This is a genomic window from Aquabacterium sp., from assembly GCF_044226965.1.
Classification (GTDB): domain Bacteria; phylum Pseudomonadota; class Gammaproteobacteria; order Burkholderiales; family Burkholderiaceae_C; genus Pseudaquabacterium.
Genome location: NZ_JBGAGA010000033.1, coordinates 1 through 56,973, shown reverse-complemented (window position 1 = coordinate 56,973; position 56,973 = coordinate 1). Strand labels below are relative to the sequence as shown.

The following is a 56,973-nucleotide window of genomic DNA, read 5'->3' as shown; positions in this document are numbered from 1 at the left end:
AGGAGCGCGAGCAGCGCGTGGCGCTGAGCGATGTGCTGGCCCGTGCCGGCGAGCACTACAAGAAATCGCTGAAGTCCAGCCCGCGCGCGATCGACTACCTGAAACGCCGCGGTCTCAGCGGCCAGATCGCCGCGCGCTTCGGCCTGGGCTATGCGCCGGAGGGCTGGCGCACCCTGGCCAGCGTCTTTCCGCGTTATGACGATCCACAACTGATCGAATCCGGCCTGGTGATCCTGCAGGGCGCCGATGAAGGCGTGAGCGAAGCCGAGCAGAAGCGCTACGACCGCTTCCGCGACCGGATCATGTTCCCGATCCGCTCGGTGCGCGGCGAGGTCATCGGCTTCGGCGGCCGCGTGCTGGATCAGGGCGAGCCAAAGTACCTGAATTCGCCCGAAACCCCGGTCTTCCACAAGGGCCAGGAGCTTTATGGCCTGTTCGAGGCGCGCCAGGCACTGCGCGAGAAGGGCTACGCACTGGTCGTCGAAGGCTATATGGACGTGGTGGCGCTGGCGCAATGGGGCTTTCCGAACGCGGTCGCGACGCTCGGCACCGCCTGCACCGCGGACCATGTCGCCAAGCTGTTCCGCTTCACCGACTCGGTCGTCTTCAGCTTCGATGGCGACGCGGCCGGCCGGCGCGCCGCGGCACGCGCGCTGGAAGCGGCGCTGCCCCATGCGACCGATCTGCGCACCATCCGCTTCCTGTTCCTGCCCGCCGAGCACGACCCCGACTCGTACGTGCGCGAGCTGGGGCCCGAGGCCTTCGAGCAGGCAGTGGCACGGGCCGTGCCGCTGTCCGAGCAGCTGCTGGTGCATGCCGCCGCGGACTGCGACCTGGCCACCGCAGAAGGCCGCTCGAAGATGCTGAGCCAGGCCCAGCCGCTGATTGCGCTGATGCCCGAGGGCCTACTGCGCGAGCAACTGGTGGCCGAGCTGGCACAGCGCGGCGGCGTGGCACTCGAAGTGCTGGGCGCGCACTGGGCGCGCCGCGCCGAACGCCAGGCGGCACGCCGCCAGCACGACGAGACCCCGGCGGCACCGGGCCGCGGCGCAGCCCCGCGCGCCCGCGCGATGTCCGGAATGCGTGCACCGCCGCAAACGGCGACGCTGCTCGACCGCGCCGCCTGGCTGCTGGCCCGGCACGCCGGCGTGTGGCTGCAGCTGTCGGCCGACGATCACGAGTTCCTGGCCAGCCAGCCGGCCCCCTATGCCGGGTTCTTCGCCGCACTCGAGCGGGTGCTGCACGACCATGGCCCGATGGCGGTCAACGCCCTGCTCGACGAACTGGCGCGTGACGCCGATGCCGATGCGTTGCGGCCATTGCTGGAGCGGCTGCGCAGCTTCCACGAGGTCGATGACGAAGATGCCCCGGCCCTCATCGCCTCGGTGCTGCACCGGCTGCGACAGCGGGCGGTGGATGACGAGCTTCAGTGGCTGATCGAGTCAGGTGAGCTGTCGGAAGCGGCCACCGAACGACGCAACGCACTGTTCGCGCTGCGTGCCGAGATGAAGAACGGCATGTCCCGGTCGGCCACAACATAGCCGGACTTTGACGATTGAACTGTTCTCGCCGATAATATTCGATTGGTTGCATCGGCAAGAGTGGCGGCAGCACCTCCGGGCCCCGGCCACCCGCGAAACGGGTACGCATAGCGATAAGGCCACCCTCACCCGCAAGGGCTGCAAAGCACAGACGTCCACGCGAACTTGCCCGGCCGAACCGTATCCACCACGCCTGGGGGTCCCCGGGGGCGTTGCCGCATGCATTGGCAGCAGCGCCCGGCGGCGCGTTGCGCTGCCTGTTGATGAATCGGGCTCGGCGCCCATATTTCGATCATCCGCGCAAGGAACCGCATGAACGCCAAGAAGACCGACGCCTCCGCCCACACCCCTGCTCCCGCCCCTGTTGCCGCGCCGGCCAAGGGCAAGGGTGGCAAGGCGGCGGTCGATGAGGCCGCCAAGGCCACCGCCCGCAAGCCCTCCGCTGCCGCCACCGCCCCCGCCAAGCCGGCCGCCAAGGCAGCCGCCCCGGCCAAGCCCGCGGCCAAGACCGAACCCAAGGCTGGCACGAAGGCCGCGGCCAAGACCGGCAAGGCCGGCAAGGGCAAGGAAGCCCCGAAGGCCGAAGAGGAAGACCTGAGCGATATCGAGGCCGAGTTCAGCGGCGAGCCCGAGGTCGAGGCCGTCGAGGAAGCGAGCGGCGAAGCCGAAGCCAAGGCCAAGCCGCTGCGCATGAAGGTTTCGCGAGCGAAGGAACGCGCGCTGATGCGCGAGTTCGGCCTCGACGAAACCACGCTGACCGAAGAAGAAGTCGCCAAGCGCCGCCTGGAGCTGAAGACGCTCATCAAGATGGGCAAGACGCGTGGCTTCCTCACGCACCAGGAAATCAACGACCACCTGCCCGAGAAGCTGGTCGAGAACGAAATCCTCGAGGCCATCGTCTCGATGCTCAACGACATGGGCATCGCGGTCTATGAGCAGGCACCCGACGCCGCCACGCTGCTGATCGCCGGCGGCTCGACCACCACGGCCACCGAAGAGGAAGCCGAAGAGGCCGCCGAAGCCGCGCTGTCGACGGTCGATTCCGAATTCGGCCGCACCACCGACCCGGTGCGCATGTACATGCGCGAGATGGGTTCGGTCGAACTGCTGACGCGTGAGGGCGAGATCGAGATCGCCAAGCGCATCGAAGGCGGCCTGCAATCGATGATGCAGGCCATCTCGGCATCGCCCAAGACCATCGCCGAGATCCTGGCGATGGCCGACCGCATCGCGGCTGGCGAAATGCAGATCTCCGAGGTGGTCGACGGGTTTGTCTCGGACGACGAGGCCGATGACTACGTGGCCGAGGAAGACTTCGACGAGTTCGACGAGGAAGACGACGACGACGGCCAGGGCGGCAGCAAGGCGCTGACCAAGAAGCTCGAGGAGCTGAAGGCCCAGGCGCTCGAGAAGTTCGACACCGTGCGCGCGCATTTCGACAAGATGCGCAAGGCCTTCGAGAAGGACGGCTACAACTCGCCGGCCTATGCCAAGGCGCAGCAGGTGCTGACCGAAGACCTGATGACGATCCGCTTCACGGTCAAGACCATCGAGCGCCTGTGCGACGTGCTGCGCTCGCAGGTCGACGACGTGCGTCGCTTCGAGCGCGAGATCCGCAAGATCGTGGTCGACCGCTGCGGCATGCCGCAGGAACACTTCATCAAGACCTTCCCGCCCAACATCCTGAACCTGAAGTGGGCGGAGAAGGAAGTCCATGCCGCCAAGAACTACAGCGCGGTGCTCGGGCGCAATCTGCCGGCCGTCCAGGAACTGCAGCAGAAGCTGATCGACCTGCAGCAGCATGCGGTCGTGCCACTGGATGACCTGAAGGAAATCAACCGCAAGATGAACGCAGGCGAGAAGGCCAGCCGCGACGCGAAGAAGGAAATGATCGAGGCCAACCTGCGCCTGGTGATCTCGATCGCGAAGAAGTACACCAACCGCGGCCTGCAGTTCCTCGACCTCATCCAGGAAGGCAACATCGGCCTGATGAAGGCGGTGGACAAGTTCGAATACCGCCGCGGCTACAAGTTCTCGACCTACGCCACGTGGTGGATCCGCCAAGCCATCACGCGCTCGATCGCCGACCAGGCGCGCACCATCCGCATCCCGGTGCACATGATCGAGACCATCAACAAGATGAACCGCATCTCGCGCCAGCACCTGCAGGAGTTCGGCTTCGAGCCCGACGCGCCGACGCTGGCCGAGAAGATGGAGATCCCCGAGGACAAGATCCGCAAGATCATGAAGATCGCCAAGGAGCCGATCTCCATGGAGACGCCGATCGGCGACGACGACGACTCGCACCTGGGCGACTTCATCGAGGACACCAACAACACCGCGCCGATCGAAGCCGCGATGCAGGCCGGCCTGCGCGATGTGGTGAAGGACATCCTCGATTCGCTCACCCCGCGCGAGGCCAAGGTGCTGCGCATGCGCTTCGGCATCGAGATGAGCACGGACCACACGCTGGAAGAAGTGGGCAAGCAGTTCGACGTCACGCGCGAACGCATCCGCCAGATCGAAGCCAAGGCCATCCGCAAGCTGAAGCACCCGAGCCGTTCGGACAAGTTGCGCACCTACCTCGACAACCTCTGAGCCACTGGCGACAGCGTGTCAACGGCCTCCCCGGCGTAATCCGGGGGGGCCGTTCCCATTCGAGGCCCCGAACGAAGCGTTTAAACTCGTGATCTATGACGCGCATTTCCGAGCGCACCGTCCTGTTCGCCGATCTGCGTGGCAGCACTTCGCTGTACGAAGTGCTCGGCAACGCCGAGGCCACTTCCGTCGTCACCCATACGGTGGCCACGGTGGCGCGCGCGGTGCCGGCCTGTGGTGGCCAAGTCATCAAGACCCTGGGTGACGGCCTCATGGCCGTGTTCGACGATTCGGCCCAGGGCATGCTCGCCGCGCAGCAGATGCACGAGGACCTCGATCACCTCGTGAGCCGTGGCCGTGAGCGCGGCGCATCCCCCGGCCTGCGTGGCCTGCGATTGCAGGTGGCGCTGGCGCGAGGCGAAGTGGTCGAGATGGCCGGCGATTGCTATGGCGATGCAGTCAACGTTGCCGCACGCCTGCTGGACCATGCCGGCGACAACGAAACGCTGGTCACGGCCCAGGTGCTGGCGGGACTGCCCTTGGCCGCACAGAAGCGCTTTCGCAACCTCGACTGGATGCACCTGCGCGGCCGCGCCGAGCCGGTGCAGGTGCATGTGCTCGGGGGCCGCCGCGGCATCGACACCGCGGCCACGCAGTTCGGGCAGGTGCTGCACACGGTGGAGCCCGAAGCGGTGCGCCTGGTGTGGCACTCGGTCAACGAGGTCTACGACGGCGAGCACATGCCGGTCGTGCTGGGTCGCAGCCCGCAGGCGCACTTTCGGGTCGACGATTCGCGGGTTTCGCGCTCCCATGCGCGGCTCGATTGGCATGGCGGCGTGTTCCAGCTCACCGACCTCAGCTACAACGGTACCTACGTGCGCTTCAGCAATGCCGACGAGATGGTGAGCCTGCGTCGCGGCAGTTGCACGCTGCACGGCAGCGGCGTCATCGGCCTCGGCGGTTCGCCGTCCGACCCGGCCGCGCCCACCGTGCGGTTCGAGGTGCTGTCCTTCCTCGACACCGTGCCACACCCGTCCTGACGTGCCCGACGCCGCGAATCCCGCCTGGCGCGTGCTGTACGTCGAAGACGACCGCGTCGCCGTCCTGCTGTTCAGCGAGGCGCTGCGCGAGATGCCCGGCCTGTCGCTCGAAGTGGCCGAGACCGGCGCCGAGGCCTTGCAGATCGCCGCGCAGTGGCAACCCGACGCGCTGGTGCTGGATGCCAACCTGCCGGACACCACGGCCGTCGCACTGCTGCCCAGGCTGCGCGCCCTGCCCGGCCTGACCCATACGCCGGCGTTCCTGTGCTCGGCGGACAGCCTGCTCTGCAGTGACCCCGCCGTCATGGCCGCCAACTTCACAAGTTATTGGCTAAAGCCGGTGCAGCCTGAACGCTGGCGCGCCGACCTGGCCGCCTGCCTGCCCCCGCGATGAGATTCGCTGCTGAACCCCGCTACAGCCACGGCAGCAGCGAGCGCTGTGCCGTGCTGCTGGTGAACCTGGGCACGCCCGATGCGCCAACGCCGTCGGCACTGCGCCGCTACCTGCTGGAGTTCCTGTGGGATCCGCGCGTCGTCGAGATCCCGCGACCGCTGTGGTGGCTGATCCTGCACGGCGTCATCCTGCGCACCCGGCCGCGCCAATCGGCCGCGAAGTACGCGTCCATCTGGACCGCGGAAGGCTCGCCCTTGCTGCACTGGTCGGAACGGCAGGCCCGGCGACTGCAGGGCGACCTGGGCGAGCGTGGCCACCAGGTGCCGGTGCGCTGCGCCATGCGCTACGGGCAGCCATCGATCGCCAGCGCGCTCGATGCGCTGAAAGCCGAGGGCGCCACCCATGTCCTGGTGCTGCCGCTATACCCGCAGTACGCCGCGGCCACGACCGCCAGTGCCTTCGACGCGGTCTACGCCTGGGCCGCGCGCTCGCGGCGGCTGCCCGAACTGCGCTTCGTCAACCACTACCACGACGACCCCGGCTACATCGATGCGCTGGCTGCCAGCATCGCCGCGCACTGGCAGCGTGAGGGTCGTGGCCGCAAGCTGCTGATGAGCTTCCACGGCCTGCCGGCACGCAGCCTGACCCTCGGCGACCCGTATCACTGCGAATGCCACAAGACCGCGCGCCTGGTCGCGCAGCGGCTGCAACTGCCGGAGGAAGACTGCATCGTCAGTTTCCAGAGCCGGCTCGGCCGCGCGCAGTGGCTGCAGCCCTACACCGAGCCCACGCTCCGCGCGCTGGCCCAGCAGGGCGTCGACCACATCGACGTGGTCTGCCCCGGCTTCGCCGCGGACAACCTCGAGACACTGGAGGAAATCGCGATCGAGGGACGTGACGCCTTCCTGCAGGCAGGCGGCCGGCGTTTCAGCTACATCCCGTGCCTGAACGACGGGGATCGCTGGATCCGGGCCCTGGCCGACATCACCGAACGCCACCTGCAGGGGTGGCCGACCGGGCCGCAGCAGGATGCGGCCGATCGCGCGACCCAGCGCCAGCGCGCCCTGGCGCGCGGCGCCAGCGACTGAAGTACGCGCGGCCTCAGGCCGCCGCGCGCCCCAGTTGCTCGCGCGCGTGGCGCCGACGCCGCCAGGCCATCACGCGCGGCATCACCAGGACCGCCAACACGACGACGAGCAGCGCTGCCGACATCGGCCGCTCGAGGAACACGCTCCACTTGCCCTCGCCGATCGACAGTGCGTTGCGCATCTGCGCCTCGGCCAGCGGCCCGAGGATCATGCCGACCACGACCGGCGCCGTCGGAAACGAGAAGCGCCGCATCACCAGGCCCAGCAGGCCGATCGCATACAGCAGCACCAGATCGAAAGCCGACTGGCGCATGCCATACACGCCCACCGTCGCGAAGATCAGGATGCCGGCATACAGCTGCGGCTTCGGCACCTTCAGCAACTTGACCCACAGCCCCACCAGCGGCAGGTTCAGGACCAGCAGCATCACATTGCCGATGTACAGCGAGGCGATCAGCGCCCACACCAGCGCAGCGTTCTTGTCGAACAGCTGCGGACCGGGCTGAATGCCGTAGTTCTGGAACGCGCCGAGCAGGATGGCGGTGGTGTTCGAGGTCGGAATGCCGAGGGTCAGCAATGGGATCAGCGTCGCGGTGATGGCCGCGTTGTTCGCCGCTTCGGGGCCGGCGACTCCTTCGATCGCGCCGGTGGTGCCGAACTCGTCCCTGTGCTTTGACAGCTTCTTCTCGGCGGCATAGCTCAGGAAGGTGGGGATTTCGCTGCCACCCGCCGGGATGCAGCCGAACGGGATGCCAATGGCCGTGGCCCGCAGCCACGCCGGCCAGGAGCGGCGCCACTCCTGCGCCGTCATGTGCACCTTGGTCAGCTTGTTCTGCGTCTCGACCTCGCCGCCTTGGTACAGCACCGCATAAAGTGCCTCGGCCACGGCGAACAGGCCCACCGCGATCAACACCACCTCCAGGCCGTCCATCAGCTCCGGCACCCCGGCGGTGTAGCGCGCCTGGCCCGAGATCTGATCGATGCCGACGAGGCCCATCGCCAGACCGATGAACAGCGAGGTCAGCCCGCGCAGCGTGCTCTGGCCGAGCACCGCGCTCACGGTGCAGAAGGCCAGCACCATCAGCATGAAGTACTCGGGCGGCCCGAGCTTTACCGCGAAGGCAGCGACGGCCGGCGCGAACAGCGTGACCAGCACGGTGGCGATGGTGCCCGCGACGAAGGAGCCGATCGCCGCGGTGGCCAGCGCCGCACCGGCGCGGCCGCTCTTGGCCATCTTGTTGCCTTCCATCGCGGTGACCATCGAGCCGGCTTCGCCCGGCGTGTTCAGCAGGATCGAGGTGGTCGAGCCGCCGTACATCGCCCCGTAGTAGATACCGGCGAAGAAGATCATCGAGGCGGTCGGATCCACCTTCAGCGTGATCGGCAGCAGCATGGCCACCGCGGTGGCCGGCCCGATGCCGGGCAGCACGCCCACCGCCGTGCCGATGGTGCAGCCCAACAGCGCCCAGAGCAGGTTGATCGGCGTGCCCGCGGTGACGAAGCCCTGCAGCAGTTGAGACCAGATATCGCCCATCACAGCCACCCCGAGTTCGTCAGCCCCGGCAGGTTGATCGCCAGCGCCTGCGTGAACATCCAATACACCGGCGCCGAGATCAGAATGCCTACCGCCAGATCGATGGCCCACGCCTTCGCACTGAGATCAAGCCGTCCATCGGACGACTTGAAGCCGCGTACGGCCAGCACGAAGCACAGCGCGCAGCTGAGGATGAAGCCGATGGTCGTGATCAGCGCCGCATTGAGCAGGATGCCCGCCGACACCCAGGCGAAGCCCGGCCAGTGGCCGTGCTCATTGCCGTCGGGCTCCTCCATGGCGCGAAAGCCACCGCTGCGGGCTTCCCACAGCAGGAAGCCACCGCACAGCGCCATGAAGGCGGCCACCAGCCAGGGCAGGAAGTTCGGGCCGACGCCCGAATAGCCGGCCTCGCTGGAAATGCCGATCGCCCCGGCACCCAGCAAGGCGCCCACGCCCAGCACGCCCACGCCGATCAGCGTCTGCGCTGTCTTGCTCATTGACTCCTCCTACGGCAGGCGCGCGCGGGCCTCAGATCATCCCGGACTTGGCCATGACGGCGCGCAGGCTGGCGAACTCGTCATCGACGAACTTGTCGAATTCGGGGCCACTCATCAGCGCCGGCGTCCAGCCATTCTTCTCCAGCGATTCGGCCCAGGACTTCGTCTTGGCGGCCTTCAGGATCATTTCGGTGAGCGCCTTGCGCTGCTCGGCGTTGATGCCCGGCGCGCCATACACGCCGCGCCAGTTGCCGATCACCACGTTGATGCCTTGCTCCTTCAGCGTCGGCACGTCGATGCCCTTGAGCCGCTTGTCGGACGTCACGGCCAGCGCGCGCATCTTGCCGGTGTTGATGTATTCGGCAAACTCGCTGTAGCCGCTGCCGCCCACGCTCACATTGCCGCCCAGGATGGCGGCGGTGGCCTCGCCGCCCCCACGGAACGCGACATAGTTGATCTTCGCCGGATCGACGCCGACTTCGCGCGCGATCATCGCCGCGGCAATGTGCTCGGTGGAGCCGCGCGAGCCGCCGCCCCACTTGATGCTGCCGGGGTCCTTCTTCATCTGCTCGACCACGTCCTTCATGGTCTTGAACGGCGAATTGGCCGGCAGCACGAAAACGTTGTATTCGCTGGTCAGGCGCGCCAGCGGCGTCGCTTGCGACAGGCTCACCGGCGGCTTGCCGGTGATCAGGCCACCGAGCATCACCGCGCCCATCACCATCAGCGCATTCGGGTCGCCCTTGCTGCCGTTGACGAACTGGGCCAGACCGATCGCGCCGGCCGCACCGCCCTTGTTGTCGTAGCTCACCGAGGCCGCGACACCGGCCTCCTGCAGCGCCTTGCCCAGCGCCCGGCCCGTGGTGTCCCAACCGCCGCCCGGGTTGGCCGGGATCATCATCTTCAGGTTGGTCGAGGCACGCGCCGAGAGCGGCAGCGCACCGGCAGCCGCGAGTGCGGCCATCGACCTCAGGAAAGTATCACGACGCATGCTTGTCTCCTTGTCAGCGTTGACAGATTGCGGACAGGCTGCATATTCCCTCCCCTGCCTGTCGATCGGCTGTCGGCTGACCTAGGGAAAATGCCAGGGTGATACCTGCCAAGGATCGCCGCACCAAAGCGGCGATCATCGCGCCTGATGAAGCTGCTGCTGATCGAAGACAACCTCGCCATGCAGACCACGCTGCAGCGTTCGTTCGAGCGGCGCGGCATCCACGTGGTGGCGTGCGGCGACGGCAGCCGGGCGCTGGACCGCTGGCAGGCCAGTGTGCCGGACGTGGTGCTGCTGGACCTCAGCCTGCCGGGCCTCGATGGCCTGGACGTGTTGTCGCGCGCCCGCGCGGCGGGCCTGACGACACCGGTGATCATCCTCACTGCCCGCGGCAGCGTCGGCGATCGCATCCTCGGCCTGAACACCGGCGCCGACGACTATCTGCCCAAGCCCTTCGACCTGGATGAGCTCGAGGCCCGGGTGCGCGCGCTGGTGCGCCGCCAGGGCGGCGGCGCCGCTGGCGCCGAGGCGCGCTTCGAGGCGCCGGAATACTGTGGGCTGCGGCTCGACGGCCAGAGCGGCGCCGTTTACCACCGCGGGCAGCCGCTCGAGCTGGCGCCGCGCGAACTGGCCCTGCTGCGTGCCTTGCTCGGCCGCCCGGGCCAGGCGGTGGCCAAGGAACGCCTGCTCGACCTGGTGTTCGCCAACGAGGCCGAGGTGCAGCCCGACGCGATCGAGGTCGTCGCCTACCGACTGCGCAAGAAGCTGGCAGGCACCGGCGCCAAGCTGGTCACCCTGCGCGGCCTGGGCTACTTGCTGCAGCCGCAGGCGTGACGGCGGGGATGGTGCGACAGTCCCTGCTGGGTCGCGTGGCGCGCCTGTCGATGCGGGCGCGTCTGCTGCTGGGCATTCTGCTGCCAATGGGCATCATGGTGGCGATCAATACCGTGAGCCTGTACCGGCAGGCCTTGCACGCGGCCGATACCGCCTACGACCGCACGCTGCTGGCCTCGGCCAAGGCCATTGGCGAACAACTCGAGGTCGGGCAGGCGCCCGACGGCAGCGGACCGCAGGTGCGCGCCACCGTGCCCTACTCGGCGCTCGAGGCCTTCGAGGCCGACAACCGCAGCCGCATGTTCTACCGGGTATCGGGATTCCAGGGCGAAATGGTTTCCGGCTTCGAAGACCTGCCGCGCTGGCACGGCCGCATCCCGGACAAGGGCATCTACGCCGCCCTGGTCGACTTCTACGATGACAGCTACCGCGGCCAGAACGTGCGCGTCGCCGTGCTGCTGCAGCCGGTCGCCGGGCAGGCGGGCCAGGGCATGGCGACAGTCCAGGTGGCTGAAACGCTGGAGCTGCGGCGCACGCTGGCGCAGCAGATGCTCGTGGCCACCCTGTGGCGCCAGGCTGCGCTGCTGGCGGTGATCGCGCTGGTCGTGGTCTGGGTCGTCGGCCGCGCGACGCGGCCGGTGCAGGCCCTGAGTGCCGCGATCAAGGCACGCGATCCGGACGATCTGTCCCCGATCGCCGTCGCGCAGGCCCCGCGCGAACTGCGCCCGCTGATCGATGCGACCAACGATGCCCTGGCCCGGGTGGCCGACCTGGTCGCCCATCAGCGCCGCTTCGTGCGCGATGCCTCGCACCAGCTGCGCACGCCGCTGGCCGTGCTGAAGGCGCAGGTGCAGTCGGCGCTGCGCGGAGACCTCCCGCCGGACGAAGCGCTGCGCGATATCGGCCAGACGGTGGACGGGGCCACGCGGCTGGCCAACCAGATGCTCGCGCTGGCCAAGGTCGAGCAACTGCGGCAGCAGGGCGACAGCGAGAGCAGCGACTGGTCGGCGCTGGTGCAGGAGGTGGCGCTGGAACTTGCACCGCTGATCGCCGAGCGGGAGCTCGATTTCGACCTGCTCCTGCAGCCGGCCCCGGTGCGGGCGCATGCCTGGGCCCTGCGCGAGTTGACGCGCAACCTGCTGCACAACGCCATCAAGCACAGCCCGCGCCATGGGCGACTGGTGGTAAATCTGCAGGCTGTGGCCGGCGGCGCGTGCCTCGGCATCACCGACAGTGGTCCCGGCATCTCCGAATCGCTGCGCCCGCGCCTGTTCCAACCCTTTGCGGCGGGAGAAGCCGGCAGTGGATCGGGCCTGGGCCTGGCCATCTGCCGGGAAATCGTCCATTCGCTGCAGGGCAGCCTGGCGCTGGACAATCTGCTCGACCAAGGCCGCATTGCCGGACTGCGGGCCCAGGTGACGCTGCCGTTGCAGGAGCGCGCAGCCGACGACACCGCGGCGGATTCCGTCGACAATTCCGCTCGATGACTGCCCGCGCTCCAGCCCTGCCCAAGACCCTCCGCGACGACCACGGCGCTGCCGTGCGCCTCGACAAATGGCTGTGGGCGGCGCGATTCTTCAAGACCCGCTCCCTCGCCGCTGACGAAATTGGCAAGGGCCGGGTCACAGTCAACGGCCAGGTGGCCAAGGCCTCGCGCGAGCTGAAAGTCGGCGACGAATTGCAGCTGCGCCAGGGTTCCGCCCGGCTCACCGTCCACGTGCTGGGCCTGAGCCATGTGCGCGGACCCGCGCCGGTGGCCCAGGCCCTGTACGCGGAAACACCGGAAAGCCAGGCCGCCCGTGCGGCTGCGGCCGAGCAGCGCCGGCTGGCGGCGGAGCCGGCGCTGGCCATCACCCAGGGGCGCCCGACCAAGCGCGACCGGCGCGAGCTGTCGCAGGTGGAATGGCAGCGCTGGAGCGCATCGATCGACGAGCCCTGATCGAAGGGCCGCAGCACCAAACCCGCCCGAGCGCTGAGGCAGCGCAAAAAGTCCCTCTTGAAGTTCCGGACATGGTCCCCATGTCTCGACCGACCCTCGAAGGCCGCCGTTATCAGACGGCCTTTTTCCATCCCGCCAGATCCCGCGAAAACGCGCCCGACACCATGACAACACCGGAGAACGACCTGACGCCCCCGTCCGCAGCCGAAGCCGCCCCGGAGCCCAGCGCCGAGCAACAGCTGGCAGCGCTGGAAGCCAAGTACAACGAGGCCAACGACGCTTACCTGCGCGCCCGCGCCGACGCGGAGAACACACGCCGGCGGTCGGAGGAAGAGCTCAGCAAGGCGCGCAAGTACGCGATCGAGGGCTTTGCCGAGAACCTGCTGCCGGTGAAGGACAGCCTGGAAGCCGCGATCGCGATGCCCAATGCCAGCGTCGAGCAGGTGCTCGAAGGCGTGCATGCCACCTTGCGCCAGCTGAGTGCCGCGCTGGAGCGCAACAAGGTGCTGCAGATTGCGCCGCCGGCCGGCACGAAGTTCGATCCGCACCAACATCAAGCCATCAGCATGGTGCCGGCCGAGCAGGAGGCCAACACGGTGGTGGCCGTGCTGCAAAAGGGCTACCTGATCGCCGACCGGGTGCTGCGGCCCGCGCTCGTCACGGTGGCCGCGCCGAAGTGACCGGCGCTTGACACTATCCACACCGCCGCGCCCTTGAAAGCGCCGCAGTTATCCACAACTCGAAGACAACCAAACATTCCCCCTCAGGAGCAGACCACATGGGCAAGATCATTGGCATCGACCTCGGCACCACGAACTCGTGCGTGGCCATCATGGAAGGCAACTCGACCAAGGTGATCGAGAACTCGGAAGGTGCCCGCACCACGCCGTCGATCATTGCCTACCAGGAAGACGGCGAAGTGCTGGTCGGCGCCTCGGCCAAGCGCCAGGCCGTGACGAACCCGAAGAACACGCTCTATGCGGTGAAGCGCCTGATCGGCCGCAAGTTCACCGAGAAGGAAGTGCAGAAGGACATCGACCTGATGCCCTACAAGATCGCGGCCGCCGACAACGGTGACGCCTGGGTCGAGGTCCGGGGCAAGAAGCTCGCGCCGCCGCAGGTCAGCGCCGAAGTGCTGCGCAAGATGAAGAAGACCGCCGAGGACTACCTCGGTGAAGAGGTCACCGAGGCCGTCATCACGGTGCCGGCCTACTTCAACGACAGCCAGCGCCAAGCCACCAAGGACGCCGGTCGCATCGCCGGCCTGGACGTCAAGCGCATCATCAACGAGCCGACCGCGGCCGCGCTGGCCTTCGGCTTGGACAAGCATGGCAAGGGCGATCGCAAGATCGCGGTGTTCGACCTGGGCGGTGGCACCTTCGACATCTCGATCATCGAGATTGCCGATGTCGATGGCGAAAAGCAGTTCGAGGTGCTGTCGACCAATGGCGACACCTTCCTCGGTGGTGAAGACTTCGACCAGCGCATCATCGACTACATCGTCACCGAGTTCCGCAAGGAGCAAGGGGTCGACCTGACCAAGGACGTGCTCGCTCTGCAGCGCCTGAAGGAAGCGGCCGAGAAGGCCAAGATCGAGCTGTCGAACTCGACGCAGACCGACGTCAACCTGCCCTACATCACGGCCGATGCCTCGGGTCCGAAGCACCTGAATATCAAGCTGACGCGCGCCAAGCTCGAATCGCTGGTCGAGGAACTGATCGCGCGCACGATCGAGCCCTGCCGCATTGCGGTGAAGGATGCCGGCGTCAAGGTCGGCGAGATCGACGACGTGATCCTGGTGGGCGGCATGACCCGCATGCCCAAGGTGCAGGACAAGGTCAAGGAGTTCTTCGGCAAGGAGCCGCGCAAGGACGTCAACCCCGACGAAGCGGTGGCCGTCGGTGCCGCGATCCAGGGTCAGGTGCTCGGTGGCGAGCGCAAGGACGTGCTGCTGCTGGACGTCACCCCGCTGAGCCTGGGCATCGAGACCCTGGGCGGCGTGATGACGAAGATGATCAAGAAGAACACGACCATCCCGACCAAGTTCGCGCAGACCTTCTCGACGGCCGATGACAACCAGCCGGCCGTGACGATCAAGGTCTTCCAGGGTGAACGCGAGATGGCCTCGGGCAACAAGAGCCTGGGCGAGTTCAACCTGGAGGGCATTCCGCCGGCGCCGCGCGGCCTGCCGCAGATCGAGGTCACCTTCGACATCGACGCCAACGGTATCCTCCACGTCAGCGCCAAGGACAAGGGCACCGGCAAGGAGAACAAGATCACCATCAAGGCGAACTCGGGTCTGTCCGAGGCCGAGATCGAGAAGATGGTCAAGGACGCCGAGGCCAATGCGGCCGAAGACGCCCGCAAGCTCGAACTGGTGCAGGCCCGCAACCAGGCCGACGCGATGGCCCACTCGGTGAAGAAGAGCCTGGCCGAGCACGGCGAGAAGCTCGACGCCGGCGAGAAGGAAAAGATCGAGGCCGCGCTGAAGGACGTGGAAGAAGCGCTCAAGGGCGACGACAAGGCCACGATCGAGGCCAAGACCGAGGCGCTGATGGCCGCGAGCCAGAAGCTGGGCGAGAAGCTGTACGCCGAGCAGCAGGCGGCTGCGGGTGCGGCGGGCGCGGCCGCCGGCGGCGGCGGCGAAGCGCCGAAGGCCGAGGCCAAGCCGGCCGACGACAACGTGGTCGATGCCGAGTTCAAGGAAGTCAAGAAGTGATGTGCCGTCAGGCCCGCGGGCCTGACGCCCCCTCTCGCCGCGTTCGGAGTGACAGGCTGGCGCCTGCGCTTCAACGCGGCGGACTCGTTTCGACGTGCTGAGAATCGACACGGACCATGGCAAAGCGCGACTACTACGAAGTGCTCGGGGTGGCGAAGAACGCCTCCGACGAAGACATCAAGAAGGCCTACCGCAAGCTGGCCATGAAGTACCACCCTGACCGCAACCAGGGTGACGATGCCAAGAAGGCCGAGGAAAAGTTCAAGGAGGCCAAGGAGGCCTACGAGATGCTGTCCGACGGCCAGAAGCGCGCGGCCTACGACCAGTACGGCCATGCCGGCGTGGACCCCAATGCAGGCGGTGCAGGCTTCCGCGGCGGGCCGGAAGGTTTTGGCGGCTTTGCCGAGGCCTTTGGCGACATCTTTGGCGACATCTTCAACGGCGGCGGCCGGCGCGGCGGTGGCCAGCAGGTCTACCGCGGCTCGGACCTCTCGTACGCGATGGAAATCACGCTCGAAGAGGCTGCGCACGGCAAGGATGCGCAGATCCGCATCCCGACCTGGGACACCTGTGAAACCTGCCACGGCAGTGGCGCCAAGCCTGGCACCAGCGCCAAGACCTGCAGCAGCTGCAATGGCTCGGGCACGGTGCACATGCGCCAGGGCTTCTTCAGCATCCAGCAGACCTGCCCGCACTGCCACGGCTCGGGCAAGATCATTCCCGAGCCCTGCACCACCTGCAACGGCGCCGGCAAGATCAAGCGCCAGAAGACGCTGGAGGTGAAGATCCCTGCCGGCATCAATGAAGGCATGCGCATCCGCTCGGCCGGCAATGGCGAGCCCGGCACCAACGGCGGCCCCTCGGGCGATCTCTACATCGAGATCCGCATCAAGGAACACGACATCTTCGAGCGCGACGGCGACGACCTGCATTGCACGGTGCCGGTGCCGATGACCACGGCAGCGCTCGGCGGCACGATCGAGGTGCCGACGCTTGGCGGCAAGGCCGAGATCGAACTGCCCGAGGGCAGCCAGCACGGCAAGACCTTCCGGCTGCGCGGCAAGGGCATCAAGGGCCTGCGCTCCAGCTACCCGGGCGACCTGTACTGCCATGTCGCGGTCGAGACGCCGGTCAAGCTCACCGAGCACCAGCGCAAGCTGCTGAAGGAGCTGGACGAATCGCTGCGCAAGGGGGGCGAACGGCATTCGCCGAACGCCAAATCCTGGACCGACCGGGTCAAGGATCTGTTCAAGTAGGGCGGCCCGGCTCAAGCCGGCGGTGGCCGCCGCCGATAAGGTGAAAACCAAGCCCTGTCGGTAGCCACCATGCCTTTGCCCGGTCCACCTTCCGTCGCCCACCCGTGCGCCGGCCTGCCAGAAGAAAGGCAGGTCCGGGCATGATGATCGACCGCGACATCGACCAGGCCCAGGCGCTGGTCATCGACAGCAACCCCACGTCACGCAGCGTGATGGCCGCGCAGCTGCGGGACCTGGGCGTGGGTCATGTCAAGCAGACCGGGCGCGTCAACGAGGCCCGGCTGGCGCTGGAGCAGCGCCCGTACGACATCGTGCTGTGCGACTACCACTTCGAAGGCTCGGACATGTCGGGCCAGGACCTGCTGGACGAACTGCGGCGCGAGAACCTGCTGCCCTACTCGACCGTGTTCATCATGGTCACCGGCGAGGCCACCTACGCCACGGTGGTCGAGGCCGCCGAAGCCGCGCTCGACAGCTACCTGCTCAAGCCCTACACCGCTTCGGCGCTGGGCGAACGCCTGGGCGAGGCACGCCGCCGCAAGCGCGTACTGGCCGACATCTTCGAGGCGATGGAACAGCAGCAGCTGGGCACGGCCGCCAAGATCTGCCTGCGCCGCTTCCAGGGCCGCGAAAGCTACTGGCTGTTCTGTGCGCGCGTGGCCGCCGAACTGCTGTTGAAGATGGACCAGCACGAACAGGCGCGCAAGGTCTACGAAGTGGTGGCGCAGGAAAAGGGCATTCCATGGGCCAAGCTCGGCATTGCGCGGGCGCAGTTCGCTGCTGGTGAAGTGAGCCCTGCGCGGCGCTCGGTCGAGGCCGTGCTGCGCGAATCGCCCGAACACGCCGACGCTTACGACGTGCTCGGCCGCATCCAGGTCGACCAGGGCGAACTCGCCCAGGCGCTGACCACCTACCGCATTGCCTCGCAATTGACGCCGGGCTGCCTGCTTCGCCTGCAGCATTGCGGCACGCTGGCGTTCTACCAGGGCGAGCGTGACGAAGCGATCCGCATGCTCGAACGCGTGATTGCGATGGGCCTCAAGTCCAAGCTCTTCGACGCGCTGACGCTGATGCTGATGGCCTTCCTGCGCCATGACACCGGCGACACGAAGGCCCTGGTGATCGCGCACGACTACATCAAGAAGTTCGTCGAGCGGCACCCGGAATCCAAGCGCCTGAAACGCATGGAGCTCACCGCCAACGCGCTGCGCCTGCTGCTGGCGCGCCAGCCCGAACAGGCCCTGGCCCTGGCCCGCGAACTGGCCGAAGGCATTGCGGCGGACAACTTCGATGTCGAAGGCTCGAACCTCGTGCTGGCGCTGTGGACGCGCCTGCCCGAAGCGCATGTGCCGCACGAAGAACTCGAAGCACTGGTGCGCCAGATCGCGCTGCGCTTCTGCGTGTCAAAGGCCGTCACCGAAGTGCTGGTGGCCTCCGCGCAGCGCAGCGAGCGCCTGGTGACCCTGATCCGCAGCTGCCAGTCCGAGATCACGACCATCGCCGAGGAGGCCATGGCCCACTCGGTGCGTGGCAAGCCGCGCTCGGCGGTCGAATCGCTGCTGCGCCAGGGCACCGACACGCGCAACGCGAAGCTCATCGAGATGGCCGGCCTGGTGGTGCGCCGCCACGCCGACACCATCGAGGGCCGCGACGCGCTGATGGCCGAGGCCACGCAGCTGCAGCAACGCTTCTGTCAGCCGGTGACCCACCTGGCCGGCGTGCGCCGCACCGGGCGTTCGCCGGGCGGGCTGGTACTGCGCACCTGAAGCCTGCGCGGGTCAGAACAGGCTGCCCTGCACCGGCGTGGGGTCGGCGTCGCCGCTGGCTGCGCCAGGACGCCGGAACAGACTCAGGTCGAGTTCCACTCGCTGGCGGTTGAGCCCCAGCTTCGCGCAGGCCTTGTCGAAGCGCTGCCGCAACAACTCGGCCCAGAGGCCGGTCCCTTTCATGCGCTGGCTGTAGTCTGCGTCGTAGTCCTTGCCGCCGCGCATGTCCCGCAGCCGGGCCATCACGCGCGCCGCCCGTTCCGGAAAGTGCTGGCCCAGCCACTGCTGGAACAGCGGATTCACCTCCCACGGCAGTCTCAGCACGATGCTGAACGCCGACCGAGCACCCCTTGCCTGTGCGGCTTCAAGCACCTGCTCGAGTTCGGGTTCGTTGAGGAACGGAATGACCGGTGACACGCTGACGCCCACCGGCACACCAGCCTCGGCCAGACGCTCGATGGTCTTGAGCCTGCGTTCAGGCGCCGCCGCGCGCGGCTCCATCACCCGCGCCAGCGCCGGATCGAGCGTGGTGATGGATACGTAGGCCGCGGCCAGGCGCTGCTCGGCCATCGGGGCGATCAGGTCGAGGTCGCGCTCGATACCGGACGACTTGGTGACCACCGAGAACGGATGACGGTACGCCTGCAACACCTCGATCACCGAGCGCGTGATGCCCAGCTTGCGCTCAACGGGTTGGTAGGCATCGGTGGCGGAACCAATGTTCAGCAGCTTCGGCGTGTAGCGGCGTGCCTCGAAGGCGGCGCGGAGGCGTTCGGCCGCATTGACCTTGGCAATGAGGCGGGTCTCGAAATCAAGGCCCGGCGACAGGTTCAGGTAGCTGTGGGTGGGTCGCGCGAAGCAGTAGATGCAGCCATGCTCGCACCCGCGATACGGATTGATCGACAGATCGAAGTCGATGTCCGGCGAGTCGTTGCCGGCAAGGATGCTCCTGACCTGCTGCTCGAGGACCTGCGTCTGCGGCGCGAGCCGCTCTTCCAGGGCGGACTGCTCGTAGGTGCCCCACCCGTCGTCAAAGGCCTCGCGCTCATCGCGGTGAAAGCGATGCGGTACCGCCCACGCGGTGCCACGGCCCTTGATCGGCGCATGCACCTGTGCCGCGGCGGGGTCGCTGGGCACGGCGGCAATGGGGATTCGGCGCTGCATACTGTGAATATATACAGCTTCTTCGTAATCGTCCAGCCGGCCTGCGGCGGCCGGCGTTGCGGCCGTCAGTATTCGCCGCTGCCGCCGCTGCCCGGCGCCAGGTTGTCGAACTTGGTCAACGGCTTCACGAAGGCCAGCTTCACGGTGCCCACGGGCCCGTTGCGCTGCTTGCCGATGATGATCTCGGCGATGCCCAGCTCCTTCGATTCCTTGTTGTAGTACTCGTCACGGTAGATGAACATGATCACGTCCGCATCCTGCTCGATGGCGCCGGATTCGCGCAGGTCACTCATCATCGGGCGCTTGTCGGTGCGCGTCTCGACCGAACGGTTCAGCTGCGAGAGCGCGATCACGGGACACTGCAGTTCCTTGGCCAGCGCCTTCAAGCCGCGCGAGATCTCGCTGATCTCGGTGGCGCGGTTCTCGCCATCGGACTTCGATGTGCCGCTCATCAGCTGCAGGTAGTCGATGACGATCAGGCCGACCGTGCCATGCTGGCGCGCCATGCGGCGAGCGCGCGCACGCAGCTCGGCCGGATTGAGGCCCGGTGTCTCGTCGATGTACAGCGGCGCCTTGCCGAGCTTGTCCACCGCCTCGGTGAGCCGGCCCCACTCGTCGTCCTTGATGCGGCCGGTGCGCAGGCCACTCTGGTCGATGCGGCCGAGCGAGCCCACCATCCGCAGCGCCAGCTGCGAGGCGCCCATTTCCATCGAGAACACCAGCACCGGCAGGCCTTCATTGACGGCCACGTTCTCGGCGATGTTCAGCGCGAACGCGGTCTTGCCCATCGAGGGACGCGCTGCCAGGATCACCAGGTCGCCCTTCTGCAGTCCGGCCGTCATGCGGTCCATGTCGTAGAACCCGGTGCGCACGCCGGTCACGTCCTCGGCGCCGTTCTCGTAGAGCTCGGTCACGCGGTCGATCAGTTCCACCGCGAGCTGGCTGATGCTCAGGAAGCCCTGCTTGCTGCGCGAGCCTTCCTCGCCGATCTTGAAGATCTTGCCCTCGGCCTCGTCCAGGATCTGCGACACCGCCCTGCCCTGCGGATTGAAGGCATTGGTCGCAATCTCGTCGGAAGCCGAGATCAGCTTGCGAAGGATCGCGCGCTCACGCACGATCTCTGCATAACGTCTCAAGTTGGCGGCACTCGGCACGCTCTGCGCCAGCGCGTTCAGGTAGGCGAGCCCGCCCACCGCTTCGGCCTTGCCGTTGCTCTGCAGCTGCTCGAACACCGTGATCACGTCAGCCGGCTTGCTGCCGCCGATCAGCGTCGCAATCGCGTTGAAGATCTCGCGGTGCTCGTAGCGGTAGAAGTCGCTGTCGGTGACGATGTCGCCGGCGCGGTCCCAGGCCATGTTGTCGATCAGCAGGCCACCGAGCACGCTCTGCTCGGCCTCGGTGGAATGCGGGGGTACCCGCAGCCGGGCCACTTCATCGTCGGCCGGGCGTTCGGTGGAGGTGAAGGAGGTGGCCATGGGTGTGTACAAGCCTGTGGGCAAACCTTGGATCGACGACCTGAACTTGTGGAGAACTTGAGGCGCCCAAATGAAGAAGGGCCGGCAGAGCCGGCCCTTTCACTGGCGAAAGTCGAACGAGAGCTTACTCAGCCTCGGCGACGACCGCAACGGTGATGTCGACCACGACATCGGTGTGCGCAGCCACCGACACGGTGTGCTCGCCCACGGTCTTCAGCGGACCATTGGGCATGCGCACCTGCGCCTTGGCGATGTCGAAGCCCAGCTTCTTCAGGCCTTCGGCGATGTCGGCGTTGGTCACCGAGCCGAACAGACGGCCGTCGACGCCGGCCTTCTGGGAGATCGTCACGGTCTTGCCGGACAGCTTCTCGCCGGTGGCTTGCGCAGCAGCCAGCTTCTCGGCGGCCGCCTTTTCGAGTTCGGCGCGGCGCACCTCGAATTCCTTGATCGCGGCGTCCGTCGCGCGGCGGGCGCGCTTGGTCGGGATCAGGAAATTGCGGGCGTAGCCGTCCTTGACCTTGACCACATCACCCAGATTGCCCAGGTTGGCCACCTTGTCGAGCAGGATCACTTGCATGTTGTTCTCTCCTTGCTCAGACGCGGTGCTGGTCGCTGTACGGCAGCAGCGCGAGGAAGCGGGCACGCTTGATCGCGGTGGTCAGCTGGCGCTGGTAGAACGCACGCGTGCCGGTCAGGCGGGCTGGCGTGATCTTGCCGTTCTCGCCGACGAAGTCGCGCAGCACGTCGACATCCTTGTAGTCGATCTCTTCGACACCGGCGACGGTGAAGCGGCAGAAGCGCTTGCGCTTGAACAGCAGCGACTGCTGGTTGCGCTTGGGCTTGCGGTCCTTGGAAAACTTACCTTTACCACGGGGCGGGGGCATGGTGCACCTCTTTCAAATCTGGCGTTGATACGGTTGAGCTCGTTCAGGCGAGTTCGGTGATGTGGAACAGCAGTCCGCGGCCGTTGCGGGCACTGGCCAGGAAGCCGGCGAAGGTGCCTTGACTTCCCAGGACCAGCCGACCCAGGTGCTGCGTGATCGCCCCGATGCCCAGCGCCTTGATCTCCATCGAAACCTTGCGCGGCGAGCCATCCTCGGTGACCGTCGACTCGTGCTGCAGTCTCAGGTCCAGCGCCGGCACGCCGGCGGGGGTGTAGCGCAGAGCACCTCGCTCGATCAGCTGCGCCGTCAGCACCAGGCGATTGAGGCCTGGCAGGGGCGCGGCCGGCTCGGGCACGGCAGCTGCGGGTTCCAAATCAGGCGCTCGCCTCCTGGGCGGCCTTGCGGGCCTCTTCCTTCTCGACCGCCTTCATCATGATCGACGGTGCGGTCTCGGCCTTGCTCTTGGCCACGGTGAGGTGGCGCAGCACGGCGTCGTTGTAGCGGAAGCCGGTTTCGAGCTCGGTCAGGGTTTCCTTCGAAACCTCGATGTTCAGGCACACGTAGTGGGCCTTGGCCAGCTTCTGGATCATGTAGGCCAGCTGGCGCCGACCCCAATCCTCGACCCGGTGCACCTTGCCGCCAGCGGCGGTGACGATGCCCTTGTAACGTTCCAGCATGGCCGGAACCTGCTCGCTTTGATCCGGATGGATCACGAGCACGATCTCGTAATGACGCATGAACACTCCTTGTGGGTTCCGTGAATCGGAAGCCACCCGCCAAGCGTCGTTCCGGCGGTGTGGCAGGAAGCCAGCAGGTGCTGGCAGAAAAGCCCGCGATTATAGCCAGAACCGCGAATGCGACCGCCTCAGCGTGGCGGCGGCCCGTCCTCCGGCCGTCGAAGCCGGGCAACGAACTCGCTTTCGCTGCCAGCCGGCCGCGGCGACAGCAGGCTCACCAGCACCAGGGCCAGGAAGCCGGCCGGGACGCCAAAGACCCCGGCCGCCACGGGATCGATGTCGAACCAGCGCACCGCTGGGCCCGCCAAGCCCAGCCAGGCGCGCGTGGTCGGCAGCCCGGCCACCATCGCACCGGCACAGACGGCCAAGCCTGTCAGCATGCCCGCCACGGCACCGGCACGGGTCGCCCGGCGCCAGAACACGCCCATCACCAAGGCAGGAAAGAAGGCCGCGGCCGCCAGGGAGAAGGCCGCGGTGACGAACGGGAGGATGCCGGCAATCCGCAACGAGGCCACCCAGGCCGCCGATACGGCAGCCAACAGCACCATCAGCTTGGACAGCATCACCCGCCGCACGGCCGAGGCCTTGGGGTTGATCGCGCGGTAGTACAGATCGTGCGACAGCGCGTTGGAGATCGTCAGCAACAGGCCATCGGCCGTCGACAGCGCTGCCGCGAGCCCACCCGCGGCCACCAGGTAGGTCACCACCACCGGCAACGCGCCGAGTTCGGGGGCGGCCAGCACGATCATGTCACCGGCCAGTCGAAGCTCGGAAAGCTGCAGGATTCCGTCGCCGTTGATGTCCTGCACCGACACCAGCCCGGGGTCCAGCTTGCTCCAGCGCCGAATCCAGTCGGGCAGCGCGGAGAAGGAAGTGCCGATCAACTGCGTGAACACCTGGTACTTGACCATTACGGCCAGCGCAGGAGCGCACAGGTACAGCAGCACGATGAACGACAGCGACCAGCCGACCGAGCGCCGCGCCGCCGCCACCGAAGGGGTGGTGTAGTAGCGCGTCAGCACGTGCGGCATCGCGGCGGTGCCCACCATCAGGCAGAACACCAGCGCCAGGAAGTTGCGGCGCGCGGACGTGCCGTCGCCACCCGTGGCGGGCAGTTCACCGCGAACCTCGCCGCGCGCGGCGAAGGGTTGGGTCTGCGGCGCAAGTCCGGCCAGCGGCAGTGCCAGCTGAGCGGCCTGCGCGAGGTCGCGTTCGTAGGCGGCACGGGCGTCCGCCACGTTGCGCGGCTGGCGCTGCAGGCGGCGCTCGGCCTGCTGGATCACGGCCAGCGGCGCCTGCTCGGCGCGCAGGCGCTCGATCTCCTGGGCCATCTGGTTCGCGTCATTGACCATCGCCGCCGGCACGTCGGCCAGCTTGGCGCGCGCTTCCTCGGCGCGCTGGGCCCACAAGCGGCGCACCTGCAACTCGGCAGGGTCCTGTGCCAGCGCCTGTTCGCGCTGCGAGACCACTGTCAGCTGCTGGTGGTAACTCAACAGCGGCGTCCACGAGCCGGTCTGGTTCACGCTGAGCCAGAGCACCGGCACCATGTAGGCAATGATCAGCACGATGTACTGCGCCACCTGGGTCCAGGTGACGGCGCGCATGCCCCCGAGGAAGGAACACACCAGGACGCCGCCGAGCCCGACGAAGATGCCGATCTCGAAGCTGAAGCCGGTCAGGTGCGAGGTGATCAGCCCCACGCCGTAGACCTGGACGACGACGTAGACGAAGGAGACCGCGACGGTGGCGATAACGCCGATCAGACGCGGCAGCTTGCCGCCGTAGCGCGCGCCCAGGAAATCGGGAATCGTGAACTGGCCGAAGCGCCGGAGGTAGGGTGCCAGAAGCAGTGCGACGAGGCAGTAGCCGCCCGTCCAGCCCAGGATGTAGGCCAGGCCGGCGAAGCCCTGCAGGTACAGCACGCCCGCGGTGCCGATGAACGAGGCGGCCGACATCCAGTCGGCCGCGGTGGCCATGCCGTTGTACATCGCCGGCACGCGGCGGCCGGCCACGTAGTACTCCGACTCGTCGGTGGTGCGGCTCATCAGCCCGATGCCGGCATACACCAGCACCGTGGCAATCAGGAAGCTGCCGCCGATCCAGTGCCGCGGCCAGCCGCTTCGCTCGGCCGCCGCGAGACCGATGATGAACAGCACGACGCCCAGCGTGAACAACGCGTAGCGCCGATGCAGCGTCCGGCTGAAACGCTGCGTTGCGTCACCGGCCGGCGTGTCGCGACGCTTGTCCATCGCAGCGCCGGCCCGCGGGCCCTTCAGCGGGCGGCCAGCCGCGTCCAGGTGTCGACCACCGAATCCGGGTTCAGCGAGATCGACACGATGCCTTCGGAGGCCAGCCAGTCGGCGAACTCGGGATGGTCGCTCGGGCCTTGCCCGCAGATGCCGACGTACTTGCCGGTGGCGCGACAGGCCGTGATGGCCCGCGAGATCAGGGCACGCACCGCCGGGTCGCGTTCATCGAAGTCTTCGGCCAGCTGTTCGAGGCCCGAATCGCGGTCCAGGCCCAGCGTGAGCTGGGTCAGGTCGTTCGAGCCGATCGACATGCCATCGAAGTGCTCGAGGAACTGGTCGGCCAGGATCGCATTGCTGGGCACTTCGCACATCATGATGACGCGCAGGCCCTCCTTGCCGCGCTGCAGGCCGCGGTCGGCCAGCAGGCCCAGCACGCGCTCGGCCTGGCGCACGGTGCGGACGAAGGGCACCATGATCTCGACATTGGTCAGGCCCATGTCGTTGCGCACGCGCTTCAGCGCCTCGCACTCCATGCCGAAGGCATCGGCGAACTCGCCGCTGATGTAGCGCGAGGCCCCACGGAAGCCGAGCATCGGGTTCTCTTCGTCCGGCTCGTAGCGCGAGCCACCGATGAGCTTCTTGTACTCGTTGGACTTGAAGTCCGACAGGCGCACGATGACCGGCTTGGGCCAAAAGGCTGCGGCAATCGTCGCGACGCCTTCGGCCACCTTGTCGACGTAGAACGCGCGCGGCGAGGCATGGCCGCGTGCCACCGATTCGACCGCCTTCTTCAGGTCCGGGTCGACGTTCGGGTAGTCGAGGATGGCCTTGGGATGCACCCCGATGTTGTTGTTGATGATGAATTCGAGCCGCGCCAGACCGACCCCTGAGTTCGGGATCTGTGCAAATTCGAAGGCCAGCGACGGATTGCCGACGTTCATCGTGATCTTCACCGGGCAATACGGCATCTCGCCCCGGCGCACCTCGGTGACCTCGGTCTCGAGCAGGCCGTCGTAGATGAAGCCGGTGTCGCCTTCGGAACAGACCACCGTCACCAGCGCCCCGTCGGCAAGCTTCTCGGTGGCATCGCCGCAACCGACCACGGCCGGGATGCCGAGCTCGCGCGCGATGATCGCCGCGTGGCAGGTGCGGCCGCCGCGGTTGGTGACGATGGCGCTGGCGCGCTTCATCACCGGCTCCCAGTTCGGGTCGGTCATGTCGGTGACCAGCACGTCGCCAGGTTGCACACGGTCCATCTCGGCGATCGAATGCACCAGCCGCACGGGACCGGTGCCGATCTTCTGGCCGATCGCGCGGCCTTCGGCCAGCACGGTGCTGTGGCCCTTGAGCTTGTAGCGGTGCTCGACCTGGGCGCCGGCCTGGCTCTTCACCGTCTCGGGGCGTGCCTGCAGGATGTAGAGCTGACCATCGACGCCGTCCTTGCCCCACTCGATGTCCATCGGGCGCTTGTAGTGCTGCTCGATGATGAGGGCGTACTTGGCCAGCTGGATCACGTCCGCGTCATTCAGCGAATAGCGGTTGCGCATTTCCGGCGGCGTCTCGACGGTCGTGACCAGCTTGCCGGTGGCGGCGCGCTCCTCGGGGGTCGCGAAGGTCATGCGAATCAGCTTGGAGCCCAGCGAACGGCGGATGATCGGCTGCTTGCCGGCTTTCAGGCCGGGCTTGTGCACGTAGAACTCGTCAGGGTTCACGGCGCCCTGCACCACGGTTTCGCCCAGGCCGTAGCTGGCGGTGATGAAGACGACATCCTCGAAGCCCGACTCGGTGTCGATCGTGAACATCACGCCGGCCGCACCGGTGTCGGACCGCACCATGCGCTGCACGCCGGCCGACAACGCCACGTCATGGTGGGCATAGCCCTTGTGCACGCGGTAGCTGATCGCGCGGTCGTTGTACAGCGAGGCGAAGACCTCCTTCATCTTGTGCAGCACGTCGTCGATGCCATGCACGTTCAGGAAGGTCTCCTGCTGGCCAGCGAACGAGGCGTCCGGCATGTCTTCCGCGGTGGCCGAGGAGCGCACCGCGAAACTGGCCTCGGGGTTGCCCTGGGTCAGCGCGGCGAAGGCCTCGCGCACCGCGGCCTCGAGCGCAGGCGGGAACGGCGCATCGGTGACCCAGGCCCGCACTTCCGCGCCAGCCTCCGCCAGTGCCTTCACGTCGTCGGTGTCCAGCGCGGCCAGGCGCCGGTTGATCTTGTCGGTGAGGCCGCCGTGGTTCAGGAACTGGCGGAAGGCATGCGCGGTCGTCGCGAAACCGCCCGGCACGCGCACACCCGTGGCGGCGAGCTGGCTGATCATTTCGCCGAGGCTGGCGTTCTTGCCGCCAACCACCTCGACGTCGGTCATTCTCAGATCTTCAAAGGGTACGACCAGGGCGGTCGCCAGGGACGGGGATGACATGGGAAAGCTCCGTGATGGTGAGAAACCGGTGCCGTCCAGGCTGCATCGCGGGCCCGCGCTCGTGCCAATTCGAGTTCGATGTGGGGGCAGGAGGGGCTCATCGCGGCAGATGCAGCTGTCGTTCGCCTGAGTGGCCAGACTGGCGGGATATGGCGGCGATTCTAAGGACGAAACGCCTATCATCCCTGAACTTCCGCTGAATGACGCCCTGCCGCGCCCGGCCCATGCCCCATCGAAGCGTGTTCTTTGTCTCGGATGGCACCGGCATCACTGCCGAGACCTTCGGCAACTCGATCCTCGCGCAGTTCTCGGCCAAGCCACGCCATGTGCGACGTCCCTTCGTCGACACGGTAGACAAGGCTCGCGCCGTGGTGACGGAGATCAACCAGGTGGCCGAGGCCGAGGGCCGTCGACCCATCGTCTTCATCACGCTGGTCAACGACGAGGTGCGCCACATCGTCACCGGCAGCGAGTGCCGCGGACTGGTGCTGGACATGTTTCGCGCCTTCGTCGAACCGCTGGAGGTGGAATTCGGCATCAAGTCGAACCACCGCGTCGGCCGTTTCTCCGATGCGGCGAAGAGCCATGAGTACAACGAGCGCATCGAAGCGATCAACTTCTCGCTGGCGCACGACGATGGCCAGTCGGCGCGCAACCTGGCGCAAGCCGACGTGATCCTGCTCGGCGTGAGCCGCTGCGGCAAGACGCCGACCTCGCTGTACCTGGCCATGCAGCATGGCATCAAGGCCGCCAACTACCCGCTGATTCCCGAGGACTTCGAGCGTCACAAGCTGCCGTCGGCGCTGGCGACCCATCTGGGGAAGTGTTTCGGCCTGACGATCGACCCGGAACGGCTCGCGCAGATCCGCAACGAACGCCGGCCCGACAGCAAGTACGCCGCGCTGGAGAACTGCCGCTACGAGGTGCGCGAGGCCGAAGCGATGATGCGACGGCATGGCATATCGTGGCTCAGCTCCACGCACAAGTCGATCGAGGAGATCGCGACGACCATCCTGCGCGACATCAGGCCGGACCGGCTGATCTATTGAACCTTGGGCGCGGCCTGCCGCATCGATTCATGCAGGCAGATCGCCGCAGCGGCCGCGACGTTCAGCGACTCCTCGCCTCCCGGCTGCGCGATGCGCACGGTCAGCGCACAGCGCGCCAGCAGCGCCGGATCGACGCCCTGACCCTCGTGGCCCATCAGCCAGGCGCAGGGCGACGGCAGGGTGGCTTCGTGCAGCCACGTGCCGGCCTGCAGGCTGGTGCCGATCCAGGGCACGGCCAGCGTCTCGAGATCGCCTGGCTTCAAACCTTCGACCAGGTTCAGCCCGAAATGGGCGCCCATGCCTGCACGCAGCACCTTGGGCGACCACAGCAACGCCGTGCCCTGCAGCGCCAGCACCTGGCGCACACCAAACGCCGCCGCCGTGCGCAGCATGCTGCCGACATTGCCGCTGTCCTGCACGCGGTCCAGCACCAGGCTTGCAGCCGAAGCATCGATGGCTGGCGCCTGCGGGAACGGCCACACGAAACCGATGCCGGCCGGCGATTCGAGCGCGCTGATGCCACCGAAGAGCACGTCGGGGACGACGGCGACCCGTGGCGCCCAGGCCGCCAGTTCGCGCAGGACCGGGCGCTGCCAGGCCGATTCGGCCACCAGCGCCTGCAGCGGCTTCAGGCCACGCTGGCGGAGCGCGCTGCACAGATGCTCACCTTCCAGCCAGACCTCGCCGGCCTTGCGGTAGGCGCCGCCATCGCGCACCAGCCTGCGCAGGCGCTGCAGCAGCGGGTTGTCGCGCGAGGTGATCGACTGCGGCGCGGTGCTCATGGTCGACCTTGCAGGGCCTCGCGCACCGGCGCATAGCTGCGGCGGTGGACCTCACAGGCCCCATGCGCTCGCAGGGCCGCCAGATGCTCGGGCGTCGGGTAACCCTTGTGGGTGGCGAAGCCATAGGCCGGAAAGCGCTGGTGCAGGTCTTCGCACAACCGGTCGCGGTGCACCTTGGCCAGGATCGAGGCCGCGGAGATCGCCGCCACCTTGGCATCCCCCTTGACGATGGCCTCGGCCGGCATGCGCAGCACGGGCAGCCGGTTGCCGTCAACCAGCACCTTGTGTGGCACCAGGCGCAGGCCCTCGACCGCGCGTCGCATTGCCAGCATGGTTGCGTGCAGGATGTTCAACTCGTCGATCTCGTCGACACTGGCCTCGGCAATGCAGCAGGCCAGCGCCTTGGCGCGGATCTCGTCGAACAGGCGTCCGCGCTTGAGCGGACTGAGGGCCTTCGAATCGGCCAGGCCCTGGATCGGCTGCAAGTCGTCCAGGATCACGGCAGCTGCGACCACCGGTCCGGCCAGCGGCCCGCGCCCGGCCTCGTCAACGCCGGCCACCAGACCTGGCGTGTCCCAGACCAGGCCCAGCTGCTCGGGCTTAGCGATCGATGACTTGCGCGATGGCATCGGTGGCTTTCCGGGCCGTGTCCTGCCGCAGCGTGTGGTGCAGGTCGATGAAGCGCCGCGCCAGCGCCTGGCGACGCGACACATCGTCCAGCCAGGCCAGGGTTTCGCGCGCCAGGGCCTCCGGCGTGGCGGCATCCTGGATCAGCTCCGGTACGACGAACTCGCGGCTCAGGATGTTGGGCAGGCCGACCCAGGGCAGGTAGTTCATGCGCTTCATGCGCTGCCAATTGAGCCATGCCAGCCGGTAGGTGATGACCATCGGGCGCTTGAACAGGGCCGCTTCCAGTGTCGCGGTGCCGCTGGCGATCAGGGTGACGTCGCAGGCTGCCAACGCATCATGAGAGCGGCCATCGATCAACTGCACCGCAAGGCCCGGCGCGTGAGCAGACAGGATCGGCTCGACCAGAGCACTCAGCCCGGGCACCACCGGCATCACGAAGCGCAGTGCCGGACGCTGGCGCGCCATCAGTGCCGCCGCAGCGGCCATCGAGGGCGCGATGTGTCGGATCTCGCTGCGCCGGCTGCCCGGCAGCAACGCCACCACCTGATCCTCCGGCTGCAGTCCCAGCGCTGCCCGGGCGGCCTCGCGCGGCGGCTCGAGCGGAATCGCATCGGCCAGCGGATGGCCGACGAAGCTCGCCGACACGCCATGCTGCTGCAGCAGCGCGGGTTCGAACGGGAACAGGCACAGCACATGGTCGGCCGCGCGCCGGAGCTTCTGAACGCGTTCGCCGCGCCAGGCCCAGATCGACGGGCAGACGAAGTGCAGCGTCTTGATCCCGCCCGCGCGCAGGCGCGTCTCGAGGCCGAAATTGAAGTCGGGAGCGTCGACACCGATGAAGGCATCGGGTCGGTCGGCCAGCAGCCGATCACCCAGCGCACGGCGAATGCGCAGCAGCTCAGGCAAGCGACTCAGCGCATCGAGGTAGCCAAAGACCGACAGGCGTTCATGCGGCCACCAGGCCTGGAAGCCCTGCGCCGCCATGCGCGGCCCACCGATGCCGAACGCGCTGGCCTCGGGCCAGCGCGCCTTCGCACCCGCAAGCAACAGGCCCGCCAGCAGGTCACCCGACGCCTCGCCGGCCACCAGCGCCAGCCGCGGAGCCTTGCGCAACATGGCCGCGTCAACGCACCAGGCCGCGCTTGGACGCCGCGAAAAAATCGAGCATCACCTGCACGTCCGCGTCGCCGCCCTGCCCGCGCAGCTTGCCGATCTCCTCGATCGCCTGTTGGAGGGTAAGGCCATCACGGAAGATGAGCTTGTGCATGCGGCGGATCACCGCCATGCGCTCGGCACTGAATCCTCGGCGCTTGAGCCCGGTGAGGTTGACGGCACGGGTGGTCAGCGGGTTGCCATCCACCGTCATGTAGGGCGCGACATCCTGCGCCACATGGCCCTGGAACCCGATCATGGCGTGCGCGCCGACGTGCACGAACTGATGCACCCCGGTCAGGCCGCCGATGAAAGCCCAGTCGCCCAGGCGCACGTGGCCGGCCAGCGTGGTGTTGTTGGCCATCACCACGTGGTCGCCGACGCGGCAATCGTGCGCAATGTGCACGTAGGCCATGATCCAGTTGTCGGAGCCGACGCGCGTGACGCCGTCCTCCTTGGCGGTTCCGAGGTTCAGCGTGCAGAACTCGCGGATCGTGTTGCGGTCGCCGATCTCGAGTGCGGCGGGCTCGCCGGCATAGCTCATGTCCTGCGAGATCGCCCCGATCGACGCGAACTGGAAGATGCGGTTGTCGCGGCCGATCGTCGTGCGCCCTTCGATCACCGTGTGCGGACCGACGGTGGTACCGGGACCGATGCGCACCTCCGGCCCGATCACGGCATAGGGTCCCACCTGCACATCGTCAGCAAGCTCGGCACGCGGATCGACCAGCGCGGTCGCGTGGATGCGCGTCATGTCGGCTTCAGCCCACCCTGCGCATGGTGCACATCAGCTCGGCCTCTGCCGCCGTTTCGCCACTGACGCTGGCCCGCGTCTTGTACTTGTAGATGCCGCCCTTCACGCGCTCGATCGAGGCTTCGAGGATCAGCTGGTCGCCGGGCTCGACCACGCGCTTGAAGCGTGCGCCGTCGATGCCGACGAAGTAGACGACCGTGTCGTCGGTGAGGTCGGCGCCCATCGATTCGAAGGACAGCAGTGCAGCAGTCTGCGCCAGGGCCTCGAGCATCAGCACGCCGGGCATCACCGGTCGTCGCGGGAAGTGGCCCGAGAAGAAGGGCTCGTTGATCGTGACGTTTTTCAGCGCCTTGATGCGCTGGTTGAGCTCCAGCTCCAGCACCCGGTCCACCAGGAGGAACGGGTAGCGGTGCGGCAACTTCTTCAGGATGTGGTGGATGTCGAACACGGCGGCGGTCAGGGTTGTTGTGCTTGTCTTCGCTCCAGGGCGCGCAGGCGGTCGCGCAGGCTGTACAGCTGGCGCAGCGTGGCCGCATTCTTTTCCCAGGACGCATTGTCGTCGAATGGAAACAGTCCGCTGTAGGTGCCCGGCTTGCGGATCGAGCGGGTCACCGCGGTGCCCGCGCTGATGTGAACATGGTCGACGACCTCCAGGTGGCCGAGGATGATGGCGGCGCCACCAACGGTGCAATGGCGGCCGATGCGCGCCGAGCCCGCGATGCCGACGCAGCCCGCGATGGCCGTGTACGCACCGATGCGCACGTTGTGCCCGACCTGGATCAGGTTGTCGAGCTTGACGCCGTCCTCGATCAGCGTGTCGTCGAGCGCACCGCGGTCGATGCAGGTGTTGGCGCCGATCTCGACGTCATCGCCTATGCGCACGGCGCCCAGTTGCTCGATCTTCTCCCAGCGGCCTTGCGACGGGGCGAAGCCGAAACCGTCGGCCCCGATCACGGCGCCTGAGTGCAGGATGCCGCGCGCACCGATGCGGCAATGGTCGGCCAGCGTGACGCGCGGATGGAGCCGGGTGCCCTCGCCCACCATCGCACCGGCGCCAACGATGCCGTGCGCACCGATGACCGCACCGGCCGCGATCTCGGCCCCCGCGCCGATCACGACCAGCGGTCCGATCGAGGCGCTCGGGTGCACGCGCGCACCGGGTTCGATCACCGCACTTGGATGCACACCGGCCGCCGCGGCAGGACGTTGCCGCGCCGCCCACCATTGGGTGAGGCGCGCGAAGTACAGGTAGGGTTCGGGGCTGACGACGGCCGCGCCACGCGCCGCAGCGGCATCGGCGAAGGCTGGCGCGACGATGACGGCGGCCGCCAGCGTGGTCGCCAGTTGAGCGGCGTAGCGCGGATTCGCGAGGAAGCTCAGCGAGCCCGCGTCGGCCGACTCCAGGGGTGCCAGCCGGCTGATGGCCACCTCGCCATCGCCGCGCAGCTCGCCTCCCAGCGCGGCGACGATCTCGCCCAGCCGCGCCGGTGCAGGCACGGCAGCGCTCCTTACTTGCCAGCCGGCGCGGCGTTCAGCGACTTGATCACCTTGTCGGTGATGTCGATGCGGGCGCTGAAGAACACCGCGTCCTGCAGGATCAGGTCGTACTTCTCGCTGTCGAAGATCTGCTTGATGACCTTGTTCGCACGCTCGACCACGCTGGACAGTTCCTCGTTCTTGCGCTGGGTCAGGTCTTCCTGCAGTTCGCGGCGCTTGCGCTGCAGATCGCGATCGGCTTCGACGAGTTCGCGCTGGCGACGCGTGCGCTCGGACTCCGACAGCGTGGGTGCGTCCTTGTCGAGCTTGTCGGCCGCGCTCTTCACACGATTGGCCTGTTCGTCCAGTTCGGTGCTGCGCTTCTTGAACTCGCTCTCCAGGCGAGCCTGGGCGGCCTTCGCCGGGGCGGCCTCCTTCAACACACGTTCGCTGTTGACGTAGCCGATCTTCAGCTCCTGCGCCTGCACGGCCCCCATGGCCGAGACGGCGGCACCGGCCACGATGAAGGACTTCAAAAGCTTGGTGATCATCAGAACGTGGTCCCGATCTGGAATTGGAAGCGTTGGATTCTATCTGTCGGCTTGCTGCGCAACGGCGAGCCATAGCTGAGCTTCAGCGGACCGACAGGCGAGATCCAGGACAGGCCGACGCCGGCCGATGCCCGCAGGCTCGCCGCATCGATGCGCTCGCCTTCGCGCCATACGTTGCCGGCATCGGCAAAGGCAAAGATGCGCAGCGACTTGTCGTTGCCGGTGCCGGGCACCGGGAAGTACAACTCGGCGTTCAGGTTCAGCTTGCTCGCGCCGCCGACGTAGGCGCCGGTCGGGTCGATCACGCCCAAGGAGCTCTGCTCGAACACACGCACCGAACCCAGGCCACCGCCGTAGAAGTTCTTGAACACGGGGAACGGCCGGCCACCCAGGCCCTTGCCGTAGCCGAGTTCACCGTTGATCATCAACGTGAACTTGTTGTTCCAGAACGGGAAGAACTGCTGGTACTGCGCGTTGCTGCGCATGTAGCGCACGTCGCCGGCAATGCTCCACTCGAGGTTCACCCGCTTGTAGCTGCCGGCAATAGGCGTGAGCACGCTGTCGCGATCGTCGCGCGCCCAACCCAGCGTCAGCGGCAGCGAGGTACTGCTCGGGCCATAGCGCACGCGGTAGTCGAAGTACTGGTTCGGAATGCCGGCCGTGGCGCCGATCTTGGTCTGCTCCAGGCCCAGGCCGACGAACACGGTATCGAAGTCGTTGAACGGCACGCCGAAGCGGATCGCGCCGCCGGGCGTCGCGATCTGGTACTGGTCACCCAGGCTGTTGAGCGGACGCGTGGTGCGGTAGTACAGGTCGATCGCCCGCGAGATGCCATCGACGGTGAAGTACGGATCCACCGTGCTGAACACCAGGCTGCGCTGGCTGCGGCTGGTGTTGACCTCGAGGCCCAGGTAATTGCCGGAGCCGAACACGTTGTCCTGGCGGATCGAGGCATTCAAGGCCAGGCGGTCCGCGCTGGAGAAGCTGATGCCGAAACTCAGGTTGCCCGTCGGCCGTTCGACGACATTAACCACCAGGTCCACCTGGTCGGGCGACGAAGCGACCTCGTTGGTGTCGACGTTGACTTCCTTGAAGTACCCCAGGCGCTCGACCCGGTCACGCGAGAGCTTGATGCGCTGCCCGTCATACCAGGAGGATTCGAGCTGCCGGAATTCACGGCGAACCACTTCGTCACGCGTGCGGGTGTTGCCCGCGACATCGATGCGGCGGACATAGACGCGCCGCTGCGGATCGGCCACCAGCGTGAGCGCCACCTGGCCGTTCGCGCGATCGATTTCAGGCCTGGCTTCGACACGCGCGAAGGCATAGCCATAGATGCCGAAGCGATCGGTCATCGCCTTGGTGGTCTCGGCCACGGCCGCAGCGCGGTAGGGCTCGCCGGGCTTGATGGTGACCAGTTCCTTGAACTCGTCGTCCTTGCCCAGCAACTCGCCCTGCACCTTGACCGAGGTCACCACGTAGGGCTGACCTTCCTTGATCGTGATGTTGATCGAGATGTCCTGCTTGTCCGGAGAGATCGTCACCTGGGTCGATTCGATCTCGAACTCGAGGTAGCCACGGTTCAGGTAGTAGGTGCGCAGCGTTTCGAGGTCGGCGTTGAGCTTGGCCCGCGAGTAGCGGTCGTTCTTCGTGTACCAGGTGAGCCAGCCACCGACCGTGAGGTCCATCAGGCCCGTCAACGTGGATTCGCTGAAGGCCTTGGCGCCGACGATGCGGATCTCCTTGATCTTCGCCGCATCGCCTTCGGTCATCGTGAAGGTCACGTTGACGCGGTTGCGATCGGTCGGCGTGATCGTCGTCACCACCTCGGCACCGTAGAGGCTGCGCGAGAGGTACTGGCGCTTGATTTCCTGCTCTGCGCGGTCGACCAGTGCACGGTCGAAGGGCAGGCCTTCGCCGATGCCCGCGTCCTTCAGCGACTTGATCAGCACGTCCTTGTCGAACTCCTTCAAGCCGACGAAGTTGACGTTCTGAATGACTGGCCGCTCCTCGACGATGACCACGGCCACCTTGCCATCGATCTCGATGCGCACGTCCTTGAACAGGCCGGTGGCGAACAAGGCGCGAAGCGCGGCGGCGCCCTTGTCGTCCGTGTACGTGTCGCCTACGCGAAAGGGCAGTGCCGCGAAGACCGTTCCGGGGTCGGTGCGCTGAAGGCCCTCGACACGGATGTCGGCCAGCGTGAACGGCTCCACCGCGCGGGCGGCAGGGGCAGCCAGCGTGGCAGCAACGGCCACGGCCATGGCCACGGGGCGAAACAAGCTCGTCGGGGATTGGGGAAACATCGGATCGATCAGTGCAGGCCCAGCAGGCGGGCCACGTCGTTGAAGAGAGCCACCGACATCATCGCCAGGAGAACAGCGATGCCACCGCGCTGCAGACGCGCGAGCCAGAGGTCGGAAACCGGACGCCCGGTCAAGCCCTCGAAAAGATAATACATCAGGTGTCCGCCATCGAGCATCGGCAGCGGCAGCAGGTTCAGCACGCCGAGGCTCACGCTCACGAGGGCCAGGAAGCCGAGGTAGTACGCCAGGCCCAGGTTCACGGATTGGCCGGCGTAGTCCGCGATGGTCAGCGGTCCGCTCAGGTTGCGGACCGAGGCCTGGCCGATCAGCATGCGGCCGAGCATGCGCAGGCTCAGCATCGAGACTTCCCAGGTGCGCACGGCACCACGGTAAAGACCTTCGACCGGACCGAGCCGCACCGTGACCATTGCCGGCGGTTGACCCGGCACGATGTCGACTCGGCCGACCTTGCGCTCGCCCTCGCCGACGACACGGGGCGTCACCGCGAAGTCCATGACCTGGCCCTGGCGTTCGACGCGCCACTGCATGGTGCGCGCCGTCCGACCGCTCACGGCCCCGCTGATCAGCTCGCGCAGCTGGAACGCGTCGCCGATCGGCACGTCGTCGACCCGCAGCACCCGGTCACCGGCATGCAGCCCTGCCACAGCGGCCGGGCCACCGGTCTTCACTTCGCCGAGCACGGGCTCGCTGAATGGCGCCCCCAGACCGATGCGCTTCATCGCCGCGGCGTCGATCTCCTGGGTCTCGAGCTGATCGAGCGGCAGGACCACCTGGCGCTGGCCCTGGCCGCGCGTATCGGTGATCGACAGCGTGATCGGCTTGCGCTGCAGGGCATGCTGGGTCACCTGCCAGCCAAGATCGCTGAGCGAGGACACGTCCTGCCACTGACCGTCTTCATCGGTCCAGGCACGGACCCAGTCACCCGAGCGCATGCCGGCGCGCTCGGCCAGGCTGGCGGTGGCAGGCTTGGACAGCAGCGCCTTCGGTTCGTCGACGCCGATCCAGTGGGAGGCGGCGTACAGCAGCACCGCCAGCAGCAGGTTGGCCAGCGGACCGGCGGCGACGATCGCGGTGCGTTGCCACAACGCCTTGCGGTTGAAGGCCTGGCCGAGCAAATGCGTCGGCACCGGACCTTCCCGTTCATCGAGCATGCGCACGTAGCCGCCCAGCGGCAGCACCGAGACGACGAACTCGGTGTGGTCCGCAGAAGCCTGACGCCGCCACAGCACGCGCCCGAATCCCACCGAGAACCGCAGCACCTTCACACCGCAGGCCACCGCAACGCGGTAGTGGCCGTACTCGTGCACGACGATCAGCACGCCCAGCGTGACCAGGAAGGCCCAGAAACTCGTGAAGGTCATGCCGACATCCTCTCGACCGCCGCAGCGGCCCATGCACGCGCCCGCGCATCCAACGCCAGCAGGCCCTCGATCGCCGACACCTCGTCGCGCGCCGGCAGCACCGCGGCCACGGTGTCGGCATTCAGATGATGGATGTCGGTGAAGCGGATGCGCCGGTCGAGGAAGGCCGCGACGGCCACCTCGTTGGCCGCATTCAGAACCGCGGTGCTGCCCTCGGCCGCGCCCAAGGCGTCGTAAGCCAGGGCCAGGCCCGGGAACCGTCGCGGGTCAACGGCCTCGAAGCTCAGCGCCGACAGCGACAGGAAATCCAGCCGGCTCGCGCCGGAGGCCATGCGCTGCGGATGCGCGAGCCCGACGGCGATCGGCACTTTCATGTCCGGTGTCCCCAGTTGCGCCAGCACCGAGGCATCACGGCACACCACCATCGAATGGATGATGCTCTGCGGATGCAGCACGACACGGATGCGCTCGGGCGGCAGCTCGAACAGCCAGCGGGCCTCGATCACCTCGAGCGCCTTGTTCATCATCGTGGCCGAATCGACCGAGATCTTGCGGCCCATCACCCAGTTCGGATGGGCCACCGCTTCCTCGGGCGTCACGCTGTGCAGCGTGGCAGGGTCACGGGCGCGGAACGGGCCGCCGGACGCCGTGAGAACGATGTGATCGATGCGCTCGGCCCATTGGCGTCGATCATCGGGCAGGCACTGGAAGATCGCCGAGTGTTCGCTGTCGATCGGCAGCAGCGTCGCGCCGCCTTGCCGCACCGTCTCCATGAAGAGCCCGCCACCGACGACCAGCGCTTCCTTGTTGGCGAGCATCAGGCGCTTGCCTGCGCGCGCTGCCGCCAGGCAAGGCGCCAGGCCGGCGGCGCCAACGATCGCGGCCATCACGCTGTCGACCTCGGGATGCGCCGCCACGTCGCACAGCGCCTGCGCGCCGTACAGCACCTCGGTCCGCACGCCCGCGTCCCGCAGTTGCGTGCGGGCCGCCAGCGCCTGCGACTCGCTGCCCAGCACCGCATACCGCGGTCGCCAGCGTCGGCAGAGCTGCACCAGCTCGTCCACCCGTTGCTGCGCGGTGAGCGCGAAGACTTCGAAGCGCTCGGGATGCAGCGCGATCACGTCCAGCGTGCTCGCGCCTACCGAACCTGTCGCGCCGAGGATGCACACGCGCTGGATCATGGCCATCCGTCCAGCGACCGCGCTCACAGGCTGATCAGCGCCAGTGCGGCCGGCAGCACCGGCAGCAGCGCATCGATGCGGTCGAGCACACCGCCATGGCCGGGCAGCAGCTGGCTCGAATCCTTGGCGCCGGCCGCGCGCTTGACCAGCGATTCGAAGAGGTCACCCACCACGCTCAAGCCGGCCAGCAGCACGGCCGCGACGATCAGGCCAGGCCAGCCCAGGCGCTGCTGCAGCAGCAGGAACAGGCTGGGCGAACCGAGGTTCCACTGCGCCTCGCCGGCCATCCACAACAACGCCAGCAGCAGCACGCCGGCAATGCCCGCGTACACGCCCTCCCAGCTCTTGCCCGGGCTGATGCTCGGCGCCAGCTTGCGCCGGCCGAAAGCACGGCCGCCGAAATAAGCCGCTATGTCAGCGGCCCACACAACACACAGCACCGAGAGCAGGAAATTGATGCCGATCACCCGTGCCTGCGCCAGCGCGGTCCAGGCCAGCCACAGCAGCGACAGGCCCAGCAGCCAGCGCAGCGGCATCGGCCACTTCGGCCATGCCGCCGGGCCGCCCCGGAGGACCAGTGCGCCGCCCACCACCCAGGCCGCAACGCCTGGCCACCACAGCATGTGCGACTCACCAATGCGCGGAAGGTCACGTCCGGTGATGGCACAAGCCAGCGCCAGCACGAGGCCGCTGGCCACGGCCGGCACCATGGTCGGCAGGCCGTTCAGCCGGGCCCACTCCCAGCCGGCCGCGCTGATCATCACCAAGGTCAGCACACCGAAGGGGACCGGGCTCGAGGCGAACAGGCAGGGCAGGAACACGGCCATCATCAGGACCGCGGTGATCACGCGCTGGCGCAGCATGAAGGGGCTTGTCCGCCGGATCAGCCGGCGTGCACGGGCACTGCTGGGGTCACGCCGCCGAAGCGGCGTTCGCGGCCGGCATAGTCGGCCAGCGCGGCATCGAGTTCGGCCTCGCCGAAATCGGGCCACAGGCAATCGGTGAACACGAACTCGCTGTACGCCGACTGCCACAGCAGGAAATTGCTGATGCGCACCTCGCCCCCGGTGCGAATGAACAGGTCCGGGTCGGGCGCATGGGCCATCGCCATGAAGCGCGACAGGCTGGCTTCATCGATCTGCTCGGCCTTCAGGCCCGCCGCAACGGCTTTGCGGCAGGCCTGCACCATGTCCCACCGGCCGCCGTAGTTGAAGCAGATCGACAAGGTGATGCGGGTATTGTGCCGCGTCGATTCCTCGGCTTCGGCCCAGGCCTTGCGCAGGCGCTCGGACACCGTGTCGCGCTCGCCCACCACGACGATGCGCACCCCGTTCTTCGCCATCTTGGCCAGGTACTTGGCCTGCGCAACGGCCACCAGACCCATCAGGCCGGAGACTTCATCTTCGGGCCGCTTCCAGTTCTCGGACGAGAAGGCGAACACCGTCAGGTAGCTGATGCCGCGCACCGAGCACGCGTCGATCAGGCGCACCAGCGCGTCCACCCCGGCCTTGTGACCGAAGAAGCGCGGCAGGAACCGCTTCTTGGCCCAGCGTCCGTTGCCATCCATCACGATGGCCACATGGCGCGGAATCGAGAGGTCGCGCTGCACGGCGGGCGGTCTCGGTCAGACCGCCAGGATCTCGGCTTCTTTCGAATGCACGAGCTTGTCGATGTCGGCCACCGTGCGGTCGGTGAGCTTCTGCACGTCGTCCTGCGCGCGCCGCTCCTCGTCCTCGGTGACGGCCTTGTCCTTCAGCAGCTTCTTCAGGTGCTCGTTGGCTTCGCGGCGCAGGTTGCGCACGGCCACCTTCGACTCCTCGCCCGCATGACGCACGACCTTGGTCAGGTCCTTGCGGCGCTCTTCGGTCAGCGGCGGCATCGGCACGCGCAACAGGTCGCCCTGCGCCGAGGGATTGAGCCCCAGGTCGCTTTCACGGATGGCCTTCTCGATCTTCGCGCCCATGCCCTTTTCCCAGGGCTGCACGCTGATCGTGCGAGCGTCCAGCAGCGAGACATTGGCCACCTGGCTGATCGGCACCATGGAGCCGTAATAGTCCACGTGCACCTGGTCCAGGATGCCCGGGTGGGCCCGGCCGGTACGGATCTTCTGCAACTCGGCCTTGAATGCTTCGATGGTCTTGGCCATCTTGCCTTCGGCGGTCTTCTTGATATCGGCAATCGTCATGGTGAATGCTCCTGATCAGACGTGGACCAGCGTGCCCTCGTCTTCGCCCAGCACCACGCGCTTCAACGCGCCCGGCTTGAAGATCGAGAACACCTTGATCGGCAGCTTCTGGTCGCGGCACAGCGCGAAGGCGGTGGCGTCCAGCACCTGCAGGTTCCGGGCGATCGCTTCGTCGAAGCTGATGCTGGCGTATCGCGTGGCCGACGGATCCTTCTTCGGATCGGCGGTGTAGACACCATCGACCTTGGTGGCCTTCAGCACGATCTCGGCCCCGATTTCGGCGCCGCGCAGCGCGGCCGCGGTGTCGGTGGTGAAGAAGGGGTTGCCGGTGCCGGCCGCAAAGACGACGATCTTGCCTTCTTCCAGGTACTGCAGCGCCTTCGGCCGGACATAGGGCTCGACCACCTGCTCGATGCTGATGGCCGACATCACGCGGGCGGTCATGCCTTCCTGGCGCATCGTGTCGGCCAGCGCCAGCGCGTTCATCACGGTGGCCAGCATGCCCATGTAGTCGGCCGTCGCGCGGTCCATCCCCACCGAGCCGCCCGCCACGCCGCGGAAGATGTTGCCGCCGCCGATCACGACTGCCACCTCGCAGCCCAGCGCGGTGACCTCCTGTACTTCACGCACCATGCGCACGATGGTTGCGCGATTGATGCCATACGCATCATCGCCCATCAGGGCTTCGCCCGACAGCTTCAGGAGGATGCGCTTGTAGGCCGGCATGCGTCGGGGCTCCGCTCAGATCGTCAACTGTGGAATTTTAAGGGGCGCCGGCGCATGCGGCGCCCGGGTGCGGGGCGGGTCAAACCCGGGGCACCGCCCCGCCCACCGCGGGCTTACTGGCCCTTGGCGGCCGCAACCTGCGCAGCCACCTCGGCGGCAAAGTCGTCGACCTTCTTCTCGATACCCTCGCCCACCACGTACAGCGTGAAGCCGGTGACGTTGGTGTTGGCCGCCTTGAGCATCTGCTCGACCGTCTGCTTGCCGTCCGAAGCCTTCACGAAGACCTGGTTGAACAGCGAGACTTCCTTCAGGTACTTCTGCACCGAGCCTTCGACCATCTTGGCCACGATGTCGGCCGGCTTGCCGGATTCGGCGGCCTTTTCGGTGGCGATCTTGCGCTCGAGCTCGACCTTGTCGGCCGGCACCTGGGCGGTGGACAGCGCCAGCGGCTTCATCGCGGCGACATGCATCGCGACATCCTTGGCAGCCACGTCATCACCGGTGTACTCGACCATCACGCCGATGCGCGTGCCATGCAGGTAGTTGGCCAGCTTCGAGGCACCCGACCAGCGCTGGAAGCGGCGGATCGTCATGTTCTCGCCGATCTTGCCGATCAGGCCCTTGCGCACATCCTCCACCGTCGGTCCGAAGCCGTCTTGCGACAGCGGCAGGGCCGACAGCGCGGCCGCGTCGGCCGGGTTGTGCTGGGCGATCAGGTCGGCGCAGCTCTTCGTGAAGGCGAGGAAGGATTCGTTCTTCGAGACGAAGTCGGTCTCGCAATTGACCTCGATCATCGCGCCGGTGCCGCCGTTGACGCTCGCAGCGACCACACCTTCGGCGGTGATGCGCGAGGCCGCCTTGCCGGCCTTGCTGCCCAGCTTGACGCGCAGGATTTCCTCGGCGCGGGACATGTCGCCGTTGGCCTCGGTCAGCGCCTTCTTGCACTCCATCATCGGGGCGTCGGTCTTGGCGCGCAGTTCGCCGACCATGCTTGCAGTGATAGCAGCCATCTTCAAAACTCCAGTCAGTGCGAAAAAGGGGCTGAAACAGCCCCTCGTTCCAGGCTCAGGGCAGAGGTCAGGCGTCTTCGCTGACTTCCACGAACTCGTCGGCGGCGCCAGCGGCCTGCACCACCTCGTTCACCGCATTGGCCTTGCCTTCGACGACCGCATCGGCCACCGCGCGGGCATACAGCGCCACGGCCTTGGCCGAGTCGTCATTGCCAGGGATGACGTAGTCGATGTCCTCGGGCGAGTGGTTGGTGTCGACCACGCCGATCACCGGAATGCCGAGCTTCTTGGCCTCGGCCACCGCGATCTTGTGGTAGCCAACGTCGATGACGAACAGCGCGTCGGGCAGCGCGTTCATGTCCTGGATGCCGCCGATGTCCTTCTCGAGCTTGGCCAGCTCGCGTTCGAACATCAGCGCTTCCTTCTTGGTCAGCTGCTCGAGGCCGGTTTCCTTCTGGGCCTGCATGTCCTTGAGCTTCTTCAGCGAACCCTTCACGGTCTTGAAGTTGGTCAGCATGCCGCCGAGCCAGCGCTGGTCGACGAAGGGCATGCCGGCGCGCTGGGCTTCCAGCGCGATCACCTCGCGCGCCTGGCGCTTGGTGCCGACCATCAGGATGGTGCCGCGCTTGCCAGCGAGCTGGCGCACGAACTTCATCGCCTCCTCGAACTTCGGCAGCGTCTTTTCGAGGTTGATGATGTGGATCTTGTTGCGATGGCCGTAGATGAACGGGGCCATCTTCGGATTCCAGAAGCGCGTTTGGTGGCCGAAATGCACACCGGCTTCCAGCATTTCACGCATGCTGACAGACATGGATCACTCCAAAAGGTTGGGTCTAGAATCCGGCGCGAATCGCAGGCGGCAAGGCCCCTTCAGGCCTCCACGCCCCGCGACACCTTGTTGATTGCCGGTTCGCGATTGATTTACCTGCCGTCCGGTCCGCAAAGCCAAAAGCCTCACATGGACATCCAGGTAAACCCAAGGAGTATAGCAGCCGGCTTCCCCAGCGCCGCCGAAGCATTGCGTGCCGCGCTGCAGGCCGCCGATGGCGAGGCCTGCCGGAACGTCTTCATCCGCCGCTTCGACCGCAGCGCCGAAGCCGCCGCCAGCATGATCGACACGGCCCGCGCCGCGGGCCTGCCCCTGGGCCCCTTGGCTGGCATGCCGGTGTCGATCAAGGACCTCTTCGACGTGGCCGGGCAGCCGACCACCGCCGCCTCGCGTGCGATGGCCGATGCACGGCCCGCGGCGCGGGACTGCACCGCGGTCGCGCGGCTGCGCGCCGCCGGCGCCGTGCTGGTGGGCCACACCAACATGAGTGAATTCGCGTTCTCGGGTGTCGGCATCAATCCGCACCACGGCACGCCGCGCAATCCCTGCGCGCCGAGCGGCGAAGCGCTGATCCCGGGTGGCTCGACCTCGGGTGGCGCGGTGGCGGTGGCCGCAGGCGCCTGCCGTGCCGCGCTGGGCTCGGACACCGGCGGCTCGATCCGCATTCCCGCTGCGCTGCAAGGCCTGGTCGGCTTCAAGAACACGCAGCGTCTGACGCCGCTGGACGGCTCCATACCGCTGTCGGGCACGCTGGATACGGCATGCGCCGTCACACGGGATGTGCAGGACGCGGTGCTGCTGCACGGCGTATTGGCGGCGCGCCAGCCGACCCTGAGCGCGAGGCCCCTGGCTGCGATGCGCTTCGGCGTGCCCGCCACCGTGATGTTGGACGGGCTGGCGCCGGCCGTCGCCGCCCGTTTCGAGCAAGCTCTCGCAACACTGAGCCGCGCGGGGGCCCGGATCGAGTCGCTGCCGCTCGCGCCGCTGGCCGAGCTGGCCAACCTTCAAGCCCAGGGCGGCTTTGCCGCCGCGGAGAGCTGGGCCTGGCATCGCCAGCGGCTGGCCGCGCGGGAAGCCGACTACGACCCGCGCGTCGCCCTGCGCATCCGCCGCGGCGCCCAGATCAGTGCGGCCGACTACATCGATCTGCTGCAGGCCCGGCGCGACTGGATCGCGCGCATCGAACATGCGGTGCGGGGCTTCGACGCGATGCTCTCCCCCACCGTGCCGATGCAGGCGCCCGCCCTGCAGCCGCTGCTCGACAGCGACGAGGCCTTCTTCCGCACCAACGCCCTGCTGCTGCGCAATCCGTCTGCGATCAACATGCTCGACGGCTGCGCGCTGTCGCTGCCATGCCAGGCACCGGACCAGCTGCCGATCGGGCTGATGGTCTGGGGGCCAGCGCTGGCCGACGATGCGGTGCTGGACGCCTCGCTGGCGATCGAAGCCGCGCTGCACGCGTCAGCGGGAGCCTAGGCATGAAGCTGGCCGTGATCGGCGCCGGCATCATCGGCGTCACGACCGCGTACGAGCTGGCCGCCGACGGCCACGAAGTCACCGTGTTCGAGCGCCGTGGCAGCGTCGCCGAAGAAACCAGCTTCGCAAATGCCGGCGTCATCGCGCCCGGCTATGTCACGCCATGGGCCGCGCCCGGCATGCCTGGCAAGGTGATCCGCCAACTGCTCGCACGCCATGCGCCGGTGCGCCTGGCGCGCCCGATGGCCCCGGGCCAGTTGCGCTGGATGTGGCGCTGGTGGCGCGCCTGCGGCTCGAGCAGCTTTCTGGCCAACCGATCGCGCATGCATCGCCTGGCACGCTACAGCCAGCAACGCCTGAAGACCCTGACGCATGACCTGCGGCTCGACTACGAACAGGCCAGCGGCTACACCGTCCTGCTGCGCACGCCGCAGGAGCTGACCTTGGCGCGACCCGGCCTCAAGCTGCTGGCCGAGCTGGGTGCAACGTTCCAGCTGATCGATGGCCAGAGGGCCCGTGCACTCGAGCCCGGCCTGAATCCGCACACCCCGCTCCATGCTGCGATCCATCTGCCGCATGACGGCGTTGGCAACTGTCGACAATTCGCCCAGCAGCTCAGGGCTGAAGCGCAGCGACTGCAGGTCGAATTCCGCTTCGATCAGCAGGTCCTGGCCCTGCAGGCAGGCGCCCGGCCGTCGCTTCGCTGCCGCGCCGGGGGCAGCGACAACGGCGTGCAGACGCTGGCGTTCGACGCCATCGTCGTGTGTGCCGCGCTCGGTGCAGCCGAACTGTTGAAGCCCCTGGGCTGCCGCCTGCCGATGGCCCCGGTGCACGGCTACTCCGTCACCGCGCCGCTGCGGGTGCTGGAAGGGTTTCCGCACCTCGGCCCGAAGTCGGCGGTGATGGATGAAGCGCACAAGGTGGCCATCAGCCGGCTCGGCCAGCGCGTTCGCGTGGCCGGCAGCGCCGAACTGGGCGGCCGGCTCGACCGCAGCAACGAAGCCGCCGTGCAAACGCTCTACAAGGTGCTGGACGACTGGTTCCCGGGCTGCGCACAGCTGGCGCAGGCCCAGCACTGGAAAGGCGCGAGGCCCATGTTGCCCGATGGTCCTCCAGTGCTGGGCCGCAGCCCGGCTGAAGGCATCTGGTTGAACCTCGGCCATGGCTCCAGCGGCTGGGCACTGAGTTGTGGTTCGGCGCGCGTGCTGGCCGATCTGATCGCCCGCCGCACGCCGGAGATCGACCCCGACGGCCTGGGCTACGAGCGCCTGCTACAGGGCCAGGGACGCACACGGTGATTGAAGACGTCCTGCCGCCGATGCAGCGCCGACCCTTGTTCGGCGTGGCAGCCTCGCGGCGCCTGGAGCAGGACGCCCTGGCCCGCACCGAGCCCTTCGCCCTGATGGCCGCGGCGGGCTTTTCCGCCGCGCGCCTGGCACTGGCCATCGCGCCGCACGCACGGACCGTCTGGGTCGCCGCAGGACCCGGGAACAACGGCGGCGACGGACTGGTCGCCGCACGCCACCTGGTGCAGGCCGGCAAGGCCGTGCGGTTGAGTCTGCTGGGTGACGCTGCAGCCCTGCCTCATGACGCACGGCAGGCCCTCGATCAGGCGCAACAGGCCGGCATTCAGATCGAAAGCGGCCTGCCGGAACGCATCGAGAGCGAGCTGGCCATCGACGCCCTGCTGGGCCTTGGTGCCCGCCGCGCGCCCCAGGGGCCCATCACCGCCGCGATCGCCCTGCTGAATGCGCAACCGTCGCCAGTGCTGGCGATCGACCTGCCCTCGGGCTTGTCGTCCGACTGCGGCATGCCCCTGGGCGCTGAGGCGGTGCGGGCTGCGCACACCCTGACGCTGTTGAGCCTGAAGCCGGGGTTGTTCACGGCGCAGGGACGCGACCACGCCGGCCGGATCTGGTTCGACGACCTCGGCACAGATCCAGTCAGCGTGTCGCCGGACGCCTGGCTCGGCGGCCCGCCGGTTCTGCCCGCTCGACGACACGCGCATCACAAAGGCAGCTTTGGCGACGTGCTGGTGATCGGTGGCGGGCCTGGTATGGGCGGCGCTGCCTTGCTGGCAGCGCGCGCTGCGCTATCGGCCGGCGCGGGCCGGGTCTACCTGGCGCGCCTGGACGAGGGTGAGGCCCATGCAGTCGACATGCTGCGACCCGAACTGATGCCGCGCAGCGTGGCCGAAGCGCTGGCGATGGAATCGCTGCGCGCTGCCACGGTCGTCTGCGGTTGCGGCGGCGGCGACCGGGTGCGTGAGGTGCTGCCATCGGTGCTGCACCATGCAGGGCGTCTGGTGCTCGACGCGGATGCGCTGAACAGCATCGCGGCAGACCCTGCGCTGACACACATGGTGAGCGTCCGCGCCGACCGCGGCCAGTTCACCCTGCTGACGCCACACCCGCTGGAGGCCGCGCGGCTCCTGAACTGCAGCAGCGCCGAAGTCCAGGCGGACCGGCTTGCGAGCGCTCGGCGCCTCGCAAACCAGCTGCGGGTCACCGTGGTGTTGAAGGGCTCTGGCAGTGTCATTGCCAGCCCGCAACAGGTGCCGGTGGTCAACGCGACAGGGAATGCGCGCCTCGGCACCGCCGGCAGTGGCGACGTGCTGGCGGGATGGAGCGGCGGGCTGTGGGCTCAGCACAGCGACTGCGCTGCGCAAGCCATCGCCGAGCAGTCCGTGTGGCTGCATGGTCGCGCCGCGGAGGTCGGCGACCCGCGGCTGCCGCTGCTGGCCGCCGACCTGATCGAACGCCTGCCCCAGGCGCTTCCACCCCCGCTGGCAGCGCGCTAGCGCCAGCCCGACGGCCGCCTCAGCGGCCCTTGTGGGCGCGGGCGGTCTTGCCGGCGCGGGTCGCCTTGCCGGCAACAGCAGAGCGCTTGGCCACGGCCTTGGCCCGTGCCGACTTCGCCGCCCGGTCCTTGGCCTGCACCTCTTTCAGCGCCTGTGTCGCCGGGACCGGCTTGCGGCCACGCTGCAGCAGTTGCTCGGTATCGCCTTCGCGCACCATGCGAAAGTCGATCTTGCGACCATCCAGGTCGACACGACTGACCTGCACCCGCACCCGGGAGCCGACGGCATAGCGCACGCCGGTGCGCTCGCCTCGCAGTTCCTGCCGCGCCTCGTCAAACCGGAAGTACTCGCCGCCGAGCTCGGTGATGTGGACCAGGCCTTCGACATACAACTCGTCGAGCGTGACGAAGACACCGAAGCTCGTGGCAGCACTGACAGTGCCCGAGTACTCCTCGCCCAGATGGTCGCGCATGAAGCGGCACTTCAGCCAGGCCTCGACATCGCGCGAGGCTTCGTCCGCACGCCGCTCGTTCGCGCTGCAGTGCGCACCGGCGGCCTCCCACAGCTCCCCCTCATGCGCGCTGATGGCCGGCTTGCCCGGCGCCTTGCCGCCTTTTCGACCGGGCTTGACCGGCACGTCCTCCTCGATGGCCGCACTGGCCAAGTGATAGCGCTTGCCATGCAGCAAGGCCTTGATCACGCGATGCACCAGCAGGTCGGGATAACGTCGGATCGGACTGGTGAAGTGGGCGTAGGCCTCATAGGCCAGGCCGAAGTGGCCACTGTTGGTGGCCGTGTAGATGGCCTGCTGCATCGAGCGCAGCAGCATCGAGTGGATCTGCATGGCATCGACCCGGTCCTTGGTCGCCTGGGCGATGGCCTGCAGTTCCGAGGGCTTGGGCTCGTCGCTCAGGCTGAAGCCCAGACCCAGCGTGCGCAAGTAGTTCTGCAGCGTCAGCCGCTTCTCCGGCGTCGGCCCTTCGTGCACCCGATACAGCACCGGGTGCTTGTGCACGGCAATGAACTCGGCAGCACAGACGTTGGCGGCCAGCATGGCCTCCTCGATCAGGCGATGCGCCTCGGTTCGGGTGCGCGGCACGATCTTCTCGATGCGGCCGTTGTCGTCGCAGACGATCTGCGTCTCCGTCGATTCGAAATCCACGGCGCCGCGCGTGCCGCGGTGCTTCAGCAATGCGCGGTAGACCTCGTGCAGGTTCAGCAGATGCGGCACCAAGTCGACACGGCGCTGGGCCTCGGAACCCCGCGTATTGGCGAGCACAGCCGCAACTTCGGTGTACGTGAGGCGCGCATGCGAGCGCATGACCGCCGGGAAGAACTGGTAGGCCTCGATCTCCCCGCCCTTGCTGACCAGCATGTCGCACACCATGCACAGCCGCTCTTCGTCGGGGTTCAGCGAACACAGGCCGTTGGACAGCTTCTCGGGCAGCATCGGGATCACCCGACGCGGGAAGTACACCGAGGTGGCGCGCCCGTAGGCATCCTCGTCCAGCGGCTCGCCGGGCTTCACGTAGTGGCTGACATCGGCGATGGCCACCACCAGGCGCCAGCCTTCGAAGCCCGTCTTGCCACGGCCGCGCTTGAGCGGCTCGCAGTAGACCGCATCGTCGAAGTCGCGCGCATCTTCGCCGTCGATCGTCACCAGCGGCACGTCTGTCAAGTCGATGCGGTGGCGCTTGTCCGCGGGGCGGATGCGGTCCGGCAAGGCCGCGGCCTGCGCCAGGGTCTCCGGCGAGAAGCGGTGCGGCACCTCGTACTTGCGCACCGCGATCTCGATCTCCATGCCGGGGTCGTCGATCTCGCCTAACACCTCCGTGACGCGGCCCACCGGCTGGGAATACATCGACGGTGTCTCGGTCAGCTCGATCGCGACCACCTGTCCCACCGTCGCATTGGCGGTGGCATTCTTCGGGATCAGGATGTCCTGGCCATATCGTCGATCCTCGGGCGCGACGAGCCAGATGCCGTTCTCGTGCAGCAGGCGACCGATGATCGGCGACTTGCGGCGCTCGACGATGTCGAGCACCCGCCCCTCGGGCCGGCCTTTGCGGTCATAGCGCACGACGCGCACGCGGACCCGGTCGCGGTGCAGCACCGCGCGCATCTCCTGGGGCGAAAGATAGATGTCGGGTTCGTTGTCGTCGCGGCGCACGAAACCGTGTCCGTCGCGATGGCCCAGCACGGTGCCTTCGACTTCGCTCATCAGCGCAGCGCCCAGAGGCGGCTGGCCACTTGTGGTTTGATTTGTCTTTATGCTAGACTCCTAGCTTCAGTACCTGCCCAGGTGGCGGAATTGGTAGACGCACTAGTTTCAGGTACTAGCGCTTAGCGGCGTGGAGGTTCGAGTCCTCTCCTGGGCACCAAAATCATAAAGGCCGGCATGCATTGCATGTCGGCCTTTTTCTATTTGGGCCGCCGAACTGGGTTTCTGCGATGGCCGAAAGCCCTGCGCATTCATTGCGCCAAGCACCGGCAGCAGCAGTTCGGCTGGACTCGTCTTCGTCAAACGGAAAACTTCTTCGCCAGCCCATCGGGCCGCAGGTTGTCGTACTCCTCGAACGGCTGGTGAATCCACGGGCTCGTGGGCAGCAACTCGACGTAGTACTCAGGCGTGTAGTTCGAAACGCCCTTCACCCAGATCACCGCAGAGCGCAGCTCGCTGATCGCCGGGATACCGCGCAGGCGGTCGACCACCGCCTTCAGCGTGACACCCGAGTCGGCCAGGTCATCGACCAGCAGAACACGGCCGGCAAGTTCGCCCTTGGGCATCGTGATGTACTTGGCCATGTCGAGCCGGCCCTGGATCGTGCCGCTCTCGGCACGGTAGGAACTGGTGGACATGATGGCCAGCGGCTTGTCGAATACACGCGACAGCACGTCGCCCGGCCGCATGCCGCCGCGGGCCAGGCACAGGATCTGGTCGAAGTCCCAGCCCGAGGCAGCCACCTTGAGCGCCAGGCGTTCGATCAGCAGGTGGTACTCGTCCCAGGACACATAGAGGTGCTTGCCGTCATCGGTGAGCATGGGCTTGGGTCTCCTCTTCAAGGCTTGTACGGGTGGCGCAGCAGGATGGTGTGCTCGCGGTCGGGACCAGTGGACACCATGTCGATCGGTGCGCCGATCAGGGCTTGCACCCGGTCCAGGTAGGCACGGGCATTGGCCGGCAGTTGGTCCCAGCGCGTCAGGCCGAAGGTCTTTTCGTTCCAGCCCGGGAAGGTTTCGAACACCGGCTCGCAGGCCTCAATGTCGTCCGCATCCAGCGGCAGGATGTCGACCGGCTGGCCGTTGAGGCGATAGCCGACGCAGGCCTTGATCTCGGGCAGGCCATCAAGCACGTCGAGTTTGGTGATGCACAGCCCCGAGATGCCGTTGATGATGACCGAGCGCTTCAGCGCCGCGACATCGAGCCAGCCACAGCGCCGCATGCGGCCGGTGACCACGCCACGTTCCTGGCCCACCGTGGAGAAATGGTGGCCCACGGTGCCCGGCTGGTCGATCGGCAGCTCGGTCGGGAAGGGGCCACTGCCCACGCGCGTGGTGTAGGCCTTGGTGATGCCAAGGATGTAATGCAGCAGGTCCGGCCCGACGCCGGCGCCCGCGGCGGCATTGCCCGCCACGCAATTGCTCGATGTGACGTACGGGTAGGTGCCGTGGTCGATGTCAAGCAGGGTGCCCTGCGCACCTTCGAACAGGATGTTCGCGCCCTGCCGATTGGCCGTGTAGATGCGGTAGCCGACGTCGGCCAGCATCGGTTTCAGCTGCTCGGCCGCGCGCATCGCCTGGTCATAGATGGGCTGAAACGCCAGCGGCTGGCTGTGCAGATAGCCACCCAGCGCGAAGTTGTGCAGTTCCAGCAGTTCGCGCAGCTTGTGCGCAAAGCGGTCGGGGTGCTTCAGGTCCTGCACCCGCATGGCGCGGCGCGCAACCTTGTCTTCGTAGGCCGGGCCGATGCCTTTGCCAGTGGTACCGATCTTGCCAGCGCCACTGGTTTCGCGCAGTGCCTCGCGCGCGCGGTCGACCTCGACATGAAAAGGCAGGATCAGCGGGCAGGATTCACTGATGAACAGGCGCGAGCGAACCTCGACCCCGATGGCCTCCAGCCGCTCGATCTCGCCGAGCAGGTGGATCGGGTCCACCACCACACCGTTGCCGATGTAGCACGGGACACCCTCACGCATGATGCCCGAGGGGATCAACTGCAAAGCCGTCTTGACGCCCTTGATGACCAGCGTATGTCCGGCGTTATGACCGCCCTGGAAACGCACGACGCCATTCGCGTGGTCGGTAAGCCAGTCCACGACCTTGCCCTTGCCTTCGTCTCCCCACTGGGTTCCAACGACGACGACATTGCGTCCGGGCATGCTGGAGGTGCCTTGTTGCATGAATCGAAAATCCGGTTGATGACGAGAAGTCGGTTGGCGGCAGACACCGGCCGTCAGAGTGCGCGCAGCACCCAGTGGCCGTCGATCGCGGCGAGTTCACGGTCGCAGTCGAATTCCTCGCCCTCGTGTTCGTGGCCAGGCAGGATGCAGACAACGATCTCGCCCTGCTCGCGAAGGCGGCGCACCGCGGCACGCAAGGTGGCGTCCTCGCTCCATGGCGCGCGCACGGCCATGCGGCGCGGCGCCGGCGCAGCCACCGCCACCAGCGCCTTCAGGTCGGTGCTGAAGCCCACCGCCGGGCGGTTGCGTCCGAAGACCGCCCCCACCTCGTCGTAGCGGCCGCCGCGCAGCAGCGCAGTGGTAGCACCCGGCGCATAAACCGCAAAGCGAGCGCCACTGTAGTAGCCATGCCCGCCGACATCGGCGAGGTCGAAGCCGATGCGCACGTCGCCGTGCGCGCGCTGCACATGACTGGCAAGTCGGGTCAAATCGTCCAGCGCCGCGACGATGGCGGGATGGGCGGGCAGCATGCGCCGCGCGGCCTGCAGCACCTCGGCATCGCCGTACAGCCCCGGCAGCGCCAGCAGGCCGGCACGCGCCGCCTCAGGCAGCCGCCGGGCCAGGCCACGCAGCACGGTCCCGTCCTTGGCGGCGAGAGCAGCGCGCAACTCGGTCCACACGTCAGCCTCGAGCGACGCGCCCGCCAAAAGCCCACGCACGATACGCGCATCGGCCAGGTCCAGCACCAGCCGCGTCAGGCCAGCGGCGCGCAGACCGTCCAGCGCGAGGTCCTGCACCTCCAGGTCGGCCTCCAGGCCGGCGTGGCCGTAGATCTCGGCACCCAGTTGCAGCGGCTCACGCGTGGCATGCGCGGCCTCGGGTCGCGTGTGCAGCACCGGGCCGCAATAGCACAGTCGGGTGACGCCCTGGCGGTTCAGCAGGTGTGCATCGATGCGAGCGACCTGCGGCGTGGCATCTGCCCGCACGCCCAGCGTGCGGCCGCTGAGCTGGTCGACAAGCTTGAAGGTGCGCAGGTCAAGCTCGCGCCCGGTGCCGCTGAGCAGCGAATCGAGGTGCTCCAGCAGCGGCGGCATGACCTGCTCGAAGCCATAGCCGCGGGCCATCTCGAGCAGTGTGCGCCGCAGTTCCTCAATGCGCCGTGCCTCGGCAGGCAGGACATCGGCAACGTGCTCGGGCAACAGCCAAGCAGACGACATGTACGACACCGGGGGATTAAAAAAGGCATTGTACTGGCGCGCATCGAACGGGCCATTGCACCGGTGCCCGCCACGAACGCGACCCCGATCAATGCCAGAGCCCGAGCAGCAGCAGACCGACCAACATTGAGGAAAGCCCGAAGAAGCGGATCTGGCCGTCGGTCAGGCGCGTGGCGCGCTCGAAGAGCTGACGCCAGGTGCCCGGGCTCAGGAAAGGCAGCAGACCCTCGAAGATCAGCATCAGCGCCAGCGCGCCGAGCAGCCAGTCACCCATGCATGGCCCGCCAGGGCATCACCGACGCGGCGCCGGTGCCGCCGGCGCCGCGCCGGCGCCGGGACCACCGCTCCGCATGGCCTTGAAGAACTCACTCGACGGGTCGACCACCATCACGTCGTTGCGGCTGCGGAAGCTCGCGCGGTAGGCATCCAGGCTGCGGTAGAACTGTGCGAACTGAGGATCGCGACCAAAGGCGTCCGCGTACAGCATCGAGGCCTTGGCATCGCCCTCGCCCTTGACCTTCTGCGCGTCCCGGTAGGCCTCGGCCACGATCACCTGGCGCTGCTTGTCGGCATCCGCCTTGATCTTCTCGCCTTCGGCGCTGCCCTGCGAACGCAGTTCATTGGCAACCTGCTGCCGCTCGGACTGCATGCGGCGGTAAACCGCGTCGGTGATGTCGGCGACGAAGTCCACGCGCTTGATCCGTACGTCGACGATTTCGATGCCGAAGGCCTTCGATTCATCGGCCAGGCGGTTGCGGACGTCCTGCATCACCTTGTCGCGCTCGGCGGACAGGACACCTCGCACGGTGCGCTTGGTGATTTCCTCATTGAATGCTGCCTGGATCACCGGGCTCAGGCGGCTTTCGAGGTTGCGGATGTCCGAGCCATTGTTGCGGATGAACTGCCGCGCTTCGGCGATGCGCCACTTCACCAGCCAATCGATGACCAGGCTCTTCTTCTCGGCCGTGAAGATCGGCCGCGTCTCGGGGCTGTCCAGCGTCTGGATGCGCTTGTCGAGGAACACCACGTTCTGGAACGGCGGCGGCAGCTTGTACTTCAGCCCCGGCTCGGTGATGACTTCCTTGATCTCGCCCAGTGCGTACACCACCGCCAGTTGGCGCTGGTCGACGATGAACAGGGTCGAGGAAGCCAGCATCAGCAGGATCAGCAGGCCAGCGACGGTGAGTCCGATGCGGTTCATGGTCTGCGCTCCCTCAACGGCCATCGCGGTCGCGGCTGCGACCGGAATCGCGCCCTCGGGAATCGGCAGCAGCGCTACCGCCACCGTCGACCGACGGCGACGGCGCTGCCGGCAAGCTGGCCACCGGCGACGTTGGCGCCCCTTGCTGCAGAAGCTTGTCCAGCGGCAGGTACAGCAGGTTCGAGCCGCTGCGGCTGTCAACCATCACCTTGGTGACGTTCGAGTACACCTGCTGCATGGCATCGATGTACATGCGGTCGCGGGTCACCGCGGGTGCCTTCTGGTACTCGGCCAGCACGGCACGGAAGCGCTGGGCATCGCCCTCGGCCTGCGCGATCACGCTCTGGCGATAGCCCTCGGCCTCTTCACGCAGCCGGGCCGCGGTGCCGCGGGCCTTCGGGATCACGTCGCTGGCGTAGGCCTGGCCTTCGTTCTTCAGGCGGTCGCGGTCTGCCCCCGCCTTGACCGCATCATTGAATGCTGCCTGGACCTGCTCGGGCACCTGCACGTTCTGCACGTTGACGTTGACGACCAGGATGCCCGCACGCAGCCGGTCAAGCTGAGCCTGGATCGACTTCACCAGGTCAGCGGCGATCGCATCGCGCTGCTCGTACAGCACTGAATCGACCTTGCTTCGGCCGACGATTTCGCGTACCGCCGACTCGCTGGCCTGCTCCACCGCCTTGTCCGGATCGCGATTCTCGAATAGGTAGCTCCTCGCATCCTTCAGCCGGTACTGCACGGTGAAGCGGATGTCGATGATGTTCTCGTCCTGCGTCAGCATCGACGAGTCGCGCAGGCCCGTGGCCTGGGCAATGTTCGCACGCCCCACCTCGACCGAACGCAGCTGCGTCACCGACACCGTGTCATGCGCCTGGAATGGATACGGAAACCGCCATTGGATGCCCGCATCCAGGGTCGAGCTGTAGCGGCCGAAGGTCGTCACGATCGCCTGCTGGCCCTCTTGCACGATGAAGAATCCGCTGCCGGCCCAGATCACCAGGACGACGAAGCCGATCAAGCCCATGCCGACACCGGCGTTTCGCATGTCGGGCTGGAACGAAGGCCCGTCCTCTCGCGGCTCCGGCGCCTTGTTGCCGCCACCCTTGCCGCCGAACAGGCCGCTGAGCTTGCGGTTGAAGTCGCGCCACAGCTCGTCGAGGTCGGGCGGGCCATCGTTGCGGCCGTTGCTCATCCAGAGGCCGCGCCAGGCGCGGCGCGCGGCGCTGGGCCGGCGGGGCGCCGCTGCAGCGGCATCGGGGTGTCGGGTGGGGTGCATGCTCATCAGGTCGGCGATGGTAACGCGCGGGTGCTGCCGTTCTGCGCAGGTGAATCAACCGGCTCAGCGGACGTCGGATCGACGCTACGTGGAGACAACGGCGGAGGAATCAAGCCTTCGGGTGAGGCGGCCTGCACGATGACGCCGCGCAATGCGTCCAGTCCCAGGCCCTGCAAGGCACTGACGAACACGCGCGGCACCCAGACGCCGGGCGAACGCTCGGCCCAGTCGCTCAGCGCACGCGGCGGCGGATCCAGCCGGTCCAGCTTGTTGTAGACCAGCACCTGGGGAATGTCCTGCGCACCGATCTCTGCCAGCACCCGCTCGACCTCGTCACGCTGCTCCTGCAGCCCCGGGCTGGCGGCGTCGACCACATGCAGCAGCAGATCGGCGTCGGCCGCCTCCTGCAGCGTCGCCTGGAACGCTTCGACCAGCTTGTGCGGCAGATCACGTATGAAGCCGACGGTGTCCGACAGCGACACGCTGCCGCCGAGCGCTTCGAGGTAGAGCGAGCGCGTGGTGGTGTCCAGCGTCGCAAACAGCTGGTCGGCGGCATAGGCACGCGCCTTCACCAGGGCATTGAACAGCGTCGACTTGCCGGCATTGGTGTAGCCGACCAGCGAGACACGGAAGGTCCCGCTCTTCTCGCGCGCACGACGCTGCGTGCCGCGCTGCCGCTTGACCTTGTCCAGCCGCGCCTTCACCGACTTGATGCGCTCGCCGATCATGCGGCGGTCCAGTTCGATCTGGGCCTCGCCCGGGCCGCCACGATGGCCCACGCCGCCGCGCTGTCGCTCCAGGTGGGACCAGCGGCGCACCAGCCGGGTGGCCAGGTACTGCAGCCGCGCCAATTCGACCTGGAGCTTGCCCTCGTGGCTCTTGGCACGCTGGGCGAAGATTTCCAGGATCAATGCCGTGCGGTCGGCCACCGGCACCCCGATATGGCGCTCCAGGTTCCGCTGTTGCGCCGGGGACAGCGCCTGGTCGAAGATCACGCCGTCGGCCCGATGGACCAACACCAGTTCCTTGATCTCGTCGGCCTTGCCGGAACCGATGAACAGCGCTGGATCGGGCGCCTTGCGGCGTGCGATCACTCGCGCAACCGTGTCGTCTCCGGCCGATTCCGCCAGCAGGGCCAGCTCATCGAGCGTTGGGTCGAATGAGTGGCCACTGCCGAGATCAACGCCGACCAGCACGGCACGCGCCGGCCCGTCGCCGGACGGCGCTGCATCGTCCCTCGAGTCGAGGTTCAAGGCGGATGAGGAGGCTTCGCGCCTGAGTCAGGCGATCAAGCGGGATCGGCTTGGTCGTTGGCGTGGAAATTGACGGGGCGGCCCGGCACGACCGTCGAAATGGCGTGCTTGTAGACCATCTGCGTCACGGTATTGCGCAGGAGAACGACGTACTGGTCAAAAGACTCGATGTGCCCCTGCAGCTTGATGCCGTTGACGAGGTAGATCG

52 protein-coding genes and 1 tRNA gene (1 of these 53 only partly in view) are annotated in these 56,973 nt (G+C 67.3%); 17 read left to right on the top strand and 36 right to left on the bottom strand.

The genetic code is table 11. The features are described 5' to 3' along the window. The 5 genes from dnaG to hemH all read left to right on the top strand — a co-directional run. Window positions 1-1,541: the 3' portion of a DNA primase gene (gene dnaG / locus ACILR4_RS16040; protein ID WP_395701852.1), read on the top strand. The gene continues 325 nt to the left of window position 1, outside the view; the window shows 1,541 of its 1,866 coding nt (coding positions 326-1,866); the start codon falls outside the window, past its left edge; the stop codon is at window positions 1,539-1,541. A 312-nt stretch (window positions 1,542-1,853) separates the two neighbouring features. Then, window positions 1,854-4,139, top strand: coding sequence for an RNA polymerase sigma factor RpoD (rpoD, locus tag ACILR4_RS16035; protein ID WP_395701851.1), 2,286 nt, complete (start codon window positions 1,854-1,856; stop codon window positions 4,137-4,139). Between the two features lie 95 nt (window positions 4,140-4,234). Then, window positions 4,235-5,179 (top strand): FHA domain-containing protein, encoded by a 945-nt coding sequence (locus tag ACILR4_RS16030; RefSeq protein WP_395701850.1) that lies wholly within the window; start codon window positions 4,235-4,237, stop codon window positions 5,177-5,179. Window position 5,180: 1 nt separating this feature from the next. Further along, window positions 5,181-5,573: a response regulator gene (locus tag ACILR4_RS16025; RefSeq protein ID WP_395701849.1), complete on the top strand. Its 393-nt coding sequence runs from the start codon at window positions 5,181-5,183 to the stop codon at window positions 5,571-5,573. Continuing rightward, window positions 5,570-6,661, top strand: coding sequence for a ferrochelatase (hemH, locus tag ACILR4_RS16020; protein ID WP_395701848.1), 1,092 nt, complete (start codon window positions 5,570-5,572; stop codon window positions 6,659-6,661). The genes ACILR4_RS16025 and hemH overlap by 4 nt, the downstream gene beginning before the upstream one ends. Window positions 6,662-6,674: 13 nt before the next feature. Here hemH and ACILR4_RS16015 read toward each other — a convergent pair whose 3' ends face one another. The 3 genes from ACILR4_RS16015 to ACILR4_RS16005 are packed head-to-tail and all read right to left on the bottom strand — an operon-like array spanning window position 6,675 to window position 9,683. Next, on the bottom strand, window positions 6,675-8,195 hold the full coding sequence (locus ACILR4_RS16015) for a tripartite tricarboxylate transporter permease (protein WP_395701847.1): 1,521 nt from the start codon (window positions 8,193-8,195) through the stop codon (window positions 6,675-6,677). Beyond that, window positions 8,195-8,692, bottom strand: a complete 498-nt coding sequence (locus tag ACILR4_RS16010; RefSeq protein WP_395701846.1) for a tripartite tricarboxylate transporter TctB family protein — start codon at window positions 8,690-8,692, stop codon at window positions 8,195-8,197. The genes ACILR4_RS16015 and ACILR4_RS16010 overlap by 1 nt, the downstream gene beginning before the upstream one ends. A 31-nt stretch (window positions 8,693-8,723) precedes the next feature. Continuing rightward, window positions 8,724-9,683: a Bug family tripartite tricarboxylate transporter substrate binding protein gene (locus ACILR4_RS16005; RefSeq protein WP_395701845.1), complete on the bottom strand. Its 960-nt coding sequence runs from the start codon at window positions 9,681-9,683 to the stop codon at window positions 8,724-8,726. Window positions 9,684-9,830: 147 nt separating this feature from the next. Here ACILR4_RS16005 and ACILR4_RS16000 point away from each other — a divergent pair, with 147 nt between their 5' ends. The 7 genes from ACILR4_RS16000 (at window position 9,831) to ACILR4_RS15970 (ending at window position 18,197) form a co-directional block, all read left to right on the top strand. Next, entirely contained in the window at window positions 9,831-10,517 is a 687-nt protein-coding gene (locus ACILR4_RS16000; protein ID WP_395701844.1) for a response regulator transcription factor, read from the top strand. Window positions 10,518-10,525: 8 nt separating this feature from the next. Then, window positions 10,526-12,004, top strand: a complete 1,479-nt coding sequence (locus ACILR4_RS15995) for a sensor histidine kinase (protein ID WP_395701843.1) — start codon at window positions 10,526-10,528, stop codon at window positions 12,002-12,004. After that, window positions 12,001-12,456 (top strand): RNA-binding S4 domain-containing protein, encoded by a 456-nt coding sequence (locus ACILR4_RS15990; RefSeq protein WP_395701842.1) that lies wholly within the window; start codon window positions 12,001-12,003, stop codon window positions 12,454-12,456. The genes ACILR4_RS15995 and ACILR4_RS15990 overlap by 4 nt, the downstream gene beginning before the upstream one ends. A 164-nt stretch (window positions 12,457-12,620) precedes the next feature. Beyond that, entirely contained in the window at window positions 12,621-13,136 is a 516-nt protein-coding gene (gene grpE, locus ACILR4_RS15985; RefSeq protein WP_395701864.1) for a nucleotide exchange factor GrpE, read from the top strand. 98 nt (window positions 13,137-13,234) lie between these two features. Further along, the gene (dnaK, locus tag ACILR4_RS15980; protein ID WP_395701841.1) at window positions 13,235-15,175 is read left to right on the top strand and encodes a molecular chaperone DnaK; all 1,941 of its coding nucleotides are present in this window, start codon (window positions 13,235-13,237) and stop codon (window positions 15,173-15,175) included. 116 nt (window positions 15,176-15,291) lie between these two features. Then, window positions 15,292-16,431 (top strand): molecular chaperone DnaJ, encoded by a 1,140-nt coding sequence (dnaJ, locus tag ACILR4_RS15975; protein WP_395701840.1) that lies wholly within the window; start codon window positions 15,292-15,294, stop codon window positions 16,429-16,431. Window positions 16,432-16,571: 140 nt separating this feature from the next. Next, complete coding sequence (locus ACILR4_RS15970; protein ID WP_395701839.1) at window positions 16,572-18,197, top strand: response regulator; 1,626 nt, start codon at window positions 16,572-16,574, stop codon at window positions 18,195-18,197. Between the two features lie 12 nt (window positions 18,198-18,209). On the opposite strand, the gene ACILR4_RS15965 is transcribed toward ACILR4_RS15970, so the two are convergent. From ACILR4_RS15965 to ppsA, 8 genes are all read right to left on the bottom strand, one after another. Beyond that, window positions 18,210-19,361, bottom strand: a complete 1,152-nt coding sequence (locus ACILR4_RS15965; protein ID WP_395701838.1) for a PA0069 family radical SAM protein — start codon at window positions 19,359-19,361, stop codon at window positions 18,210-18,212. 65 nt (window positions 19,362-19,426) lie between these two features. Beyond that, window positions 19,427-20,836: a replicative DNA helicase gene (dnaB, locus tag ACILR4_RS15960; protein ID WP_395701837.1), complete on the bottom strand. Its 1,410-nt coding sequence runs from the start codon at window positions 20,834-20,836 to the stop codon at window positions 19,427-19,429. Window positions 20,837-20,960: 124 nt separating this feature from the next. After that, window positions 20,961-21,413 carry a 50S ribosomal protein L9 gene (gene rplI, locus ACILR4_RS15955; RefSeq protein WP_395701836.1) on the bottom strand — a complete coding sequence of 151 codons (453 nt, stop codon included), beginning with the start codon at window positions 21,411-21,413 and terminating at the stop codon, window positions 20,961-20,963. Between the two features lie 16 nt (window positions 21,414-21,429). Next, a complete protein-coding gene (gene rpsR / locus ACILR4_RS15950) occupies window positions 21,430-21,720 on the bottom strand; it encodes a 30S ribosomal protein S18 (RefSeq protein ID WP_284617033.1) in 291 nt (96 codons plus the stop codon). Window positions 21,721-21,763: 43 nt separating this feature from the next. Further along, entirely contained in the window at window positions 21,764-22,093 is a 330-nt protein-coding gene (gene priB, locus ACILR4_RS15945; RefSeq protein WP_395701835.1) for a primosomal replication protein N, read from the bottom strand. A 1-nt stretch (window position 22,094) separates the two neighbouring features. After that, window positions 22,095-22,457: a 30S ribosomal protein S6 gene (gene rpsF, locus ACILR4_RS15940; protein ID WP_395701834.1), complete on the bottom strand. Its 363-nt coding sequence runs from the start codon at window positions 22,455-22,457 to the stop codon at window positions 22,095-22,097. Window positions 22,458-22,585: 128 nt separating this feature from the next. Beyond that, window positions 22,586-24,706, bottom strand: coding sequence for a VC_2705 family sodium/solute symporter (locus ACILR4_RS15935; RefSeq protein ID WP_395701833.1), 2,121 nt, complete (start codon window positions 24,704-24,706; stop codon window positions 22,586-22,588). 23 nt (window positions 24,707-24,729) lie between these two features. Then, entirely contained in the window at window positions 24,730-27,126 is a 2,397-nt protein-coding gene (gene ppsA / locus ACILR4_RS15930; protein ID WP_395701832.1) for a phosphoenolpyruvate synthase, read from the bottom strand. A gap of 224 nt (window positions 27,127-27,350) precedes the next feature. Here ppsA and ACILR4_RS15925 point away from each other — a divergent pair, with 224 nt between their 5' ends. Next, window positions 27,351-28,175, top strand: coding sequence for a pyruvate, water dikinase regulatory protein (locus ACILR4_RS15925; RefSeq protein WP_395701831.1), 825 nt, complete (start codon window positions 27,351-27,353; stop codon window positions 28,173-28,175). On the opposite strand, the gene ACILR4_RS15920 is transcribed toward ACILR4_RS15925, so the two are convergent. From ACILR4_RS15920 to rpsB, 16 genes are all read right to left on the bottom strand, one after another. After that, window positions 28,169-28,957, bottom strand: coding sequence for a TrmH family RNA methyltransferase (locus ACILR4_RS15920; protein ID WP_395701830.1), 789 nt, complete (start codon window positions 28,955-28,957; stop codon window positions 28,169-28,171). The two genes, ACILR4_RS15925 and ACILR4_RS15920, sit on opposite strands and share 7 nt — an antisense overlap. Beyond that, a complete protein-coding gene (gene rnhB / locus ACILR4_RS15915) occupies window positions 28,954-29,586 on the bottom strand; it encodes a ribonuclease HII (protein ID WP_395701829.1) in 633 nt (210 codons plus the stop codon). Before rnhB ends, ACILR4_RS15920 begins: the two co-directional genes overlap by 4 nt. Beyond that, complete coding sequence (gene lpxB, locus ACILR4_RS15910) at window positions 29,558-30,703, bottom strand: lipid-A-disaccharide synthase (protein ID WP_395701828.1); 1,146 nt, start codon at window positions 30,701-30,703, stop codon at window positions 29,558-29,560. Before lpxB ends, rnhB begins: the two co-directional genes overlap by 29 nt. A 7-nt stretch (window positions 30,704-30,710) precedes the next feature. Continuing rightward, window positions 30,711-31,493 (bottom strand): acyl-ACP--UDP-N-acetylglucosamine O-acyltransferase, encoded by a 783-nt coding sequence (gene lpxA / locus ACILR4_RS15905; protein WP_395701827.1) that lies wholly within the window; start codon window positions 31,491-31,493, stop codon window positions 30,711-30,713. 7 nt (window positions 31,494-31,500) lie between these two features. Further along, the gene (fabZ, locus tag ACILR4_RS15900; protein ID WP_395701826.1) at window positions 31,501-31,941 is read right to left on the bottom strand and encodes a 3-hydroxyacyl-ACP dehydratase FabZ; all 441 of its coding nucleotides are present in this window, start codon (window positions 31,939-31,941) and stop codon (window positions 31,501-31,503) included. An 8-nt stretch (window positions 31,942-31,949) separates the two neighbouring features. Next, a complete protein-coding gene (lpxD, locus tag ACILR4_RS15895) occupies window positions 31,950-32,990 on the bottom strand; it encodes a UDP-3-O-(3-hydroxymyristoyl)glucosamine N-acyltransferase (RefSeq protein WP_395701825.1) in 1,041 nt (346 codons plus the stop codon). Window positions 32,991-33,001: 11 nt separating this feature from the next. Beyond that, window positions 33,002-33,520, bottom strand: coding sequence for an OmpH family outer membrane protein (locus tag ACILR4_RS15890; protein WP_395701824.1), 519 nt, complete (start codon window positions 33,518-33,520; stop codon window positions 33,002-33,004). Beyond that, complete coding sequence (gene bamA, locus ACILR4_RS15885; RefSeq protein ID WP_395701863.1) at window positions 33,520-35,784, bottom strand: outer membrane protein assembly factor BamA; 2,265 nt, start codon at window positions 35,782-35,784, stop codon at window positions 33,520-33,522. The genes ACILR4_RS15890 and bamA overlap by 1 nt, the downstream gene beginning before the upstream one ends. Before the next feature lie 50 nt (window positions 35,785-35,834). Continuing rightward, entirely contained in the window at window positions 35,835-37,208 is a 1,374-nt protein-coding gene (gene rseP, locus ACILR4_RS15880; RefSeq protein WP_395701823.1) for an RIP metalloprotease RseP, read from the bottom strand. After that, window positions 37,205-38,389: a 1-deoxy-D-xylulose-5-phosphate reductoisomerase gene (ispC, locus tag ACILR4_RS15875; protein WP_395701822.1), complete on the bottom strand. Its 1,185-nt coding sequence runs from the start codon at window positions 38,387-38,389 to the stop codon at window positions 37,205-37,207. Before ispC ends, rseP begins: the two co-directional genes overlap by 4 nt. Window positions 38,390-38,412: 23 nt before the next feature. Beyond that, complete coding sequence (locus ACILR4_RS15870) at window positions 38,413-39,252, bottom strand: phosphatidate cytidylyltransferase (protein ID WP_395701821.1); 840 nt, start codon at window positions 39,250-39,252, stop codon at window positions 38,413-38,415. Window positions 39,253-39,272: 20 nt separating this feature from the next. After that, window positions 39,273-39,998 carry a polyprenyl diphosphate synthase gene (uppS, locus tag ACILR4_RS15865; RefSeq protein ID WP_395701820.1) on the bottom strand — a complete coding sequence of 242 codons (726 nt, stop codon included), beginning with the start codon at window positions 39,996-39,998 and terminating at the stop codon, window positions 39,273-39,275. A 15-nt stretch (window positions 39,999-40,013) separates the two neighbouring features. Continuing rightward, window positions 40,014-40,574 carry a ribosome recycling factor gene (gene frr / locus ACILR4_RS15860; RefSeq protein WP_395701819.1) on the bottom strand — a complete coding sequence of 187 codons (561 nt, stop codon included), beginning with the start codon at window positions 40,572-40,574 and terminating at the stop codon, window positions 40,014-40,016. A gap of 15 nt (window positions 40,575-40,589) precedes the next feature. Further along, complete coding sequence (pyrH, locus tag ACILR4_RS15855) at window positions 40,590-41,300, bottom strand: UMP kinase (protein WP_395701818.1); 711 nt, start codon at window positions 41,298-41,300, stop codon at window positions 40,590-40,592. Window positions 41,301-41,413: 113 nt separating this feature from the next. Further along, window positions 41,414-42,310 carry a translation elongation factor Ts gene (gene tsf, locus ACILR4_RS15850; RefSeq protein ID WP_395701817.1) on the bottom strand — a complete coding sequence of 299 codons (897 nt, stop codon included), beginning with the start codon at window positions 42,308-42,310 and terminating at the stop codon, window positions 41,414-41,416. 67 nt (window positions 42,311-42,377) lie between these two features. After that, window positions 42,378-43,121: a 30S ribosomal protein S2 gene (gene rpsB / locus ACILR4_RS15845; protein ID WP_395701816.1), complete on the bottom strand. Its 744-nt coding sequence runs from the start codon at window positions 43,119-43,121 to the stop codon at window positions 42,378-42,380. A 147-nt stretch (window positions 43,122-43,268) separates the two neighbouring features. On the opposite strand from rpsB, the gene ACILR4_RS15840 reads away from it, so the two are divergent. The 3 genes from ACILR4_RS15840 to ACILR4_RS15830 are packed head-to-tail and all read left to right on the top strand — an operon-like array spanning window position 43,269 to window position 47,415. Continuing rightward, window positions 43,269-44,615, top strand: coding sequence for an amidase (locus ACILR4_RS15840; RefSeq protein ID WP_395701862.1), 1,347 nt, complete (start codon window positions 43,269-43,271; stop codon window positions 44,613-44,615). 2 nt (window positions 44,616-44,617) lie between these two features. Further along, on the top strand, window positions 44,618-45,913 hold the full coding sequence (locus ACILR4_RS15835; RefSeq protein ID WP_395701815.1) for a D-amino acid dehydrogenase: 1,296 nt from the start codon (window positions 44,618-44,620) through the stop codon (window positions 45,911-45,913). Continuing rightward, window positions 45,910-47,415: an NAD(P)H-hydrate dehydratase gene (locus ACILR4_RS15830; RefSeq protein WP_395701814.1), complete on the top strand. Its 1,506-nt coding sequence runs from the start codon at window positions 45,910-45,912 to the stop codon at window positions 47,413-47,415. The genes ACILR4_RS15835 and ACILR4_RS15830 overlap by 4 nt, the downstream gene beginning before the upstream one ends. A 19-nt stretch (window positions 47,416-47,434) precedes the next feature. Here the strand turns inward: ACILR4_RS15830 and rnr are convergent, their stop codons facing one another. Next, window positions 47,435-49,636, bottom strand: a complete 2,202-nt coding sequence (gene rnr, locus ACILR4_RS15825; RefSeq protein WP_395701813.1) for a ribonuclease R — start codon at window positions 49,634-49,636, stop codon at window positions 47,435-47,437. A 75-nt stretch (window positions 49,637-49,711) separates the two neighbouring features. On the opposite strand from rnr, the gene ACILR4_RS15820 reads away from it, so the two are divergent. After that, window positions 49,712-49,796, top strand: a tRNA-Leu gene (locus ACILR4_RS15820). Window positions 49,797-49,935: 139 nt separating this feature from the next. Here ACILR4_RS15820 and ACILR4_RS15815 read toward each other — a convergent pair. From ACILR4_RS15815 to hfq, 8 genes are all read right to left on the bottom strand, one after another. Next, the gene (locus ACILR4_RS15815) at window positions 49,936-50,457 is read right to left on the bottom strand and encodes a phosphoribosyltransferase (RefSeq protein ID WP_395701812.1); all 522 of its coding nucleotides are present in this window, start codon (window positions 50,455-50,457) and stop codon (window positions 49,936-49,938) included. 17 nt (window positions 50,458-50,474) lie between these two features. Beyond that, window positions 50,475-51,815 (bottom strand): adenylosuccinate synthase, encoded by a 1,341-nt coding sequence (locus ACILR4_RS15810; protein ID WP_395701811.1) that lies wholly within the window; start codon window positions 51,813-51,815, stop codon window positions 50,475-50,477. Between the two features lie 53 nt (window positions 51,816-51,868). Continuing rightward, window positions 51,869-53,032, bottom strand: coding sequence for an ATP phosphoribosyltransferase regulatory subunit (locus ACILR4_RS15805; protein ID WP_395701810.1), 1,164 nt, complete (start codon window positions 53,030-53,032; stop codon window positions 51,869-51,871). An 88-nt stretch (window positions 53,033-53,120) separates the two neighbouring features. After that, window positions 53,121-53,306, bottom strand: a complete 186-nt coding sequence (locus ACILR4_RS15800) for a DUF2065 domain-containing protein (protein WP_395701809.1) — start codon at window positions 53,304-53,306, stop codon at window positions 53,121-53,123. A gap of 18 nt (window positions 53,307-53,324) precedes the next feature. Continuing rightward, window positions 53,325-54,233 (bottom strand): protease modulator HflC, encoded by a 909-nt coding sequence (hflC, locus tag ACILR4_RS15795; protein WP_395701808.1) that lies wholly within the window; start codon window positions 54,231-54,233, stop codon window positions 53,325-53,327. Between the two features lie 13 nt (window positions 54,234-54,246). After that, complete coding sequence (gene hflK, locus ACILR4_RS15790; protein ID WP_395701861.1) at window positions 54,247-55,428, bottom strand: FtsH protease activity modulator HflK; 1,182 nt, start codon at window positions 55,426-55,428, stop codon at window positions 54,247-54,249. A gap of 89 nt (window positions 55,429-55,517) precedes the next feature. Next, the gene (gene hflX / locus ACILR4_RS15785) at window positions 55,518-56,708 is read right to left on the bottom strand and encodes a GTPase HflX (protein ID WP_395701807.1); all 1,191 of its coding nucleotides are present in this window, start codon (window positions 56,706-56,708) and stop codon (window positions 55,518-55,520) included. Between the two features lie 92 nt (window positions 56,709-56,800). Further along, window positions 56,801-56,973: RNA chaperone Hfq (hfq, locus tag ACILR4_RS15780; RefSeq protein ID WP_395701860.1), on the bottom strand; the 173-nt coding region annotated here is incomplete at its 5' end.

Excerpts from the sequence above, each read along its gene's own strand:
- rpoD (WP_395701851.1), top strand. The coding sequence starts at position 1,854 with ATGAACGCCAAGAAGACCGACGCCTCCGCCCACACCCCTGCTCCCGCC.
- ACILR4_RS16030 (WP_395701850.1), top strand. The coding sequence starts at position 4,235 with ATGACGCGCATTTCCGAGCGCACCGTCCTGTTCGCCGATCTGCGTGGC.
- hemH (WP_395701848.1), top strand. The coding sequence starts at position 5,570 with ATGAGATTCGCTGCTGAACCCCGCTACAGCCACGGCAGCAGCGAGCGC.
- ACILR4_RS16015 (WP_395701847.1), bottom strand. The coding sequence starts at position 8,195 with ATGGGCGATATCTGGTCTCAACTGCTGCAGGGCTTCGTCACCGCGGGC.
- ACILR4_RS16010 (WP_395701846.1), bottom strand. The coding sequence starts at position 8,692 with ATGAGCAAGACAGCGCAGACGCTGATCGGCGTGGGCGTGCTGGGCGTG.
- ACILR4_RS16005 (WP_395701845.1), bottom strand. The coding sequence starts at position 9,683 with ATGCGTCGTGATACTTTCCTGAGGTCGATGGCCGCACTCGCGGCTGCC.
- ACILR4_RS16000 (WP_395701844.1), top strand. The coding sequence starts at position 9,831 with ATGAAGCTGCTGCTGATCGAAGACAACCTCGCCATGCAGACCACGCTG.
- ACILR4_RS15995 (WP_395701843.1), top strand. The coding sequence starts at position 10,526 with ATGGTGCGACAGTCCCTGCTGGGTCGCGTGGCGCGCCTGTCGATGCGG.
- ACILR4_RS15990 (WP_395701842.1), top strand. The coding sequence starts at position 12,001 with ATGACTGCCCGCGCTCCAGCCCTGCCCAAGACCCTCCGCGACGACCAC.
- grpE (WP_395701864.1), top strand. The coding sequence starts at position 12,621 with ATGACAACACCGGAGAACGACCTGACGCCCCCGTCCGCAGCCGAAGCC.
- dnaK (WP_395701841.1), top strand. The coding sequence starts at position 13,235 with ATGGGCAAGATCATTGGCATCGACCTCGGCACCACGAACTCGTGCGTG.
- dnaJ (WP_395701840.1), top strand. The coding sequence starts at position 15,292 with ATGGCAAAGCGCGACTACTACGAAGTGCTCGGGGTGGCGAAGAACGCC.
- ACILR4_RS15970 (WP_395701839.1), top strand. The coding sequence starts at position 16,572 with ATGATGATCGACCGCGACATCGACCAGGCCCAGGCGCTGGTCATCGAC.
- ACILR4_RS15965 (WP_395701838.1), bottom strand. The coding sequence starts at position 19,361 with ATGCAGCGCCGAATCCCCATTGCCGCCGTGCCCAGCGACCCCGCCGCG.
- dnaB (WP_395701837.1), bottom strand. The coding sequence starts at position 20,836 with ATGGCCACCTCCTTCACCTCCACCGAACGCCCGGCCGACGATGAAGTG.
- rplI (WP_395701836.1), bottom strand. The coding sequence starts at position 21,413 with ATGCAAGTGATCCTGCTCGACAAGGTGGCCAACCTGGGCAATCTGGGT.
- rpsR (WP_284617033.1), bottom strand. The coding sequence starts at position 21,720 with ATGCCCCCGCCCCGTGGTAAAGGTAAGTTTTCCAAGGACCGCAAGCCC.
- rpsF (WP_395701834.1), bottom strand. The coding sequence starts at position 22,457 with ATGCGTCATTACGAGATCGTGCTCGTGATCCATCCGGATCAAAGCGAG.
- ACILR4_RS15935 (WP_395701833.1), bottom strand. The coding sequence starts at position 24,706 with ATGGACAAGCGTCGCGACACGCCGGCCGGTGACGCAACGCAGCGTTTC.
- ppsA (WP_395701832.1), bottom strand. The coding sequence starts at position 27,126 with ATGTCATCCCCGTCCCTGGCGACCGCCCTGGTCGTACCCTTTGAAGAT.
- ACILR4_RS15925 (WP_395701831.1), top strand. The coding sequence starts at position 27,351 with ATGCCCCATCGAAGCGTGTTCTTTGTCTCGGATGGCACCGGCATCACT.
- ACILR4_RS15920 (WP_395701830.1), bottom strand. The coding sequence starts at position 28,957 with ATGAGCACCGCGCCGCAGTCGATCACCTCGCGCGACAACCCGCTGCTG.
- rnhB (WP_395701829.1), bottom strand. The coding sequence starts at position 29,586 with ATGCCATCGCGCAAGTCATCGATCGCTAAGCCCGAGCAGCTGGGCCTG.
- lpxB (WP_395701828.1), bottom strand. The coding sequence starts at position 30,703 with ATGTTGCGCAAGGCTCCGCGGCTGGCGCTGGTGGCCGGCGAGGCGTCG.
- lpxA (WP_395701827.1), bottom strand. The coding sequence starts at position 31,493 with ATGACGCGCATCCACGCGACCGCGCTGGTCGATCCGCGTGCCGAGCTT.
- ACILR4_RS15890 (WP_395701824.1), bottom strand. The coding sequence starts at position 33,520 with ATGATCACCAAGCTTTTGAAGTCCTTCATCGTGGCCGGTGCCGCCGTC.
- bamA (WP_395701863.1), bottom strand. The coding sequence starts at position 35,784 with ATGGCCGTGGCCGTTGCTGCCACGCTGGCTGCCCCTGCCGCCCGCGCG.
- rseP (WP_395701823.1), bottom strand. The coding sequence starts at position 37,208 with ATGACCTTCACGAGTTTCTGGGCCTTCCTGGTCACGCTGGGCGTGCTG.
- ispC (WP_395701822.1), bottom strand. The coding sequence starts at position 38,389 with ATGATCCAGCGCGTGTGCATCCTCGGCGCGACAGGTTCGGTAGGCGCG.
- ACILR4_RS15870 (WP_395701821.1), bottom strand. The coding sequence starts at position 39,252 with ATGCTGCGCCAGCGCGTGATCACCGCGGTCCTGATGATGGCCGTGTTC.
- frr (WP_395701819.1), bottom strand. The coding sequence starts at position 40,574 with ATGACGATTGCCGATATCAAGAAGACCGCCGAAGGCAAGATGGCCAAG.
- pyrH (WP_395701818.1), bottom strand. The coding sequence starts at position 41,300 with ATGCCGGCCTACAAGCGCATCCTCCTGAAGCTGTCGGGCGAAGCCCTG.
- tsf (WP_395701817.1), bottom strand. The coding sequence starts at position 42,310 with ATGGCTGCTATCACTGCAAGCATGGTCGGCGAACTGCGCGCCAAGACC.
- rpsB (WP_395701816.1), bottom strand. The coding sequence starts at position 43,121 with ATGTCTGTCAGCATGCGTGAAATGCTGGAAGCCGGTGTGCATTTCGGC.
- ACILR4_RS15840 (WP_395701862.1), top strand. The coding sequence starts at position 43,269 with ATGGACATCCAGGTAAACCCAAGGAGTATAGCAGCCGGCTTCCCCAGC.
- ACILR4_RS15835 (WP_395701815.1), top strand. The coding sequence starts at position 44,618 with ATGAAGCTGGCCGTGATCGGCGCCGGCATCATCGGCGTCACGACCGCG.
- rnr (WP_395701813.1), bottom strand. The coding sequence starts at position 49,636 with ATGAGCGAAGTCGAAGGCACCGTGCTGGGCCATCGCGACGGACACGGT.
- ACILR4_RS15815 (WP_395701812.1), bottom strand. The coding sequence starts at position 50,457 with ATGCTCACCGATGACGGCAAGCACCTCTATGTGTCCTGGGACGAGTAC.
- ACILR4_RS15810 (WP_395701811.1), bottom strand. The coding sequence starts at position 51,815 with ATGCAACAAGGCACCTCCAGCATGCCCGGACGCAATGTCGTCGTCGTT.
- ACILR4_RS15805 (WP_395701810.1), bottom strand. The coding sequence starts at position 53,032 with ATGTCGTCTGCTTGGCTGTTGCCCGAGCACGTTGCCGATGTCCTGCCT.
- ACILR4_RS15800 (WP_395701809.1), bottom strand. The coding sequence starts at position 53,306 with ATGGGTGACTGGCTGCTCGGCGCGCTGGCGCTGATGCTGATCTTCGAG.
- hflC (WP_395701808.1), bottom strand. The coding sequence starts at position 54,233 with ATGAACCGCATCGGACTCACCGTCGCTGGCCTGCTGATCCTGCTGATG.
- hflK (WP_395701861.1), bottom strand. The coding sequence starts at position 55,428 with ATGAGCAACGGCCGCAACGATGGCCCGCCCGACCTCGACGAGCTGTGG.